The 57,671-nt window shown below is 46.5% G+C and carries 45 protein-coding genes (2 of these 45 only partly in view); 25 read left to right on the top strand and 20 right to left on the bottom strand.

Annotated elements, in window-relative coordinates:
* From NQ546_RS10420 to NQ546_RS10370, 11 genes are all read left to right on the top strand, one after another.
* Nucleotides 1-1,948: the 3' portion of an LruC domain-containing protein gene (locus tag NQ546_RS10420; protein ID WP_004290097.1), read on the top strand. Its footprint begins 647 nt before the window's first position; 1,948 of the gene's 2,595 nt are visible here — the last part of the coding sequence; its start codon lies beyond the left edge, outside the window; the stop codon is at nt 1,946-1,948.
* A 211-nt stretch (nt 1,949-2,159) separates the two neighbouring features.
* A complete protein-coding gene (locus NQ546_RS10415; RefSeq protein WP_004290096.1) occupies nt 2,160-2,519 on the top strand; it encodes a response regulator in 360 nt (119 codons plus the stop codon).
* A 19-nt stretch (nt 2,520-2,538) separates the two neighbouring features.
* Nucleotides 2,539-3,705, top strand: a complete 1,167-nt coding sequence (locus NQ546_RS10410; RefSeq protein WP_004290095.1) for a sugar transferase — start codon at nt 2,539-2,541, stop codon at nt 3,703-3,705.
* Between the two features lie 73 nt (nt 3,706-3,778).
* Nucleotides 3,779-4,582: a TolC family protein gene (locus NQ546_RS10405; RefSeq protein ID WP_004290094.1), complete on the top strand. Its 804-nt coding sequence runs from the start codon at nt 3,779-3,781 to the stop codon at nt 4,580-4,582.
* A 5-nt stretch (nt 4,583-4,587) separates the two neighbouring features.
* Nucleotides 4,588-6,756, top strand: a complete 2,169-nt coding sequence (locus tag NQ546_RS10400) for a GumC family protein (protein ID WP_004290093.1) — start codon at nt 4,588-4,590, stop codon at nt 6,754-6,756.
* 9 nt (nt 6,757-6,765) lie between these two features.
* Nucleotides 6,766-8,208 carry an O-antigen ligase family protein gene (locus tag NQ546_RS10395; protein ID WP_004290092.1) on the top strand — a complete coding sequence of 481 codons (1,443 nt, stop codon included), beginning with the start codon at nt 6,766-6,768 and terminating at the stop codon, nt 8,206-8,208.
* Between the two features lie 7 nt (nt 8,209-8,215).
* A complete protein-coding gene (locus tag NQ546_RS10390; protein WP_004290091.1) occupies nt 8,216-9,412 on the top strand; it encodes a glycosyltransferase family 2 protein in 1,197 nt (398 codons plus the stop codon).
* Nucleotides 9,413-9,422: 10 nt separating this feature from the next.
* A complete protein-coding gene (locus NQ546_RS10385) occupies nt 9,423-10,544 on the top strand; it encodes a glycosyltransferase family 4 protein (RefSeq protein WP_004290090.1) in 1,122 nt (373 codons plus the stop codon).
* Between the two features lie 7 nt (nt 10,545-10,551).
* A complete protein-coding gene (locus NQ546_RS10380; RefSeq protein WP_004290089.1) occupies nt 10,552-11,736 on the top strand; it encodes a glycosyltransferase in 1,185 nt (394 codons plus the stop codon).
* A 13-nt stretch (nt 11,737-11,749) separates the two neighbouring features.
* Nucleotides 11,750-12,358 (top strand): acyltransferase, encoded by a 609-nt coding sequence (locus NQ546_RS10375; protein WP_004290088.1) that lies wholly within the window; start codon nt 11,750-11,752, stop codon nt 12,356-12,358.
* A 4-nt stretch (nt 12,359-12,362) separates the two neighbouring features.
* Nucleotides 12,363-13,241, top strand: a complete 879-nt coding sequence (locus NQ546_RS10370; RefSeq protein ID WP_004290087.1) for a glycosyltransferase family 2 protein — start codon at nt 12,363-12,365, stop codon at nt 13,239-13,241.
* A gap of 36 nt (nt 13,242-13,277) precedes the next feature.
* Here NQ546_RS10370 and NQ546_RS10365 read toward each other — a convergent pair whose 3' ends face one another.
* The 7 genes from NQ546_RS10365 to NQ546_RS10335 form a co-directional block, all read right to left on the bottom strand.
* Entirely contained in the window at nt 13,278-14,276 is a 999-nt protein-coding gene (locus NQ546_RS10365; protein WP_239463443.1) for an acyltransferase family protein, read from the bottom strand.
* A gap of 228 nt (nt 14,277-14,504) precedes the next feature.
* A complete protein-coding gene (locus tag NQ546_RS10360; protein ID WP_004290084.1) occupies nt 14,505-15,959 on the bottom strand; it encodes a lipopolysaccharide biosynthesis protein in 1,455 nt (484 codons plus the stop codon).
* Between the two features lie 41 nt (nt 15,960-16,000).
* Entirely contained in the window at nt 16,001-17,896 is a 1,896-nt protein-coding gene (locus NQ546_RS10355) for an asparagine synthase-related protein (RefSeq protein ID WP_004290083.1), read from the bottom strand.
* 77 nt (nt 17,897-17,973) lie between these two features.
* A complete protein-coding gene (locus NQ546_RS10350) occupies nt 17,974-19,140 on the bottom strand; it encodes a glycosyltransferase family 2 protein (RefSeq protein ID WP_004294791.1) in 1,167 nt (388 codons plus the stop codon).
* A 141-nt stretch (nt 19,141-19,281) separates the two neighbouring features.
* Entirely contained in the window at nt 19,282-20,457 is a 1,176-nt protein-coding gene (locus tag NQ546_RS10345; protein ID WP_004290081.1) for a glycosyltransferase family 2 protein, read from the bottom strand.
* Between the two features lie 672 nt (nt 20,458-21,129).
* Entirely contained in the window at nt 21,130-21,798 is a 669-nt protein-coding gene (locus NQ546_RS10340) for a bifunctional 4-hydroxy-2-oxoglutarate aldolase/2-dehydro-3-deoxy-phosphogluconate aldolase (protein WP_004290079.1), read from the bottom strand.
* Between the two features lie 159 nt (nt 21,799-21,957).
* Complete coding sequence (locus NQ546_RS10335) at nt 21,958-22,983, bottom strand: sugar kinase (protein ID WP_004290077.1); 1,026 nt, start codon at nt 22,981-22,983, stop codon at nt 21,958-21,960.
* A gap of 232 nt (nt 22,984-23,215) precedes the next feature.
* Here NQ546_RS10335 and NQ546_RS10330 point away from each other — a divergent pair, with 232 nt between their 5' ends.
* The 5 genes from NQ546_RS10330 to NQ546_RS10310 all read left to right on the top strand — a co-directional run bounded on the left by NQ546_RS10330 (nt 23,216) and on the right by NQ546_RS10310 (nt 29,378).
* Nucleotides 23,216-24,289, top strand: a complete 1,074-nt coding sequence (locus tag NQ546_RS10330; RefSeq protein ID WP_239463444.1) for a LacI family DNA-binding transcriptional regulator — start codon at nt 23,216-23,218, stop codon at nt 24,287-24,289.
* A gap of 61 nt (nt 24,290-24,350) precedes the next feature.
* Complete coding sequence (locus tag NQ546_RS10325; RefSeq protein WP_004290075.1) at nt 24,351-25,841, top strand: UxaA family hydrolase; 1,491 nt, start codon at nt 24,351-24,353, stop codon at nt 25,839-25,841.
* A gap of 227 nt (nt 25,842-26,068) precedes the next feature.
* Nucleotides 26,069-27,415, top strand: a complete 1,347-nt coding sequence (locus NQ546_RS10320; RefSeq protein ID WP_004290073.1) for a Na+/H+ antiporter NhaC family protein — start codon at nt 26,069-26,071, stop codon at nt 27,413-27,415.
* Between the two features lie 186 nt (nt 27,416-27,601).
* The gene (locus tag NQ546_RS10315) at nt 27,602-28,159 is read left to right on the top strand and encodes a 30S ribosomal protein S16 (RefSeq protein WP_004290072.1); all 558 of its coding nucleotides are present in this window, start codon (nt 27,602-27,604) and stop codon (nt 28,157-28,159) included.
* A 121-nt stretch (nt 28,160-28,280) separates the two neighbouring features.
* Nucleotides 28,281-29,378: a TlpA disulfide reductase family protein gene (locus NQ546_RS10310; protein ID WP_039953227.1), complete on the top strand. Its 1,098-nt coding sequence runs from the start codon at nt 28,281-28,283 to the stop codon at nt 29,376-29,378.
* 141 nt (nt 29,379-29,519) lie between these two features.
* Here NQ546_RS10310 and NQ546_RS10305 read toward each other — a convergent pair whose 3' ends face one another.
* Nucleotides 29,520-30,488: a uroporphyrinogen decarboxylase/cobalamine-independent methonine synthase family protein gene (locus tag NQ546_RS10305; RefSeq protein WP_004290070.1), complete on the bottom strand. Its 969-nt coding sequence runs from the start codon at nt 30,486-30,488 to the stop codon at nt 29,520-29,522.
* A 360-nt stretch (nt 30,489-30,848) separates the two neighbouring features.
* Between NQ546_RS10305 and NQ546_RS10300 the strand changes: the two genes are divergently transcribed.
* From NQ546_RS10300 to NQ546_RS10265, 8 genes are all read left to right on the top strand, one after another.
* The gene (locus NQ546_RS10300) at nt 30,849-33,059 is read left to right on the top strand and encodes an anaerobic ribonucleoside triphosphate reductase (protein WP_004290069.1); all 2,211 of its coding nucleotides are present in this window, start codon (nt 30,849-30,851) and stop codon (nt 33,057-33,059) included.
* Between the two features lie 22 nt (nt 33,060-33,081).
* Nucleotides 33,082-33,582, top strand: coding sequence for an anaerobic ribonucleoside-triphosphate reductase activating protein (gene nrdG, locus NQ546_RS10295; protein ID WP_004294782.1), 501 nt, complete (start codon nt 33,082-33,084; stop codon nt 33,580-33,582).
* 237 nt (nt 33,583-33,819) lie between these two features.
* Complete coding sequence (bioA, locus tag NQ546_RS10290; protein WP_004290067.1) at nt 33,820-36,054, top strand: adenosylmethionine--8-amino-7-oxononanoate transaminase; 2,235 nt, start codon at nt 33,820-33,822, stop codon at nt 36,052-36,054.
* 13 nt (nt 36,055-36,067) lie between these two features.
* Entirely contained in the window at nt 36,068-37,234 is a 1,167-nt protein-coding gene (locus tag NQ546_RS10285) for an 8-amino-7-oxononanoate synthase (protein WP_004290066.1), read from the top strand.
* A gap of 45 nt (nt 37,235-37,279) precedes the next feature.
* Nucleotides 37,280-38,071 (top strand): pimeloyl-ACP methyl esterase BioG family protein, encoded by a 792-nt coding sequence (locus NQ546_RS10280; protein WP_004290065.1) that lies wholly within the window; start codon nt 37,280-37,282, stop codon nt 38,069-38,071.
* Nucleotides 38,068-38,937, top strand: a complete 870-nt coding sequence (bioC, locus tag NQ546_RS10275) for a malonyl-ACP O-methyltransferase BioC (protein WP_004290064.1) — start codon at nt 38,068-38,070, stop codon at nt 38,935-38,937. The genes NQ546_RS10280 and bioC overlap by 4 nt, the downstream gene beginning before the upstream one ends.
* 17 nt (nt 38,938-38,954) lie before the next feature.
* Nucleotides 38,955-39,608 (top strand): dethiobiotin synthase, encoded by a 654-nt coding sequence (gene bioD / locus NQ546_RS10270; RefSeq protein WP_004290063.1) that lies wholly within the window; start codon nt 38,955-38,957, stop codon nt 39,606-39,608.
* A gap of 60 nt (nt 39,609-39,668) precedes the next feature.
* Nucleotides 39,669-40,841, top strand: a complete 1,173-nt coding sequence (locus NQ546_RS10265) for a glycosyltransferase (RefSeq protein ID WP_039953180.1) — start codon at nt 39,669-39,671, stop codon at nt 40,839-40,841.
* 33 nt (nt 40,842-40,874) lie between these two features.
* Here NQ546_RS10265 and NQ546_RS10260 read toward each other — a convergent pair whose 3' ends face one another.
* Nucleotides 40,875-42,119 (bottom strand): ABC transporter permease, encoded by a 1,245-nt coding sequence (locus tag NQ546_RS10260; RefSeq protein ID WP_004290061.1) that lies wholly within the window; start codon nt 42,117-42,119, stop codon nt 40,875-40,877.
* Between the two features lie 73 nt (nt 42,120-42,192).
* Entirely contained in the window at nt 42,193-43,392 is a 1,200-nt protein-coding gene (locus NQ546_RS10255; protein ID WP_004290060.1) for a pyridoxal phosphate-dependent aminotransferase, read from the bottom strand.
* Nucleotides 43,393-43,602: 210 nt separating this feature from the next.
* Here NQ546_RS10255 and NQ546_RS10250 point away from each other — a divergent pair, with 210 nt between their 5' ends.
* Nucleotides 43,603-44,838, top strand: coding sequence for a fucose isomerase (locus tag NQ546_RS10250; RefSeq protein WP_004290058.1), 1,236 nt, complete (start codon nt 43,603-43,605; stop codon nt 44,836-44,838).
* 19 nt (nt 44,839-44,857) lie between these two features.
* On the opposite strand, the gene NQ546_RS10245 is transcribed toward NQ546_RS10250, so the two are convergent.
* The 10 genes from NQ546_RS10245 to NQ546_RS10200 all read right to left on the bottom strand — a co-directional run.
* Nucleotides 44,858-47,461, bottom strand: coding sequence for a sensor histidine kinase (locus NQ546_RS10245; protein ID WP_004290057.1), 2,604 nt, complete (start codon nt 47,459-47,461; stop codon nt 44,858-44,860).
* Between the two features lie 92 nt (nt 47,462-47,553).
* Nucleotides 47,554-48,822 (bottom strand): ABC transporter permease, encoded by a 1,269-nt coding sequence (locus NQ546_RS10240; protein ID WP_239463445.1) that lies wholly within the window; start codon nt 48,820-48,822, stop codon nt 47,554-47,556.
* 9 nt (nt 48,823-48,831) lie between these two features.
* Nucleotides 48,832-50,112, bottom strand: coding sequence for an ABC transporter permease (locus NQ546_RS10235; protein WP_004290055.1), 1,281 nt, complete (start codon nt 50,110-50,112; stop codon nt 48,832-48,834).
* Between the two features lie 30 nt (nt 50,113-50,142).
* A complete protein-coding gene (locus NQ546_RS10230; protein ID WP_004290054.1) occupies nt 50,143-51,381 on the bottom strand; it encodes an ABC transporter permease in 1,239 nt (412 codons plus the stop codon).
* Between the two features lie 34 nt (nt 51,382-51,415).
* Entirely contained in the window at nt 51,416-52,708 is a 1,293-nt protein-coding gene (locus tag NQ546_RS10225; protein ID WP_004290053.1) for an ABC transporter permease, read from the bottom strand.
* Nucleotide 52,709: 1 nt separating this feature from the next.
* Complete coding sequence (locus NQ546_RS10220) at nt 52,710-53,333, bottom strand: GIN domain-containing protein (RefSeq protein ID WP_004290052.1); 624 nt, start codon at nt 53,331-53,333, stop codon at nt 52,710-52,712.
* A gap of 30 nt (nt 53,334-53,363) precedes the next feature.
* Nucleotides 53,364-54,641, bottom strand: coding sequence for an FtsX-like permease family protein (locus NQ546_RS10215; RefSeq protein WP_004290051.1), 1,278 nt, complete (start codon nt 54,639-54,641; stop codon nt 53,364-53,366).
* A gap of 13 nt (nt 54,642-54,654) precedes the next feature.
* Nucleotides 54,655-55,929, bottom strand: a complete 1,275-nt coding sequence (locus NQ546_RS10210; protein ID WP_004290050.1) for an ABC transporter permease — start codon at nt 55,927-55,929, stop codon at nt 54,655-54,657.
* A 43-nt stretch (nt 55,930-55,972) separates the two neighbouring features.
* Nucleotides 55,973-56,638 (bottom strand): ABC transporter ATP-binding protein, encoded by a 666-nt coding sequence (locus NQ546_RS10205; RefSeq protein WP_004290049.1) that lies wholly within the window; start codon nt 56,636-56,638, stop codon nt 55,973-55,975.
* Nucleotides 56,639-56,705: 67 nt separating this feature from the next.
* Nucleotides 56,706-57,671: the 3' portion of an efflux RND transporter periplasmic adaptor subunit gene (locus NQ546_RS10200; RefSeq protein WP_004294768.1), read on the bottom strand. 282 nt of this gene lie beyond the right edge of the window; only the last 966 of its 1,248 coding nucleotides appear in the window; its start codon lies beyond the right edge, outside the window; the stop codon is at nt 56,706-56,708.

The following is a 57,671-nucleotide window of genomic DNA, read 5'->3' as shown; positions in this document are numbered from 1 at the left end:
AGGCAGAGGGGAAACCGAAAGGCAGACTATAAAAACCAACAATAATGACCGGGCAACCGTATTCGTACAAGGTGTTTGGGAGTTAAACGGCAATCTAAATTCAAACCTTGACATATATGTAATGAACGGCGGTAAAATCATCGCAAGCAACCTTACTATCGGCAATAACAACACCCTCACCATACAAAACGGCGGTAATCTTGAATGTGTCTCCCTGAATTTAGGATGCCCCACCAAGAATTTCGGCACAATCACAGCCAGCAAGGATTTGACAATGAACCTGGGAGGCCATCCCGAACTGTTCAATGAGGGAGTTATTGACGTCAAGGGTGAAGTCCGCATCAACGGAAGCAACGTCATCAACCATCATATATTCAGTGCTAAAACAGTCAAGGTCACAAGCGTCCAGTTGTTGAACAAGGCTAATTTGAACAGTGCCACAAATATCAACATCAATGGTAGCCGGATATTCAACTATGGTTATATCAAATTCGATAAAAATGATGGTGAAATAAAAACCGACAATTCCACAGCAACAGTCATCATAAACCATGATAAAGCCAAAATCACCGGCCACGAAATAGAAGGACACCTATCTGTTTATAATGACGGCATCATTGAAGTATCCGAATTTACAAGTTCATCTTTATACAACAGTTGTACTGTCATCGTAAAAGAAGAATTCAAATTCCAGAACATGACTTTGAACAAAGGCTCCATTACTGCCGGCCGCGCCAATGAGTCTGACACAGAATGGCTGCCGGTCCCCGAAATAGAAACTCATGCAAATGCCAAGCTCACGTTGATAGACGGTTCCATGATTAAGGCTAAAGAATTTGATGTGGAAAGCGGCAACGTCATCTTCCAGGCTATAAATATCACCAACGATAACAAATCCATGATTAAGGTCGAAGAAATAGAATTTGAGAACCCCACCAACACAGAGCTATTAGGCCGAAATCTTGTTATCGAGGGAAAAATAAAAGGTCCTGACAAGCACCATCCGTTTAAAAAGAACGAAAGCATCAACACAGGTTTCGACGAATCCAAATACACCATTGAGACCTGTGGCGGACTCTATGATGAAGGCAACAAAGGCGAAGAAGAAAAAGATCCTGACTTTCCCATAGAAATCGGGGACAGCGATACGTATACCTTTACATTCGAAGACAACTGGCCGGTATACGGTGACTTCGACATGAACGACCTCGTTATCGTAATGTCCAGAAAGGAATTGAAAGTAAACGAAGACGGTATAGTCGAGCGCCTCAGAATAACCCTTGACCTACGGGCAGTAGGTGCAACCAAAACATTGGGAGCCGGCATACGTTTCATCAAACTTCCCCAAAACATACGCCCCGATAAATTCACCGTCAGCGGCAAAAACGTGTCATTCGAGGATGGACAAAGCTTGCCTACTTATATCCTCTTCAATGATGCACACACAGCACTATGGGGCAGTAAGTACACTGATGCAAGTAAATTCATCAACACCGTTGCAGACGGTCCGTTCAAAAAAGACACGAAGGAATATAGCATCATCATGGAACTTCCTGCCTCCGCCAACGTGAAACCAGAAGATTTGAACATCAACCACATCGACATTTTCGCTATCACAGCTCCCACCACCGTCAAAAGAGAGCGTACGGAAGTGCATGTAGCAGGCTTTGCACCGACCGACCTGGCCACTACCTATTACCTCAACAGCGGTAATGACAATTCATCCGTTGCCGAAAACAGATACTATCTCAGCAAAGAGAACCTTGCCTGGGCAGTTGTAATCCCCCAAGAATTTGCATGGCCGACAGAACACCAAAAAATAACAACAGTGTACGACAAGTTCAAATCATGGGTCACTACCGGCGGACAGCAAGATAACGATTGGTATAAATCGCATAGCCAAGATGTATATCCCATTGAGAACCTGACTCAGCTCAACAAATATTAACCCCGGGCCAACTATATGTGGTAAACCGGAAAAACATGAGAAAACGCATAAACAGACGTTTTCTCATGTTTTTCTCCCACGTTATTGTTAAAGTAAGCTAACAGTTATTCATTCTCATTAGTAATTGGATAAAATCAATAAAAAATAATAGTTATTTTTGTTACTTACATAAGAGAACAAACAAAACAGCAGAGTAAGAACAAATAGAACAATGAAAAAAATATTATTAGTTGACGATAAAGTCACTATCGGCCGCGTGCTCAAAATTTATTTGGGAACAGAATACGATCTGGAATATTTTGAGGATCCGCTCAAGGCCCTTGAATGGCTCAATGAAGGCAATCTTCCCGACCTTATCATTTCCGACATCCGCATGCCGCATATGCGTGGTAATGAATTTCTCTACTATTTGAAAGGTAACGAGCTACTGAAGCACATTCCGGTAGTGATGCTCTCCAGTGAAGAAAGCACCACCGAGCGCATTCATTTGCTTGAAGCCGGAGCCGCAGACTATATTCTCAAGCCATTCAATCCTTTGGAGCTGAGAGCCCGCATCAAGAAATACATCTAAAAAGAGCTGTAAGAGGAACATGTTATATTATATTTACATAGGAAATAACAAAACAGCAATCGATCATCTGAACACGATTACAGACGGTATGTTCGTTTCTGTTTCCAGTATCAATAAAGCGGTCAAAATCATAAACGGCATCCGCGAAAGATATAACACATCTATCCTTTACGAGCAAACCAATACTGAAAAGGACTGCATCGACATCTCCTATCTTCACAAAAAGTTTCCACGCGTATACATTATCCTCATTACCGGAAAGTTACAAACAGAACACCGCAAAGCCTACCTGCAGGCTGGCGTCAGCAACACCCTGCCCTTACAGGCAGATAAAGAAAGCATCCAAAGAATGAGCCAATTCCTGCAAATACGCCAACAACATAAAATGCAGGAATTCAGTGAGACTCGCCGAAAGGCGCTCAACACTTTTCACCTTCCTTTATGGAAGCGCACATTCGACGTTCTGTTTTCCCTAAGTGCACTTGTTATACTCTCCCCACTGTTCATCGGTACAGCTATTGCCATCCGTCTTGAAAGCAAAGGTAAGGTAATCTACAAGTCACAACGGGTGGGCAGCAATTACCGGATATTCAATTTTCTGAAGTTCCGTTCCATGTACACCAATGCGGACAAACGGTTGAAGGAGCTCAACGCCCTCAACCAGTATCAAATGGAAGAAGAAGTGGCGGAGGACATCCCTGACATTCATTTTGACGACCTCACAGGTTCGCCCGAAGAGGAAGCCACTCTACTGATTTCAGACGATTTCATCATACCGGAAAAAGATTTCCTGAAACAAAAAGCGCATACCCACGAAAGTCCTTTTGTCAAGATAGAGAACGATCCGCGCGTAACACGTATCGGCCGCTTCATCCGCAAATACAGCATAGATGAACTTCCACAGCTACTCAACGTCTTAAAAGGAGACATGAGCATTGTAGGCAACCGTCCTCTCCCACTCTATGAAGCTGAACTGCTGACCAGTGACGCATACATAGACCGCTTCATGGCTCCTTCCGGACTTACCGGTCTTTGGCAAGTGGAAAAGCGGGGCGGAGCCGGTAAGATGTCGGCGGAAGAACGAAAGCAACTTGATATCAAATACGCACAAGATTTTTCTTTCTGGTTGGACCTGAAGATTATCCTTAGGACATTTACAGCGTTTGTGCAGAAAGAGAATGTGTAAATTCCAAAGTTATAAAACCAATAACTCTATGAGATATAGAACAAACCAAAAATACAGTTTTTCCTGTACATATATGATACTAATTTTCATATTGTTATGCATTTCTGCGGATGTGGTTGCACAACAAGAAATGACACGTGAAGAACGTATCAAAGTATTGCAACTGTTGAAAGACAACGATATGGAATTGGAAAAAGGCACTCAGCAAAGTACCTCAGGGAATCGCCATGAAAATATTGAAAGATTAGAGCTGCCTCCCCTCTCTGTTTTTCTGGATGCTGTGACAGAGAATGCTACCGTAAAACGTGCGCAATCGCAGGTAGAGCAAGTAAAGAACGAATATCGGCTGCAAAAGCGTGACTGGTGGGATTATTTCCGTCTGAACGGCAATTACGCTTACGGACGCTATAATGTGCTTAACGACAACAGCACTTCGTTCGAAGACTGGTATCAGTCCACAACAGCCAGTTCACGTCATACATTCAATGTCGGCGCCAGTGTCAGCGTCAGCCTTAGCGACCTGTTCAACCGCCCACTGCGACTGAAAAAATACAGGTATGACATCGAACAGCTGCAGTACAGCCAAGAGGAAGTGATGGAAGACCGCAAGCTAAAGGTGCTCAACGCCTACAACGCCGTAACCGAGCAGCTTGCCACTATCAAGGCTAAAGCCGAATCGGCAGCACTCTATAATGCACAGATGAAGATCTCGGAAAACAACTTCATCAACGGAACCATAGACATCATATCCTTATCGTTGGAGAGAAGCAGACGCTCCACTGCCGTTGTACAATACGAGCAAGCCCGCGTAAGTCTGCACAACTCCATTATCCTTTTGGAAATGCTGACAAATGTAAAAATCATCAAAGACAAATAGAATTTATGGATGTCATACAGTTCATACCACAATTTCTTTACCGCATCCGCTACCGGCTGTTGTGGGGAAGTCTCATTGTTACCGCTTTGGTGATTTATTTTACCCAGTTCCTGCCGTTCAGTTACACAGTAAACAGCAACATTTACGCCGGTGTAACCAATGCAAGTTCAGTGACAGAGGAGCGATCTGATTACTTCTCTATCAACAGTACATTCGATAATATTATCAACATCGGAAAGTCCAAAGGCACTTTGGAGAAAGTCTCAGTGCGCTTGCTTGCTACTTGTCTGGTACATGGCAATGAAGGTAAAGACACTCCCTATATCCTTGCCAAACATTACCGGCAATTGTTGCAGATCACACCGAAAGAAGTGCTGACATTGGTGGACCGCCAGTCTGTTGATAAAACAACCGAAAACCTGAGGAAATACCGTCAACCTCATAAAGGCAACTTTGTTTTTTCTATTTTCAGTCAGCCCTCAAACCCTTTCTTCAGTTTCAAGGCCTTGAACAAAATAATCATCAGACGACTGGGAAATAGCGACCTGATTGACATAAACTACACCTGTAGCGACCCCGGCATTGCCCAAAACACAATTGCCATTTTGGAAGAAGAACTGACCGAAGCCTATGAAATACTCCGTTTCAGTTCCACCAGAAACGTCATAGCCTATTTTGAGGAACAAGTAAAGAAAGCCAAAAGCGCCCTGACCAAAGAAGAAGATGACCTGATGCGTTATAATGTGCAAGAAGAAGTAATTAACTATGGAGAGCAAACCAAAGCTCTTGCCATCACCAAATACGAAGTGGACGACCGTTACGAACTTGCCAGACGGCAATATGAAAGCGCCCGTTCGCTACTTGATATGCTGGAAAAGAAAATGGATGTACGCGCCCGGCTCATACGCACCAATACCGACCTTCTACAAGAATTGGACAAAGTCAGCAAGCTGAATGAAAAGATAACGGAACAAGAAATTTTCACTGCTGATACCCAGCATAGCACCAATGAAGAGCTTACAAGAAGTAAGCGTGAACTAAAGCAGGCAGAAGATAATATCAGTCATCTGTCCGACAATATCAACGAATACGCATTCTCTAAAGAAGGGGTCGGTATACAGAATATGGTTAATGAATGGTTATTAGCTGTCATTAACGAAGCCAAAGCTCAAGCAGAACTTAAAGTATTGGAAGACCGTCGGAAAGATATTCGTGAAGGATATAAAACCTTATCTCCTGTTGGAACGCAAGTCAACCGCAAAGAGCGTGCGGTAGGTCTTGCCGAAGACACTTATCGTGAAGTGCTTCGTGGTTTGTCGGAAGCTCGTCTCCGCCTGAAAAATATAGAAATGAGTACGAGTAATCTCCAGATCATTACTCCACCGGAATACCCCCTGACAGATAACGGTCGCAAACGTTTATTGTACATCATTGCCGCTTTTGTAGGCAGTGTGATATTCATTATCGGCTTCTCCTTATTGGTAGAATTGATAGACCGGACCTTGCGTGATGCCGACCGTAGCAGGCGCCTTACAGGCTTACCGGTGATTGCGGCTTTCAATGGCATCAGCAACTTGAAATTCCGCGGTTTTCTCAAAGCGTGCAACCGTCGTGCAGCAGCTTATGTCTGCCAGCAGCTCAATCAGTATCTCAAGCCTGGTCAGTCAATAGTCATCAATCTGCTCAGTATGGAAGAAAGAGAAGGAAAGTCGTTCCTTGCCAGATACTTTGCCGACTACTGGAAAACAGAAGGCCTGAAAGTGCGTATCGTCTCTTATCACATAGACTTTGAGGTAGACAAAAAAGAATACATACAAGCCCAACAGTTATCGGATTTTTGGCAGAAAAACGATGCAGAAGAAACACCGGACATCATTTTGGTTGAATATCCGGCATTATGCCATTTCACCGTACCAGAGTCTGTAATAGCCGGAGCGAACGTCAATCTGTTGATAGCAAATGCCGTACGTCTGTGGAGCGCAAAAGATGATGCACGAATGCAATCGTTGCGCAAGATATTGGCAGAGAAACCTTTCTTCCTCTACCTCAACAACGCCGACCGCGAAGTAGTGGAATCATTCACCGGTCCACTTCCTCCCTACAATTCATTGCACAGTTTCCTCAGCAATCTGGCACAATTGGGACTCACCTCCCAAAAAGCCGCTGTAAAATAGTGAACGAAGATGATAGAACGAGGATACATATCGCCCAAAGTATTGCTCTACGCAGGACTTGTTGCAGGATTAGCCGCCATCGTGGTCTGCTCCAGCAGCGGCCTTTTGGCGGGAGTAATTGCAATTATGTTTCTTCCGGCAGCCTTGTACTATCTGATACAGACGATACGCTTCCCGATTGTTGCATTCTATGGTTTATTCGTTCTTAATTATTTTATTACCAGCATAATAAGATATGGAAACCTTTCCGGATTCAGCGTAGTGATGGACATAGGTTTGTTCTGCACATTGTTTGCTGCTTTGGTTCATTCCATACTTACGCAAAAGTTACCCTGGAACAATGGAATAAACGTCCTCACGATAGGTTGCGCCCTATGGGCTATTTATTGTTTTCTTGAGGTGGGTAACCCCACCGCTGTTTTCGAGGCATGGAGCACTTCGCGGGGTATCATATACACTGGGTTCATTGTAACCTTTTTAGGAAGTGTACTCATCAACCGATTGAGGTATGTGAAGCATATTCTTTTCATACTTTCCATTTTAGTACTCTTGGCCTCACTGAAAGCCCTCATCCAAAAATACATAGGTTTCGATCCGCTGGAAAGGGCATGGCTTGACCAAGGTGGCGCCAAAACACATATCATCGCTACGGGTACCCGTTACTTTTCTTTCTTCACAGATGCTGGAAACCTAGGTTCCAATATGGGTATGGCAGGTATCGTTTACGGCATCATTACTATTTATAGTTCCAACAGACAAACAAAAATCTACTATGGCATCGTCGCCTTGTTAGGAATATACACCATGTTCCTCTCCGGCACCCGCGGAGCCATGGCCGTTCCTTTAGGCGGACTCATGCTGTTTGGCCTGATAAGCAAAAAGGCCCACCTCGTATTGTCAACGGCTTTTTTAGGCATCCTCATATACCTGTTTTTTGCTCACACATATATAGGTCAAAGCAATCCTATGATACGCCGTATGCGTACAGCTTTCCACCCAACGGAAGATGCATCTTTCAATGTGCGGGCAGAGAATAAAAAGAAGCTGGCAGTCTACCTAAAAAACCGTCCTTTCGGCGAAGGTCTGGGGCTGGGAGGCGTAGAGGCACAGCGCTTTGCCCATCGTGTCACAACCACAATCCCCCATGACTCCACTTACGTGAAGTTGTGGATGGAGACCGGAATAGTGGGTCTGTGCCTGTACTTAAGCATACTCATCGCAAGCCTCTTACGGGCTTGCTACATCGTGATGTTCCGCGTCAGGAACAATGAACTGCGCGGACTGCTCACCGCCATGCTGTGCGGTGTATTCGGGCTGATGGTGAGCGCCTACGGCAACGCCTTTTTCAATCAGTTCCCCACCCAGATCATTGTTTTCACTTTTCTGGCAGCCGCATTGAACGGGCAGCGTATAGACAGCTATATTGATAAAGAGATAAAACAAAATAAATAGAAGAAACATGAATTTCGATATTTTTTCCATATTCAATCCCGACTGGTGGATGAACGAAAACAACAATGCACTGCTTATAACGGACTCTATTCTGTTTTTGTTTATGGCAGTACCGGTGCTGTACCTGTTTGTCTGCGCACTCTTCTCACTGGGCAAATACAAGAACCCCTACCCCGCCGCCAAAACAAACCACCGTTTTCTAGTAGTGTTCACTGTATTGCGAAACGGCAAAGAGGTTATTGAATCCATTAATCACTTTCTGGATACGCAACATTATCCACGTGAAAAATACGACATTGCCGTTGCCGCCACCCAACTGTCCGAAGCAGACTTGCTGACGTTGTTGCAGATGCCGGTCAACATTGTCGTACCCGACAAAGACCAATGTACCAAAGTCTATGCCATTCAGCAAGTCATGGAACGCTATTCGCCCAACGAGTACGACATGATTGTACTCTTCAATTCCGACAACAAAGTAGTGCCGGAAGCCTTGCGCCTCTTCAACAACGCTTACTATTCCGGTTGTGATGCCATACAGGCCCACCGCATGACCGAAAACCTGACTACCAGCATTGCCGTACTCAATGCCACCAGTGAAGAGATCAATAACAACATCTTCCGCAAGGGGCATACACGTATGGGGTTTTCATCCGCCCTGATAGGTTCCGCCATGGCATTCGATTTCAGGATGTTCCACGAGATAGCTCCCACGCTGAAAGGCTCGGACATAAGCAAAGCTATGGAAACGGCACTCTTACGGCAAAACATATATACAGAATATCTGGAAGAGGTTGTTTGTTACAGCAAAAAAGAAGAAAGCGCCAATGGCTACGAAGCCCAGCGTCTGGGGTGGCTGCGCTCCCAATACAGCAGTGCCCTGTTTGCTATCAAGCAGCTCCCCCTTGCCATGTTGCGAGGCGAGTGGGACTATTGCAACAAACTATTTCAATGGCTGTTGCCTTCCCGTTTTCTGCTGATAGCCCTTATCCTCTTCTTCACAGCCGTCATCACGATTATGGACTGGACGCTTTGCCTCAAGTGGTATCTGCTGCTTGCCGCTATCGCGCTGACTTTTCTCATGGCATTGCCCGAAGGTGAAATTGCCCGGCGCTTCAGGAAAGCGATATGGGCATTGCCTATCCTTATGTTCGAGTCTATTTTCAGCCATATCCTGCGATTCAAGAAGAGAGAAAACAAACAATAAAAAGAAGCGTATGAAAATCGCCATTGAAGCCCAACGCATATTCCGTCCCAACAAGCATGGCATGGACTTCGTCGCCCTGGAATCTATCCGGGAGTTGCAGAAGCGTGACGACGGCAACGAATACTACATTCTCGTTGCTCCAGGCGAGGACCGCTGTCTGGAAGAGTCTTCCAACCTTTCCATCGTAGAAGTGAAATGCCCCAGCTATCCGCTGTGGGAGCAAATAGCCTTGCCACTTGCGGTGAAGCGCCTGGGGGCCGACCTGCTCCATTGTACTTCGAACACAGCACCACTATGGTGTCCCGTTCCGCTTGTGCTGACGCTCCATGACATCATCTATCTGGAACCGCGCCGGCATCGCAGCCCCTCACTATATCAGGAAATGGGCTGGCACTACCGCCGTCTGATAGTACCGCGCATACTGAAGAAGTGCCGGAAGATAATCACCGTCTCCCGCTTCGAATGTGAACGCATCAGCAAGGCGCTGCAAATTCCTGCTGACCGCATCACCGCCATTTACAACGGTTACAGCACACATTTCAGCCCGTTACCTGAAGTGGATATGCACATCGTACAGCAATATATCCCCGAAAAAGGCTTCCTCTTCTTTCTGGGCAACACAGATCCCAAAAAGAATACGGAGCGTGTATTGAAGGCATACAGCCTCTATCTGCAACGCTCCGCCACAAAGCGTCCCTTACTCATCGCCGACCTGAAAGAAGAATACATAGACCGGGTGTTGCAACAAGAAGGTATTGCCGACATAAAACGCCACCTGTATTATCCAGGATACATCCCCAACAGCCATCTTGCCACACTCTACAATGCATCCTTCGCTTTCCTCTATCCTTCGCTTCGCGAGAGCTTCGGCATCCCTTTGCTGGAGGCCATGGCATGCGGCACACCCGTTGTTACGGGAAACACCTCCGCCATGCCCGAAGTGGCCGGCAGCGGTGCGCTGACTGTCGATCCTTCCAAGCCTGAAGAAATTGCGGACAGGCTGCTGCAACTGGAGCAGAACCCCACTTTGTATCAAGAGCAAAAAGCATACGGACTGCAAAGGGCACAGCAATTCTCCTGGGCGCGGACTGCCAGAGAATTATCAAAGGTATATCAATCCATTAAAATCTGAAAGAGGTATGATTACAGGCAGAGATTTCATCATCACAAGTTTACAGTCATGGGACATCGCTATCGGGTCCAATGCCAAAGACATCGCCAAGGAAATATCTCGGCACAACCGGGTGCTCTATGTCAACACTCCTGTTGATATGCTGAACTACTTGATGCATTCGCAAAGTCCCGATGTACAACGCACCAAAACACTTATAAAGAATAAAAAAAACGGACTTAGGCAGATCACTGCCAATCTATGGACTTTGGATTGTCCTTTCTGTGCTTTTCCCGTAAACAGTTTCCCCGATGGATTTCTCTTCGATGCAGTGAACCGGCTGAATAATAAAAGAATATGCAAGCACATCCTATCCGCTGCCCAAGAGCTCCAGTTCACAAACCATATACTTCTGATAGACAACGATATCTATCGCAGCTTCTATGCAAAAGAGTTCTTAAAGCCCCGTATATCCATATATTACAGACGTGACAATATGACCAGTGCTTTTTGGAAGAAACACGCTCCACGCCTAGAGCCTCTGCTATGCAGCAAAAGCGACCTTGTAGCAACCAATTCACCGCAACTGGCAGAAGCCGTCAAGTCCTATAATTCCAACTGCCACGACATCGGGCAAGGTGTAGATTTGGAGAGCTTCAGAGACGGGGCAAGTTATCTCCTCCCCGAAGACATGAAGAAAATCAAACGTCCTATCATCGGATATATGGGCTGGATTACTTCGCGGCGTCTGGATGCCGACCTCATGTATGAAGCAGCCAAGCGGCTTCCTGAATGTTCTATGGTATTGGTTGGTGGAGAAGATGATTATTTTAAATCCCACAAATTACACTCGCTGGGCAATGTTTTCTTTTTGGGTGAGAAACAACAAGCGGAAATAGCGGCATATATGGCACATTTCGATGTGTGTATAAATCCGCAATCGGTCAATGACATTACTATCGGGAACTACCCTCGTAAAGTAGATGAATATTTAGCATTGGGCAAGCCCGTAGTGGCTACAAAGACCAAGACCATGGAAATATTCAACGGATATGTATATAATTGCACCGGGGCCGATGAATACGTACAATCCATACGCGCAGCATTGGAGAAAGACACAACTGAAGAACGAAAAAGGCGCATGGAGTTTGCCCATACGCATACATGGGAAAACAGTGTATCCCAATTATATAATTACATTAACCAATTATAAATTCCTGAATTATATGTTAGAATCTCATCCAAGACTTAAGAAATTTTTGCATTATCTCCTGATACATCCCTATACGGCACGTCCCCGTTGGTGGGCCCGTACATTTGTAATACCTTTGGTTATCAAAAGGGGGAAAGGCTCCATTATCCGCAGAAAGGCCCGGTTGGACATCATTCCTTCTAAAAAAATAACTGTGGGAGTTAAAAGTATCATTGAAGATTATGCCATTATCAACAATGGAATGGGTGATGTCATCATCGGAGACTACACTCATGTCACTTCTCGCGTAAAATTGGTGGGTCCCGTCACTTTAGGCAATTATGTCACGTTAGGCAGTAATGTGCAAGTAACAGGACTGACTCATAATTATTTGGACGTAACATGTCCCATTGCCAAGCAAGGTGTTACTCCCAATCGCACAATCATAGAAGATGATGTATGGATAGGCGGCAATTCATGCATTAATCAAGGAATTACGATAGGTACTCATTGCATTGTAGCCGCAGGCAGCGTAGTTACAAAGTCCGTACCACCCTATTCGGTAGTTGGCGGCAATCCGGCGCGCATACTGAAATTATATGATTTTGAAAAACAGGAATGGATAAAAACATCTAAAAAATAGTATTATGGTCTCCATCATCACCGTCAACTACAACGGCCTCGACGACACCTGCGAAATGATTGACTCTTTCCTGTTGAATGAAACCTATCCTTTCGAAATCATCGTGGTGGACAATGGTTCCCAACCCTCGCAAGCGGAAAAGTTCAGGCAATATTACGCCATTGATCCCCAAGTGAAAGTGGTGCAAAATATCAACAATGGCTTTGCCGGAGGAAACAATGCCGGACTGAATGTGGCCAGTGGCGACTACCTCTTTTTCATCAACAACGACACCTACATTACCCAACCGATACTCGAAGCATTGGTTCGTCGCCTTGGCGACAAGCAGAATGGCGGAGTATCCCCTATGCTGAAATACCACCAATGCACCAACACTATACAATTTGCCGGTTTCACTCCCCTCACCCCTATCACCCTGCGAAACCACATGATAGGCGAACGTGAACCCGACAACGGACAGTATTCCACTCCCCACGAAACAGCCTACCTGCATGGCGCCGCCATGATGATACGTCGTGACGTACTGCAACGGGTAGGTCCCATGAGCGAAGTATTCTTCCTGTTCTACGAAGAAATGGACTGGTCTGTACGGATACGACGGGCCGGATACCGGCTTTGGTACGAACCCGCCTCTGTGATCTACCACAAAGAGAGCATGACGGCGCAAAGAGATACGCCGCTGAGAGAGTTTTATATGTCACGTGCGCGCATGCTGTTCGCACGAAGAAACCTGTCGGGAATAAACCAAACTCTCTCCTGTCTTTATATCGGGCTGATTGCCACACCTAAGAAAGCAATAACCCATTTGCTGCATGGACGCATTTCATTGACCATGGCTGTTCTGAAAGGGATGATGCATGGAATGGCAACAAGGCTTCATTAAGAAACATATTCATTTCTCAGGTAAATAACGATTAAATCAGGCAGCTTTTCCCAACAGCAAAACTCTCGCCGCCTTGTACCTGCCTGCCACCCTATCCACCACCACAGGCAGCACCGAAGCCACCGCTGTAACCACCGGAAACACCACAGCCACCGCTTTCACTCCCAGCATCTTCAATAGGATGCGTCCGCCCGCCGTACCGAAACCATGAAATAAATAAATACTATACGCATAGCCGCCCAGCCATACAAAGAAACGATTGTGCACCCTCATCTCCAGCAGCAAGAACAAAGTGGCAATCACCGTCAACACATAGAGTTCATGCGCTACGGCCGCCACTTCCGCCGAAGCAAACCACACCACCTGTATCAATGCCACACCCAAGAACGCCGCCACCCACAAAGACAAACGGACAAGGCAGCCTGCACCACGAAACTCCCGCGCAAACCGGCAGGCGCCCACACCTGCAAAAAAATAAGGCAGTTGCCCCAACGCCCCCTTGAAACTGAAAAGATTGGGCAGCACGTGCATCATTCCGCGGTCGTTCACCACACTCAGTAATATGGCAATCACACACCACACCGCCCACTGGCGGAGGCTTTCCATCTTTTTGTAGCGATCTATGCACCACTGTATCATGAAGATAAGAAACAGCGAGGGCAAGTACCAGTAAATGGTATATGGAAAAAAGTAAATGCGCCACATCCGGGTAATATCTCCCTTGTTGTTGGTTCCCGGTACAAGATACTGTATCACGAAATAGAGCGTTCCCACTACAATCATAGGCACCAGCAACCGCATAGCCTTTTTGCGTGCAAACACCACGAAACCACCTGGCAAAGCAGCAGGCTTCAAAGCATACACCCACCCTGCAATGGCAGTGAAAAGCGGCATCTGTATGTAGTCTATCCACAAATACAAATAACGTAGCGGATGCGGAAAATCAATCTTCATTCCGCCGTCGGGTGCAGAACCAATAACATGTCCCGCCACCACCAACAGAATGGCAATCCCCCGCAAAGTCTCAATAGTCAAGTTCTTTCCGGCTGTCACTTCGCTACCTCCCCACGCAATACATTGTTCCTATTCATAAGACAAAGATAGCAAAATAAGAGCCACAAGATTGCTCTCCACCCTGAAATATTCTTCCATTACCGGCAAAAGATGTTACCTTTGTAGGATTTTTTAAAATAATGGACCAAACAATGTCCATGCTTCGATGTGGGAAAAGAAAAGTGGTAAGAATGAGAACAGGAGGATGCACTACTCGGAAGATAGAGAAGAGCGTCCTCCCGACTTATTCAGAACCGAAAGCAGCATCTGCCATTCAGACATATGGAACACGCAGGACCCCACAACATAAATTATCAGTCCCGACGGCACACCTAAGAGAAGCCGTTCCCATGCGGACAACGGCAAAAGCGTAATCAGGTACAGGCACATCCCCATTATGCCATTCAGCAACAGCACCGGCAGTAATTCACAAAGCTGGCGCAGATAACCGGCCTTCATCAGCTTGCGGGAATAGCAGATAATCACTCCCATGTCGGCAAAGGAATACAGCACCAGTCCCCAGCACATGGCCGATACCCCTAAAGGAATCGTGACAAACAATATGGCAAACGCAATGAGCTTCTTCCATATCTCGGCATACAGGAAATAGTCGGTACGCCCTTTCACGTTCAAAATGCTATGATTGATTTTCATCACCGGATCCCACATAAAAGCCACGCAAAGAATCTGCAGGTAAGGGACCGCTGGAAGCCATTTGTCCGTCAATACAACTTCTACCAGCGGCTCTGCCAATGCTGCCACTGCCACCATGACAGGAAAAATCAAGTAGCACGACATGCGCATATATTTCAGGAACATGCTGCGCAACCGGGGCATATCATCTTGATAACGGCACTGAATGGGATAGACCGCACGAACAACAATGTTCGTGAAGTTGGTGGAAGGAAACTGCGCCAACGTGTAGGAACGGTTAAAGAACCCCAGTTGGGAAGCCGAAAAGCACTTTCCTATAATCAGGGAATAGCAGTTGACATAAAAAGTGTGCAGCAGGTTGGCCAGCATCAGTTTGGAACCGAAAGAGAAAAGTACACGAAACGACTGCCATGAGAAAATCCAACGAGGCATCCAACGAGAAAATATCCATAAGAAAACGACACGAAGAAGACTGTTCAGAAGGCTTTGCCACACCAAAGTCCATACACCGAACCCATGATAGGCCAACCAGATGCCGACAGCCCCGCTAATAGCCACCGCTCCCAGCGAAGCCCGCGCCAGACGCTTGAAGTCCAAGTCCACCGTCAGCCGCGCCTGCTGCACAATGCCCAAAGAGTTTATGACCAGAGTCAGGCCTATCACGCGAGCAATAACAGTAAGCTGCGGTTCAGCAAAAAAACGAGCTATCAAAGGTGCACAGACAAACAAACACAGGTAAATCAGCAACGAACCTGCGGCATTGAAATAGAAAGCAGTACTGTAATCGGTTTCCGTACGGTCTTTCTTTTGAATAAGAGCATTGGCAAATCCACTGTCGACCAGCACCTGAGAAAGAGCCATGAAAATGCCTAGCATTGCCACCAACCCGTATGCGTCCGGCGACAGGATACGGGCGATGACGAGAGTCAGCACAAACTGGATGCCTTGTACGGAAAAACGCTCCGCTGCACTCCAAAACACACTTTTAGCAGCTTGCTCCTTTATCGACATTTTTACATATTCTTTTTTTCAACAAAACCTACTTTATGCAATCACCAGTACTTCACTTCTTTCCTTTCTATAAATTCCTCCCACCAAGTGACAAGCGTCAACAAGTTGAAATACTGCAAAGCCTTGTTCTGCTTGTACCAGAACCACCCGCCTTTCCGGGATGCCTCGCGGTCGTACTCATTCAGGAACCGTTCCACACCGTCACGATTGAGGAAATCCTCGTAAATGTCGGCAGAAAGAATGAAATCCTTGAGATGTGCACGCTGCAAAGGATCTTGGAAGAAAAGAGGCATAGGTGCAAATCCACCCTGTTTCCTCTTGGAGGTGATGGCTGCAGGAAGCAGAGATTTGTAATGATACTTCAAAAGATATTTAGACTCAAAACGGCCGCGCGCTATATCCGGCACACTGTCTCCCTTGCACTTCAAACCAACCGGCAACTCCTGCAGGAAATTGTACAGATCCAAATCCATAAAAGGAAAAGCAAGGTTGTTGCCGAACATCTGCGCCATACGCGAGGCTTTGTAGAGGATAACGTAATTGATAGAAGTCTCCAGATCGGACAACAACGCATGCTGCGTATAAAGATGTTCAAAGCTGCGGGTATCTGCCGGAAAAGTCTTCATAGAGGATGCAATCCACTCCGGATGAAGCATAATCTCACGCAACGAAGAGTCGGAGAAACCGAACTGTTCGCCCTCCAGAATATGAAGTATCCTGCCTAAATGGAAATTGATGCGCGAAAGTTTACCGCCTGTATCGAAAGTCTTACAACTTAACAACTTATGTACACCACGCATCAACGGACGAGTACCCGTACGCGCCGCCAGATAATGCAGGGCAACTTCACGACCGGACGTGCCGAAATACTGGTCGCTGCCGTCACCGCCCAAGATTACATCGGGCTTGTCATCGCCTATCATACGCATGGCGCAATAGTTTACCATAAGTCCGCCTTCAACGAAAGGCTCTCCCAGAAAACGTACAATATCGGGCAGCGAAGCTATCTCCGTACCGTCTATCTCATACTCGTGGTGGCAGGTTCCGAAAGTTTCAGACATCAGTCGCGCCATGGGAAGCTCGGTCCACGCATCACCCTTGAATCCAACGGAATAGGAGTCTACGGGACCATCGTAAATGCTGCGAAGCGCAGCAAGGTTGGCTCCCGAATCGTAGCCGCCACTCAATAGAACACCTACCCTATGACTGTCACCAATTCGCCGGCGGATGGCCTGACGGTGCAACTCGCCGTAACGACGGGAATAGCTCTCGACATCGGGAGTTATGTCGGTCACAATCTGAGGATCGCGTCTGAAAATGTGGTCGCGCTTCAAAGAGAAAGATCCTTCCTCCAGCATCTCCTTAAATTCCGGAGATTTTTCTTTCAACATATTCCAAGAGAGCGAGCGCACTTCCTCCGGCAATTCGGATGTTATAAATGTTATAAATCCGTTTTCCGTAAACATGTGAAACTGCTCTCCTCCACCCAAAAGTGAGGCGTCGGCCATAGAACCAAATCCCTGTGGCAAAAGTCCGCGCCGGAGGAAAATGCCCAATGCACCGGGATCGTAGCTGAAAGGCTTTCCCGATTGCTTCTCAAGATAGGTCCAAGAACTTGCGAAATCTCCTTCCGGAGTGCAGTAAATAGAATAATGCGTACCATGATGATCGCGCACAATACCGCATTCCTCCTTGGAATAATAGACTATCGTAAACGAACCGTCCAAACGGGAAAATCCATAGTTCGAATCCGCCAGATAGGCATCCGCGACAAGTTTTGCATTACTATCGGCAGGAGAGCTCTGAAGCTGGTCCCGGTTATATAAAGTGCCGAAAAAGAAAAGGCGAAAATTATAACTCTCAAAAGAAGACTCAGGAGTCTCCCCCTCTACACGAGCCGTACGCCAATCTTTGAGACTTAGTTTGCCATATATCATTTGTATGTTTTTAGTATATGTTTCTATTATTGTATATATTTCTCAATATGAGATGTTATTTCCCGCATAAAGTGTCATTATCCGACACCATGTCTTGTGTGTATGAAATTCTTATTAGCTCCTCGTAGTTTGAAGATATTGGCTGCCATCAGCAAGAACGTATATGGCAGGGACAACAACGCTACGGCAAGGCGCCTGGTATAGAAACGCTTCGGGACAGCTATCAGCAAAGCCGCGACAAGTAAGGCAAAAAGCACCCACCACTTCAGCCCCCACATCCAGTAATAGCATGTGCAGAGCACAGCAAGAAAAAACGTAAAGCCCAACAGGAGCAGACGCGGTATTGAAACTTGTTGAAACATCTTATCGCAAAAATCCCAGTTGTGGGCGGCAAGCGCTTTTCCCAAGTATTTTACAAATGTCCTGCAATAATGCCACTGTGCTGAAAGCCAACGACGGCGCTGACGGGAGAAGTCCTTCGTATTCTGGATTTTTTCATCAAATACGAAAGTGTCCGGCAGGTAGTAAAAACGCTTGCCTTGATAAAGCAAAGTCAATTCCAACTCACGATCAAAACCTCCCACTGCCTTAATATTCAACATCGTATCGCGAAAAAGATCGTAACGGAATGCCATACCGGAACCGATAAGTGCAGCGGACAAACCGAGCTTGGCATGTCCCAAACGAAATATTGTATTGTTAATCTCCTCACTGACGGCATCGAGCAACGCCATGTCATTATTCATATTCTTAGCTATACGATGCGTCTGTACTGCTTCTACATCAGGGTTAGCAAACAAATCATTAATGTCGCTCAAATAATCACTGGGAATAACATTGTCTGCATCAAGAACCAATGCAATGTCAAAATCATCACCTATGGCAGCCATACCAACATTCAGAGACTTAGATTTGGTGCTTTTCTCGAAGTGCACCTCTACCAAACGGATAGGAAGAGCGGCCAGAGAAGCATTTGTTTCAGGCTGCATACGGTCTGATATAACTATCGTCTCGAAATGGTCGACCGGGTAATCCTGTTGCAGGCAGGAATGTACACACTCGTGTATCACAGCATCTTCTTTATAAGCGGGAATGAGGATGGCGAAACGCTTATGCTTCGTAGCTTTATCAGTTTTGGGCAATGAAAATTTACATGATGCCAGACTATGCACCAGTAAGTACAATACGTTTATCGTAAAAAGGATGTACAGAAACCAATCTATTATTATCAATACATGTCCCAAGACTACAGTTATTTTTGATACAGTTTATCCTTGCAATACTATTAATCTGTCTTATTCTGCAAAGATATAAAAAAACAACACAGAAGGGATAAAATATACAAAAAACAGTACAAGATTTTCAACATTCCGTATACACACTGCCTACTTCCCTACTCCATGTACAGTATGTATAAACCGCTTATTTGCTTCTTTGAGACGGAATAAGTTGACAACCATAAGAAAAAACGAACATGGGATCAATAAAGCGACCTTAAACATACGTCGTGTCCAATAGCAACGTGGAATGGCTACTACCAAAGCAAATAATAAAGTCCCAAACAGAATCCACCACTTGAAACACCAAACCGGAAGCCCAATAGATGTACAGACTGACATTACAAATACAAACCCCAGCAACAACACCCTGGAGAAGGAGATTTGTTGGTAAAGCTTATCACAAAAGTCCCACTTACCATCACGAATAGCGGGCAATAAATGATTGGCAAACTCAAAGAAACTGTAATACTGAGCAGATAACCAACGGCGGCGCTGCTGATAAAAGTGCTGTGTCTTTTGTATCTTTTCATCCCTTACGTAAGTATCAGGCAGATAGTGGAAGTGCACACCTTTATAAAGAAGTTTCATTTCCAGTACACGATCAAAACCACCCACCGAGGTATTACTCATCATCGCATCATAAAACAGGCGATATTCAAAAGCCATTCCCGAACCTATCAAAGCAGCTGACATACCGAGGTTGACATGCCCCAAACGGAATATGGAATTATTGATTTCTTCACTGACTGCATCCAAATAGGCCATGTCAGTATTCAGGTTCTTGGCAATGCGATGCGTCTGTACAACCCGTACTCCAGCAACGGCAAAAGCATCGTTCACCTCGGACAGATAGGAAGGCATAATGATGTTGTCCGCATCTATTATCAATACCACGTCGTAAGCATCCCTATCCAAATATTCAAGGGCAGCTTTCAAGGATTTGGTATTGGTGCTTTTCTCAAAATCAACTTGAAGCAATTTTATGGGAAGTGAGGACAAAGCTGCATTTGTCGCAGGTTGCATATGGTCTGAAACAACCACAACATCATATTTTTCACAGGGATAATCCTGCGCCAGACAGGCATGCACAGTAGGCAAAATAACCGTATCTTCACGATAAGCTGCGATCAGTATTACAAAACGCTTATGAGTTACAGCCGATAGAGTTACCAAAGTTTTACAACGACGTAACGAGGCCAAACTATACACCAACAAATACACCACATTTATTGCGAATATAATGTATAGAAACCAATCAAGGATGTATAATAAATGTTCCAAATTTATGCAATTTAATCCTGTTGTTTTATTTGTTGAAATGCCCGTTTACAGGATATTTGTCACAAAGATACAAAAAACAGGGAGAATTTGGACAAATTATACAAAAAAGCGAAAAGCAAAAAACAAAAAAAACGAGCAAGCTCTCCCGAACCCCTCGCCTCGTGTAAGAAAAGCCTAAAGGCTTTTCTTTTTTTACTAACATCAAATTGTTACCCAAAAATCAATCTTTCTTTTTACCTCTAAAAAACAAACTTCAATTACCTATCAAAAACACTTAATGTTTTAACTTTTACCTTTACCTCAATTAATTACCTATTTTCAATCTAAATTCTTAGCTTATGAAGCTATCAATCTTTTTACCTTTTAACTAATTACCTTTTGTACTGAAAACTTTATTTCTTATTTATTTAGAAGCAATTTCACAACTGCACTACAAAGGTAAGTGTTTTTTCTGTATGCGCAAGCACCAGAAGTAAAAATCGTGCACCTTATAACATTGTTTTAGACATTAAGCGTCAGTTTTACACTTATAAACACTTAAAAGGCTATGACAGTGACTAATCAACCCTCTCCACTCCTCCTCTCTATACATAAAAAACAAACCACCGAAGCGCCATAGCACCTCGATGGTTGTCCCCTTTAAACACCTTTAAACAAAATGAAATATATTAATTACTTTCTTGCTTCCGCAATGTAAGCCAAAGCTTCTTTACATTTTTCTGTAACGTAAGCCCAGTCTTCGGCAGCAACCTTATCACCCGGGAAGAGCTTGGAGCCCATACCTACGCAGAATACACCTGCCTTAATCCAAGAGGTCAGATTTTCCTGTGTCGGTTCTACACCGCCGGTCACCATCAACTTAGACCAAGGCATCGGAGCCAACAGACCTTTTACGAGTTTTGCACCCAACACGTCACCGGGGAATATCTTGCAAAGATCACAACCTACTTCCTGTGCGAAACCTACTTCCGAAACACTTCCACATCCCGGAGTATAGGCCACCAAACGACGGTTACAGATCTTGGCTATTTCGGGGTTGAACAACGGACCTACAATGAAGTTTGCGCCCAATTGCAGATACAATGCTGCCGTAGCAGGGTCTACGATAGAACCTACACCGATAGCCATTTCAGGACATTCTTTTGCAGCGAATTTCACAACTTCCGCAAACACTTCGTGAGCGAAATCACCGCGGTTTGTAAACTCAAATGCGCGAACACCACCTTCGTAGCAGGCTTTCACTACTTTCTTTGCCACTTCTGCATCTTTATGGTAGAATACAGGAACCATACCGGTTGAACCAATTTTGTTCAATACGGCTATTTTATCGAACTTTGCCATATTTATATTTCTTCTCTTTTCAAAATCAGATAAAGACCCAAGCAATAACTACAAACAAGCTCCCAGCCTTCATCTCCTAATTTATTTAATTCCTTCTCTTCGCTCTTAATGATACAGGAAAGAACTTTATATTCAACTTCTTCATACGAAGAAAGTGTCTTAGCGCTGAACGCGGCCGCTTGCATCACCGCCTGCCAGTGCTTCTACTTCTTCAACAGAAACCAAGTTGAAGTCACCGTTGATAGTGTGCTTCAAGGCAGAAGCCGCAACCGCAAATTCGAGGGCAGCACCTTGATTGGGCTTCGTCAGCAGACCATGAATGATACCGCCTGAGAAAGAGTCGCCACCACCTACGCGGTCGATAATAGGATTGATGTCATAGCGTTTTGATTCGTAGAATTCTTCGCCGTTATAAATCATTGCCTTCCAACCGTTGTGCGTTGCTGAGAATGATTCGCGCAGTGTAGAAATCACATATTTAAAACCGAATTCTGTAGCCATTGCCTTGAAGATCCCTTTGTAACCCTCTGCATCTGTCTTACCGCCTTCTACATCGGCATCAGGTTTGAAGCCGAGACAGAGTTCCGCATCTTCTTCGTTGCCGATACAAACGTCTACGTATTGCATCAACGGCTTCATAATGGACTGTGCTTTTTCTTTTGTCCAAAGTTTCTTACGGAAGTTAAGGTCTACGGATACCGTAACGCCATGACGCTTAGCAGCTTCGCAAGCCAGACGAGTCAACTCGGCAGCTTTGTCCGAAATAGCGGGAGTGATACCTGACCAGTGGAACCAGTCTGCACCTTCCATGATAGCATCGAAATCAAAATCCGCTGCATCTGCTTCGGCTATTGAAGAGTGGGCGCGGTCGTAGATCACCTTGCTGGGACGCATAGAAGCACCTGTTTCCAAATAGTAGATACCTACGCGGTCGCCGCCACGTGCAATGAAGTCTGTCTTCACACCGTATTTGCGCAAAGCGTTCACTGCCGACTGACCGATTTCGTGTTTCGGCAATTTTGTTACAAAGTAAGCATCATGACCGTAGTTGGCACAGCTGACAGCAACGTTGGCTTCACCGCCACCATACACTACATCAAAAGAATCTGACTGCACAAAACGAGTATTGCCCGGAGTGGACAGTCTCAGCATAATCTCACCTAATGTAACGACTTTCTTTCCCATAATTCTATGTTTTTATTAAATATATGATTAAAATGTTTCTTTCAGATTATCATACAAGCCCTCACACAGAGGGTAAACACCTGATACAATGAAGAGTAAACAGAAAATTCGTTTGTTCTTCATAGCTTTCGTGTGCGGGCACAAAGATACAACAATTTTCGTAATTACAAAAATTGTTATATATTTGTGTCGAAAATATTTAGATTATTATTGTGTACGAACACAAATAACCATGAACAAACCCATGAATACACCGGAAAGAATAAGAATTAAGGACATCGCCAAAATGGCCGATGTATCGGTGGGAACCGTAGACCGCGTTCTCCATGGACGTAGTGGAGTATCGGAAGCCAGTCGCAAACGAGTGGAAGAAATCTTGGAAAAGCTGAACTATCAGCCCAACATGTACGCCAGTGCATTGGCTTCCAACAAAAAATATGCATTTGCCTGCCTGCTGCCCCAACACGAAACGGGAGAATATTGGACGGAAGTGGAGAATGGTATACACGAAGCCTTGACAACTTATTCTGACTTCAATATCACCGTAAGACTGTCGTACTACGACCCGTATGACTATCGTTCGTTTGCACACGCAGCCCATGACATTATAGAACAGAGGCCCGACGGCGTGCTGTTCGCCCCTACCGTCCCGCAATACACCACGCCCTTCACCAATGAGCTTGAAGCACTGCATATACCTTATATATATATAGACTCTAACATAAAAGAAGCCCCCGCCCTCTCCTTCTTCGGACAGAATTCGCATCAAAGCGGATACTTTGCCGCACGCATGCTGATGCTGCTTGCCGGCGACGCACAGGAAATCGTTATCTTCCGAAAGATAAACGAAGGTATTGTCGGTTCCAACCAGCAGGAACGGCGAGAAGTCGGCTTCCACGAATACATGCAGAAATATCATCCCTCATGCCGTATCTGGGGACTGGACCTGCATGCCAAACGCGACGGTGAGGACGAGCAGATGCTGGATGATTTCTTCCGGTCTCACCCCAGTGTAAAGAATGGCATCACATTCAACTCCAAAGCATACATCATCGGGGAATATCTGCTGAAGCATCAAAGAACGGATTTCAACCTCATGGGATATGACCTGCTACAACGCAACGTGGAGTGCCTGAAACAGGGAAGCATCTTCTTCCTCATCGCCCAGCAACCCACCTTGCAAGGATTTGACGGCATCAAGGCCTTATGCGATCACCTGATCCTGAAAAAAGAAATCGCAAGAGAGAACTTTATGCCCATTGACCTGCTGACAAAAGAAAATATTGAATATTATTATAATAAATAGAAAGAATGTGGCATCCTGCCACATTCTTTCTATTCTCAACAAATTAACTAAAAGATAGTATATGGAAACAAAGTACCTGAAGATTAACACTGCCGATAATGTTGCGGTAGCTATCGTTGCACTACCGGCCGGTGAAAAACTCATAGTAGACGGCAAGGAAATTATCCTGAACGAGGATGTTCCTGCCGGACACAAGTTCGCCCTGAAAGATTTTACAGAAGGCGAAAATGTGATTAAATACGGCTATCCCATCGGACACACCCGCACTGTAAAGAAACAAGGAGACTGGATAAACGAAAACAACATCCAGACAAACCTTGCCGGCCTGTTGGAATATACATACAACCCTACCGAAGTAGACTTGAATATCCCACACAAAGACCTGACATTCAAAGGATACCGCCGCAAAAACGGTGACGTGGGAGTGCGCAATGAAATATGGATTGTCCCCACAGTGGGCTGCGTAAATGGTATCGTCAACCAACTGGCAGAAGGACTGCGCCGCGAGACAGAAGGCAAAGGCGTAGATGCAATCATGGCATTTCCACATAACTATGGCTGTTCGCAATTGGGTGATGACCACGAGAACACGAAAAAAATCCTGCGTGACATGGTGTTGCATCCCAATGCCGGCGCTGTACTTGTGGTAGGTTTGGGCTGTGAGAACAACCAGCCGGACATATTCCGGGAATTTCTGGGTGACTACGATTCAGATCGCGTGAAGTTCATGGTGACCCAGAAAGTGGGCGATGAATACGAAGAGGGAATGAAACTGCTGCGGGAACTCTATGCAAAAGCCAGCAAAGACGAACGCGTGGATGTACCTCTGAGCGAATTGCGCGTAGGTTTGAAATGTGGCGGCTCCGACGGTTTTTCCGGCATCACAGCCAATCCGTTGCTGGGAATGTTCTCCGATTTTCTTATCGCGCAGGGCGGCACAAGTGTACTGACGGAAGTACCCGAAATGTTCGGCGCGGAAACAATTCTGATGAACCGTTGCCGCAACAAAGAATTATTTGAAGAAACAGTGAAGCTGATTAATGATTTTAAAGAGTATTTCCTTTCACATGGCGAGCCGGTAGGCGAAAACCCGTCTCCGGGTAACAAAGCAGGCGGCATTTCCACATTGGAAGACAAAGCATTGGGATGCACCCAGAAGTGCGGCAAGAGCTATGTGGACGGTGTACTTCCTTATGGCGAACGCCTGAAGGTGAAAGGCTTGAACCTGCTTTCCGCACCGGGAAACGACTTGGTTGCAGCCACCGCCCTGGCATCATGTGGCTGCCACATGGTGTTGTTTACAACCGGACGTGGAACCCCCTTCGGAACCTACGTACCGACCATGAAGATCTCCACCAATTCCGCCCTTGCCAAAAACAAACCGGGTTGGATTGACTTCAACGCCGGCGTCATCCTCGAAAACGAACCGATGGAAAAGACTTGCGAACGGTTCATCGACTATATCATTCGCGTAGCAAGCGGCGAGTTCGTCAACAACGAAAAGAAAGGATATAAGGAAATTGCCATTTTCAAAACAGGAGTGACGTTGTAACAACAAACACTCATCATCCGAATGTACAGGATTACCGTCTGAAGTTGACGGGGATTCTGCAAGTTATCAGACAGAAGAACGAAAGCACAAAAGAGGAAAGATTTTATTTTTTTGTGCTTTTGTTCTTCTGTCTGAATATTAAGATATACGCCAAAACTCCCCCGTTTTTTGTATCTTTGCAGCCGATTTACTCAAAACACCGTTCTTAGAAACCCATAATAGAAAGTATGTCTGCAGATACAAATATCTCTCCCAAACAAAAGGGCGGCTGGTGGTCACTGAGCCCGTTGGCTGTGTTTCTATGTCTATACCTCATCACATCACTGCTTGTAAACGATTTCTATAAAGTACCGATTACGGTAGCATTCCTGCTGTCATCCTGCTACGCCATTGCCATGACGCGAGGACTGAAGCTGGAACAACGCATCTACCAGTTTTCCGTTGGCGCCGGCAACAAGAATATACTGCTGATGATATGGATATTCGTCCTCGCTGGAGCATTCGCGCAAAGCGCCAAACAAATGGGCGCCATAGACGCTACGGTGAACCTGACTTTACATATTCTGCCAGACAACCTGTTGCTGGCGGGCATCTTCATTGCTGCCTGTTTCATCTCTCTGTCTATCGGCACAAGCGTGGGGACAATTGTCGCACTGACCCCGGTGGCGGTGGGGCTGGCAGAGAAAACCGGCATCGACCTACCCTATATGGTGGCTGTCGTAGTGGGCGGTTCTTTCTTCGGAGACAATCTTTCGTTCATTTCAGACACCACGATTGCATCTACCAAAACACAAGATTGTGTAATGAGAGATAAGTTCAAAGTGAATTTCATGATCGTAGTGCCGGCAGCACTTATCGTATTGGGCATCTACATATTCCAAGGACTGTCCCTTTCTGCCGCCCCGCAGATGCAAACGATTGAATGGATAAAGGTAATCCCCTACCTCATCGTGCTGGGTACGGCAGTATCCGGAATGAACGTAATGCTTGTGCTGCTGCTCGGCATCTTCTCGACCGGCATCATCGGTATTTGCACAGCAACGAGCGTCTTCGGTGCCACTCCTGCAGAAAGCATGAATGTAGGCACCGCCTTCTTCGACTGGTTTGGCGCCATGGGAACGGGCATCACCGGCATGGGCGAACTTATCATCATCACTTTACTGGCAGGCGGAATGTTGGAAACAATCCGCTACAACGGTGGAATAGATTTCATCATTACCCGCCTTACACGTCACGTCACAGGCAAGAGAGGTGCAGAACTCAGTATAGCCGCATTGGTGAGCGTTGCCAATCTTTGCACCGCCAACAACACCATTGCTATCATTACCACCGGACCTATCGCCAAAGACATAGCCAAACGCTTCCACCTGGACCGCCGGAAAACGGCAAGTATCCTGGATACGTTCTCCTGCCTCATTCAGGGCATCATCCCCTACGGCGCACAAATGCTGATAGCCGCGGGACTGGCAGGAATCTCACCGCTTAGCATCATAGGCAACCTCTACTATCCGTTCTGCATGGGAGCCTGCGCCATACTTGCCATATTAATAAGGTATCCGAAAAAATACTCGTAAGAACGATGAGTGGTTGCGAACGAGGAATGATATGGGCGGAAGCTCTTACCCAGGCAGATGATTGTACATTACAGGCTAATAATTCATAAATCATAATCCATAATTCAAAAATTTATCCTACCTTTGCGCCCGCTACTACGAGTTAGCAGCATAATTCAAATCATTAACTAAAACATTTATTAAAAAATGGCAACAAAAATCAGATTGCAAAGACATGGACGTAAGAGCTACGCTTTCTACTCTATCGTAATTGCAGACGTAAGAGCACCACGTGATGGTAAATTTATTGAGAAGATTGGTACTTACAACCCTAACACCAATCCTGCCACAGTAGATTTGAAATTCGACCGCGCACTTGACTGGGTGCTGAAAGGTGCACAACCCACTGACACAGTTCGCAACATCCTTTCTCGTGAAGGCGTTTACATGAAGAAACACCTCCTCGGCGGTGTAGCTAAAGGCGCATTCGGCGAAGCAGAAGCAGAAGCTAAGTTCGAAGCTTGGAAGAACAACAAACAAAGCGGTTTGGCTGCTCTGAAAGCCAAAGAAGACGAAGCAAAGAAAGCTGAAGCTAAAGCACGCCTGGAAGCTGAAAAGAAAGTAAACGAAGTGAAAGCTAAAGCATTGGCCGAAAAGAAAGCCGCTGAAGAAGCTGCTAAGGCTGCCGCTGAAGCACCTGCTGAAGCAGAAGCTACTGAAGCTCCGGCTGAAGAGGCTCCCGCAACAGAAGCTGCTGCTGAATAAAAAAGCACAGCCCCCTTGTGAAAAAGGGACAAAAAACATAAAATCCTCATTGGTTATACCGATGGGGATTTTTTATTATTATCTTTGTAGCTGCAAATTACTTATTTTAATGAAAAAAGCAATGAAAAAATTAACTTACCTGCTCGCTGCTGCTGCCGTATTCACAGCTTGTAACAGCGGAAACAATGGTTACACCGTAACCGGAACAATAGAAGGGGCAACTGATGGCGATACCGTTTATCTGCAAACCGTAGAAGGCCGCCAACTCGTAAAACTCGATTCCGCAATCATCGCCAACGGGACTTTCACTTTCAAGGGTACGCAGGACACTGCCGCCAACCGTTACATCACTTATAATCCTGCCGGAACGGAAGGTATGATAATGGACTTCTTCCTTGAAAACGGGAAAATCAATATCAAACTTAATGAAAAGAGTAGTTCCGCTACCGGTACTGCCAACAATGACATTTATCAGGCCATCAGAATCCAACTCAACGAGCTGGACAGCCAAATGGAAAACATCTATGCTTCCATGGCCGATACTGCCTTGACCGACCAGCAACGCGAAAGCAAAAGCAAAGAAATGGATGCCCTGCAAGACAAAATGATGGAAGTAGCCAAAGCCAGTATCAGCCAAAACATAACCAATGCAGTAGGCGTACATCTGCTGAAAAGCAACTACTATTATTTGGATGTAAAAGAACTTGATCCGCTGGTTTCGCAAATCCCTGCAACATACAGCAATGATGCAACCGTAATCCGCATCAAGGAGAATGTAGAAAAGATGAAGGCTACTGCCGTAGGCAAGAAGTTTACGGATTTTGAGATGCAGACTCCCGAAGGCAAGACCGTAAAACTGTCCGACTACGTAGGAAAGGGTAAGACTGTGCTCGTTGACTTCTGGGCAAGCTGGTGCGGTCCCTGCCGTCGCGAAATGCCGAATCTGGTAGAAGCATACGCCAAGTATAAGAATAAGAATTTCGAAATCGTAGGCGTTTCTTTGGACCAGAGTGCCGACTCTTGGAAAGAAGCTATCAAAAAGCTGAACATCACTTGGCCACAAATGTCCGACCTGAAATACTGGAACTGCGAAGGCGCCAAGCTGTATGCCGTAAGCAGTATTCCCCACACCGTACTGATTGACGGTGACGGAATTATCCTTGCACGCGGCCTGCATGGCGAAGAGCTACAAGAAAAGCTGGCTGAAGTTCTCAAATAAGAACAAAGCCGATAAAAATATAAACAAAGCCCTGCATTGATTTTTCACAATGCAGGGCTTTGCTTTGGCAACCACGCAGGTCAACACCTCCAACCCAACCTGTGTACTCAGAGACGGTAACATGCGTGCTCAAACTCGTGTTCAGGCAAAGAATATGCGGGCTGCCATATCTTTGGCGAGTTCCACCGTTTTCCATTGTTTCACTTCATCCTCTTCCGAGGAATTAAGAAGATTGTCCGCATCAGGCAGACAGAGCGTCAAATGCTTCACAGGTATATAATTGAGGACTTCTTCCATCTTAGCCTGCAATTCATCCAGCTCCTCTTCATCGGGATAATAAGAAAGCACAAAGCCAAATACCGCTTCCCGTTCACGAACAAACCACAGCAAACGGCTGCGATCGCAAATTCCACAGTCGTAATTCAAAAAGTAAGCATCCGCCCCATGCAACCGTATCAACATGTCCGTTGCAGCATGAAAAGCCACGAACAATCCTTCCGGACGCTCACGCAATACCCGATTATTGAGACGGGCGGCTTCATCAGTCAATATGGACTTCACACCTTCAAACTGGACATAACGGCACCCCGCCTCATAAAGTTTCTCCAGCAAATTCTTATAAGCTGCAGCCAAATCGTCCAACAATAGATTCAAATCCGGATAAATCGACTTCAAACATTCTGTTTCCGTTTCACGAAGTATCCTCATCAGCAACTTACCGGGCGAAGGCATGTGCTGCTTAGGCAACACATCTTCCGCAACATTCTCCGCCAGAAAAACAAAGTCATCAAGAACAGAATGATGGAGCAAACTGATTCTACCCGTTACCTCCAGCTCACCGCCAGACAGAGAACCTACACCACCCTTGCAACGGATGCCCTCCCAACCTTCCAAAAAATCATAACTCCGAAATCCTCCGTCCGTTACAACTTGCATGCCTTGCGACTTCAAGCGTTCTGCCAGATTACGAATCTCCGCATTTTCAACGGCACGCAACACCTGCCGGCTAATCTGCCCGTCCTGATATTGTCTCCTTGCATCCCGCAACGCAAAAGGCACATATAATGCACCCGCAATATCAATCCTAAAGGGTGGAAATACTTTTCCCATATTCACTCTCTTTTACCTGATAATATTAGATTTTCAAGACTTTGCCCTATCTTAATGAATAGCAAAGAGAAGCAAATATAGCCAAAGAATTTGATAAACCAGCAAGTGAAATCCCTATTTATTATTTTTAGTTCGGAAATAGATTGACAAGTAAAACAACACATAATTGCCAATAATGTACAACCACAAAAGTTTCAAAAATTAAAAAGTTTTCCACTTTATAAGAGAACAGTATTGATTATAAACGAATTAACTATTTTTAATTCAATAAAAGTTTTCCAAAAGTACAATCTTTGAGATAACTATCATACCTTTGTTTCGCAATTAAGTCCTACTATAAAATCTAAAAATACAATCAAAATGATACAAACAGTACTCAAGCGTGACGGACGCGTCGTCGGTTTCAATGAAGAGAAAATAGCAACCGCTATCCGTAAAGCCATGCTTCACACCGATAAAGGTGAAGACATGCAGTTGATACGTCAGATCACCGACCATATCTCCTTCAAAGGAGATGCTCAAATGACAGTAGAAGCCATTCAAGATTTAGTGGAAATGGAACTGATGAAGAGCAGCCGCAAAGATGTCGCCCAAAAATACATCGCCTACCGCAACCAGCGCAGCATTGCCCGCAAAGCCAAAACACGCGATATGTTTTTGGAAATCATCAATATCAAGTCGAATGATATCACCCGCGAAAACGCCAATATGAATGCCGACACACCGGCAGGCATGATGATGAAGTTTGCCAGCGAAACCACCAAACCTTTCGTCGACGACTATCTTTTGAGCGAGGAAGTACTGAATGCTGTCAGCCAAAACTATCTGCACATCCATGACAAAGACTATTACCCCACCAAGAGCCTGACCTGTGTGCAACATCCCCTGGACCGTATCTTGACATATGGATTCTCCGCCGGTCATGGAGAATCACGCCCGGCAAAACGCATTGAAACTGCCAGTATTCTGGGGTGCATATCATTGGAAACTGCCCAAAATGAAATGCATGGCGGACAGGCCATTCCTGCATTCGACTTCTACCTTGCTCCTTATGTGCGCAACAGCTACATCGAAGAAATCAAGAACTTGGAAGAGTTGAACGGCAAAGATTACTCACATCTCTATCACAAGGAACTGGCAGACTACCTGCAACAACCTTTGGATGGCCTGACTGACGACCGTCGTATCGTTCAGCATGCTGTAAACAAGACCGTAGCCCGCGTGCATCAATCAATGGAAGCCTTCATACACAACATGAACACGATACACTCACGCGGAGGAAACCAAGTAGTGTTCAGCTCTATCAACTACGGAACAGATACCTCTGCCGAAGGTCGCTGCATCATTCGCGAATTGCTGAAAAGTACATATCAGGGAGTAGGAAACGGCGAGACAGCTATATTCCCCATTCAGATATGGAAAAAGAAACGCGGCGTGAGTTACTTGCCTGAAGACCGTAATTACGATCTCTACCAACTGGCCTGCAAAGTAACCGCACGTCGCTTCTTCCCAAACTTCTTGAATCTGGACGCCACTTTCAACCAAAGTGAAGACTGGAAAGCCGACGACCCAAGACGCTACGAACACGAGGTAGCTACTATGGGATGCCGTACACGTGTATTCGAAAACCGCTTCGGTCCAAAGACTTCTATCGGACGGGGAAACATCTCTTTCTCCACAATCAATATTGTCCGTATCGCCATAGAGTGCATGAACATAGCAGACAAGGAGCAACGCATCGCATGTTTCTTTGCCAAGCTGGATGCCATGCTCGACATCACTGCACAGCAGCTTCACGAACGTATGGAGTTCCAAAAAACCGCATTTGCCAAACAGTTTCCTCTGCTGATGTCCGCTTTGTGGATGGGTTGCGACAAGCTCAAACCCAATGATGATATTTCCTCCGTAATCAATCAAGGCACGTTGGGCATCGGCTTCATCGGCCTGGCAGAATGTCTGGTGGCGCTTTTGGGCAAGCATCATGGAGAATCGGAAGAAGCACAGGAGCTGGGAATAAAAATTGTGACCTATATGCGCGACCGCGCTAACCAATTCTCTAATCAATATCAACATAATTATAGTATACTGGCTACTCCTGCCGAAGGTCTGTCGGGCAAGTTCACCCGCGTAGACCGCAAGAAATTCGGTAGCCTGCCAGGCATTACAGATCGTGATTACTACACCAATTCCAACCACGTTCCGGTATACTATAAATGCAGTGCCCGCCATAAAGCTGAAATCGAGGCCCCCTATCATGACCTGACCCGCGGCGGACACATCTTCTACGTGGAGATTGACGGTGATGCCACTCATAATCCCGAAGTCATTATGCGCGTAGTGGATATGATGGACCAATACAACATTGGATACGGTTCCGTAAATCACAACCGCAACCGCTGCCTGGAATGTGGATATGAAAACTCAACCGCCAACCTTGAAGTTTGTCCCAAATGCGGTAGTACCCATATCGACAAGCTGCAACGTATCACCGGTTATCTGGTAGGCACCACCGACCGTTGGAACCAAGCCAAGCTTGCCGAACTCAACGACAGAGTAGTACATGGAAATTAAAAATTAATTCTTCATTCAAAAAGTGCTTTCTATTCTTGATATATTAGAAGATACTACGGTGGACGGTCCCGGTTTCCGCACCGCCATTTATGCAGCCGGATGTCCCAACGGATGTCCGGGCTGCCACAATCCGGAGTCATGGGACATCAATCGCGGACGCTGGATGAGTACCGATGAAATACTGCAAAAAGTTCTTGCCGACAACTTTGCAGACGTAACTTTCAGTGGAGGTGACCCTATGTACCAGCCGGAAGGCTTCACCGAACTGGCACGCGCCATCAAAAGGCAAAGCCGGAAAAACATCTGGTGCTATACCGGATATACCTTCGAGGCTTTATTGCGCAATCCACGTCAAGCAAAGCTGTTGGAGTATATCGACGTACTGGTAGACGGAAAATTCCAAAAAGACCTTCGTGACGAAGAACTCTATTTCCGAGGCAGCAGCAACCAACGGCTGATTGACGTGCAAGCGTCACTAAAAGCAAACGAAACCGTAAGTTACTACTACAATCCGGGTATTTAATGAATATTTTTTCTACATTTGTAGCCGCTAAAAAAAATATAACAAGATAGTATAATCGTGAAGCGAAAACAAATCCATAGACAAACGATACGCTTCCGCCGTTGGAGCCGGAAGTCATACGCTGCATTTGCCAGTATAGGCAGATGCGTCACAATCGGTTGTCTGCGCAAGAACGTAGCCGACAGCTCGCTACGGAAGCAGGACGCGGTTCAGACTATCCCCTATTTTATTCATACCATGACTATTAACGAACTGAAAGCCCAAGTATTGGCAGGCATAGATATATCGCCCGACCAAGCCGCCTGGCTGGCGAATACCGCCGATCGTGAAGCGCTTTATGCCGCTGCGCACGAGATTACCGTACAATGCGCACCGCGCGAGTTTGACATGTGTTCTATCATCAATGCCAAATCGGGACGCTGCCCCGAAAACTGCAAATGGTGCGCACAATCTTCCCACTATCATACCAAAGCTGAAATCTACGACCTGCTCCCCGCAGAAGAGTGCCTCAAACAGGCGCAATACAATGAACGGCAAGACATCAACCGTTTTTCCCTCGTCACCAGCGGCCGAAAACCTTCATCCCGGCAAATGGAACAACTTTGCGACACAGTACGCCACATGCGCCAACATTCATCCATACAGCTGTGCGCTTCTTTAGGACTCTTGAACGAAAAAGAGCTGCACGATCTGTACGACGCCGGTATCACACGCTATCATTGTAACTTGGAGACAGCCCCTTCTTTCTTCCCCACCTTGTGCGGCACGCACACACAAGAAGATAAATTACATACATTGCAGGCTGCCCGCAATGTCGGTATGGACATTTGCAGCGGCGGTATCATCGGTATGGGTGAAACCATGGAACAGCGTATTGAGTTTGCCTTTACCCTAAAAAAACTGGAAGTACAATCTATTCCCATCAACCTGCTCAGTCCCATTCCGGGCACTCCGCTGGAAGGCCAACAACCCTTGACGGATGAAGAGGTACTTGTTACGATCGCCCTTTTCCGTTTCATCAATCCCACCGCCTATCTGCGTTTTGCAGGCGGACGTTCGCAACTGAGCAAAGAAACAGTCAAGCAATCCCTTTACATAGGCATCAATTCGGCAATTGTCGGTGACCTGCTGACAACACTCGGCTCTAAAGTTTCCGAAGACAAGAAGCTGATAGAAGAAGCCGGATATGAGTTCTGTGATTCACAATTCGACCGCGAGCATCTGTGGCATCCATATACATCGACTACCAACCCGCTTCCTGTATACAAAGTGAAGCAAGCGGACGGCGCCACCATTACACTGGAAAGCGGCCAGACGCTGATAGAAGGCATGTCCTCCTGGTGGTGTGCTGTGCATGGTTATAATCATCCAGTGCTGAATCGGGCTGCAACGGAGCAGCTTGGCAAGATGTCACACGTCATGTTCGGAGGGCTGACACACGACCCTGCTATCGAACTGGGAAAATTACTGTTGCCGTTAGTACCGCCTTCCATGCAGAAGATATTCTATGCCGATTCCGGTTCAGTAGCGGTGGAGGTGGCGTTGAAAATGGCTGTACAGTACTGGAGCGCAAGAAATCAGGCGAAGAAGAATAACTTCGTTACCATACGAAGCGGATATCATGGAGATACGTGGAATGCCATGTCTGTATGCGACCCTGTAACGGGGATGCATTCCCTGTTCGGTTCGGCACTGCCTGTACGGTACTTCGCTCCCCAGCCCCACTCACGTTTCGACGGCGAGTGGGATCCGGCGGACATTCTTCCTCTGAAAGAAATCATAGAACAGCATGCCGATGAATTAGCAGCCTTGATACTGGAACCCATAGTGCAAGGTGCAGGAGGAATGTGGTTCTACCATCCGCAATACTTACGCGAAGCAGCAAAATTATGCCGGGAGCATCATCTATTGCTTATCTTTGATGAAATAGCAACCGGCTTCGGACGTACCGGAAAACTTTTCGCCTGGGAACATGCCGGAATAGAGCCAGACATCATATGCATCGGCAAGGCCCTGACCGGAGGCTATATGACACTTTCCGCCGTACTGGCTACTAACGAGGTGGCAGATACAATCTCCAATCACGCTCCGAATGCGTTTATGCATGGTCCTACTTTCATGGGAAATCCTCTGGCATGTGCCGTAGCATGTGCATCGGTGCGTCTGCTCACATCACCCGAATATAACTGGCAAGAGAAAGTTGCCCATATCGAAGCACAGTTGAAACGGGAACTGGAACCCGCACGACAATTACCGCAAGTGGCCGATGTACGGATACTCGGAGCTATCGGTGTCATAGAAACCCAAAAGCCTGTGGACATGGCATGGATGCAACGCCGCTTCGTTGAAGAGGGAATTTGGGTACGTCCATTCGGCAGACTGGTCTACCTGATGCCCCCTTTTATTATAAAACCGGAACAACTCAGTAAATTAACAAAAGGACTGATTAAAGTGATAGACCAGTCATATTAAACAATTTTCAATTATGAGTCTGTTGAAACAAATGCAGCAAGAGCTGCTACAACTGGAAGAGCATAGTAATCTGCGCCACTTACCCAAAATGACACATGACGGACGGGAAGTTATCGTAAACAATAAACGCATGCTGAACCTATCTTCCAACGACTATCTGGGACTGGCATCAGACAGGGCATTGCGTGAAGAGTTTCTCCGCACACTTACCCCGGATACGTTCCTGCCTTCTTCTTCCTCTTCCCGACTGCTGACAGGTAATTTTACAGTCTACGAAGAACTGGAAGCCGAGCTATCACACCTTTTCGGTACGGAAGCTGCTTTGGTCTTCAACAGCGGTTATCATGCCAACACAGGTATTCTACCCGCTGTCAGCGATGCACACACCCTGATACTTGCCGACAAACTTGTTCACGCCAGCTTGATTGACGGTATCCGCCTTTCGGCAGCCAAATGCATCCGATACCGCCACAATGACCTGACGCAACTGGAAAGACTGTTGGAGGAACATCATACTACCTATCACCGGGTCATCATCGTCACCGAAAGTATCTTCAGTATGGATGGTGACCAAGCTGATTTACAGAAACTAACAGAACTAAAGCGCAAGTATGACAATGTCCTGCTCTACGTAGATGAAGCACACGCCTTCGGTGTACGCGGCAGGCAAGGACTCGGTTGTGCCGAAGAATTCCATTGCATTCACGACATTGACTTCCTTGTCGGTACATTCGGTAAAGCGGCTGCATCTGTCGGCGCCTATATTGTATGCAAAAAGGTAATACGGGAATATCTCGTAAACCGTATGCGCACCCTCATCTTCACCACCGGGCTGCCACCGGTAAACATTGCATGGACCTTGTTTATCGTACGCCGTTTGGCTGACATGCAGGAACGGCGCAAACATTTGGCGCATATCAGCCGGACGCTTCGCGAAGCTTTACAGGTACGAGGGTATACATGCCCCAGCGTCAGCCATATTGTCCCAATGATAATCGGCCCGAGCGCAGACACAGTCCTACAGGCGGAAGCACTGCAACGGCATGGATTTTACGCCCTGCCAGTCCGTCCGCCGACAGTACCGGAGGGCATGTCGCGCATCCGCTTTTCGCTGACAGCGGAAATCAGAAAGGAAGAAATAGAAGAGCTGAGTAATAACATCAGCGCCTATACCGACTAATAATAATTCGATTTTAAATATTCACTTACTAACCAGAAAAGAATCATGAAACAAGTTTATATCGTACACGAAAATCATCCCAAACTACTATTACTGTTTGCCGGTTGGGCAGCGGATGAAACCCCTTTCAAGCAATACCGTCCCAAAGGGATGGACTATATGGTTTGCTACGACTACCGAACACTCGATTTTGATAAGTCCATTTTCGACCGCTACCAGCGTGTGAATGTGGTAACTTGGTCCATGGGAGTGTGGGTAGGTTCTCTCATACTCAGCAATATCCCCCAAAATAAGATCCTCAGCATAGCTTTCAATGGGAGCATATCCCCCATTGACAATTTGGAAGGTATTCCCCTGAAAACCTATCAAGCCACTCTTGACGGGCTCACTCCCGCCTCGCTCCAGAAGTTCCTGCGCCGCATGTGCAAAGACAGTGACGCTTACAAAGCATTCATGGAAATAACTCCCCGCCGGAACTTCGATGAAATAAAAGAAGAACTGAGACTCATTAAGGAACAATACTTCGAGATGCATGGAAGCATAGAGAAAAAGGACATATATAACGAAAAAGATGAAGATAAGTTTCAGGAATACTACGACAAATACAACTACGAGTACGACTATGTTTTTATTGGCAACAACGACCGGATATTTCCTCCCGAAAATTTGAGAATCAACAATGAAAGCCCGGTGCATAGCAATGTAATCCTGACAGACAACGCACATTATGACGAACCTATGTTCCGTTTTCTGCTGCAAGATATGTGGGAAATGACTGTTGATGACTTTATATGCCATCTCAAAACCATAAACATTGATGAAACGATAGAGGAATGACTTTCAATCCCATCCAATCCATTGATAAAACGCTTGTTGCCAAACGCTTTGCCCACGCCCGTAACACATATGGGCGAGAAGCACGCGTACAACAGCAGGTAGCGGAGAAGATGCTTCGCCTGCTGATGGAGCACACCGGAAAGCACTCCGCCGCACCAAACAGTACCGGCAACACACTAAGCTGTCCTGAGAGCATCTCCCCTTTCCGCAAGGTTGCGGAATTCGGATGCGGAACAGGCTGCTATTCGCGTTTACTGCTGCACACCCTGCAACCGGAAAGCCTATTGCTCAATGACCTATGTCCCGAAATGGAAGAATGTATAAAGGACATCTGCGATCGGGACAACAAAGGACGAGTCAAATTCATGCCTTGTGATGCGGAAACCCTTGAGTTTCCACAGGAAACGGACTTGATAACTTCCTGCTCCACCCTACAATGGTTTGCCGACACGAAGCGGTTCTTCACCCGTTGCCACCGCTTCCTGTCGGACGGTGGTATCCTTGCCTTCAGCACTTTTGGCAAACAGAATATGCAGGAAATACACACCCTGACAGGAAACGGGCTGGAGTACCTGCCCCTCGATAGCCTGAAAAAGCTGCTTTCACCTCTTTTCGAAATTATTTATGCTGAAGAAGAGATTGTCATTCTGCCTTTTGGCACTCCGCTCGAAGTGTTGCAACATCTCAAACAGACCGGAGTTACAGGCACTGAAAAGAGAGTATGGACTCGCGGACGACTGCAGAACTTCTGCAACGAATATATCCGGATGTATAGCAATACGGATCACAGTGTCTCGCTGACGTATCATCCGATTTATATTATTGCCAGGAAGAGAATAAAACAAGAAGAAGAAACATATATTTAATCAAAGTATAAGAAAGTATGGAATCGAACATATATTTTATCAGTGGCATTGACACCGATGCCGGAAAGAGCTATTGCACAGCTTGGTACGCCAAACAACTCTCCTTAAACGGACAGCGTATTATCACCCAAAAGTTTATCCAGACCGGAAATACAGGTCACTCCGAAGACATTGATCTGCACCGGCGCATCATGGGAACAGGTTATCTGCCTGAAGATAAAGAAGGGCTCACCATGCCCGAAATATTCTCTTACCCCTGTTCTCCCCACCTTGCCGCACATATTGACAACCGCCCTATCGACTTTAACAAAATAGAACGTTCCACCCAAGAACTGGCCCGTCGTTACGATACCGTATTTATAGAGGGAGCCGGTGGTCTAATGGTTCCTTTGACAGAAGAATATCTCACCATTGACTACATTGCAGAAAAAAAATACCCCCTCATCTTCGTAACATCCGGCAAACTGGGTAGCATCAACCATACCTTGTTAAGTCTCGAAGCCATTAAACATCGAGGAATTCCGCTCGATACCGTATTGTATAATCTCTACCCTACGGTGGAAGATAAAACCATACAAAATGATACAATGCAATACATACAGAAGTATCTTTCCAAGCATTTCCCCGAAACAAAATTTAAGGCAGTACCGGAAATAAATAATCTGCATTAATCCATGCAATCTATGGTGAATTTTGTAACTTTGCACGTTATAAAATTCACCATAAATTACATGGAAGCATTAACATTCGATACAACAGAAAAGATATTACTCGCAGCGACGGGAGTTCTTTTTGTTATCCAAATCCTTTATTACTTTTGTCTGTACAACCGTATCCATTTACATAATCGTGCTGTAAAGCGAAGTAATGTACACTTTTCCCAGGAATTACCTCCCGTATCGGTCATCATCTGCGCCCGGGAAGAGTCCGAGAACTTGCGTCGCAACCTCACCGCGGTTTTAGAACAAGACTATCCACAGTTTGAAGTTATCGTCATCAATGACGGTGACACTGACGAAAGCGAAGACTACCTCACACTGTTGGAAGAGAAATATCCACACCTCTATCACAGCTTTGTTCCAGATTCCTCCCGCTATATCAGCCGGAAAAAACTTGCCGTAACACTCGGCATCAAAGCAAGCAAATACGACTGGCTCGTCTTTACCGAAGCCAACTGCCAACCGCAAAGCAACCAATGGCTACGCCTACTGGCACGCAATTTCACCTCACGCACACAAGTTGTCCTGGGATACAGCGGCTACGAACGCGGCAGAGGTTGGCTGCATAAGCGCATAGCGTTCGACAACCTTTTCACTTCCATGCGTTATCTCGGTTTCGCACTCGCCGGAAGCCCCTATATGGGTATCGGACGAAATCTTGCTTACCGCAAGGAACTGTTTTACCGGGAGAAAGGCTTCTCCGCACATCTCAACCTTCAACGAGGTGACGACGACCTCTTTGTCAACCATATAGCCACTGCAGAAAATACGCGTGTAGAAACTGACGCAGATGCCATTGTACGCATGCAGCCTGTATCCGGTGCCAAAGACTGGCGGGAAGAAAAAATAGGTTATGCATCTACTGCCCGGCTCTATCATGGCGCACAACGCTGGCTGGCCGGGTTGGAAACGACTACCCGCCTGACATTCTACACTGTGTGGATAGCTCTGCTCGTGATAAGCGTACTGAATTTTCACTGGTTGGCAGCAGGCATCACATTTCTCATCTGGATACTCCGCTTCATCCTACAAGCAGTCATCATCAATAAGACTGCAAAAGAATTGAACGATCAACGCAGATACTATTGGACGCTGCCTGTCTTTGATATACTTCAGCCTATGCAATCTCTCCATTGGAAACTCTATTGCATGTTCAGAAAGAAAAGCGGATTCCTGAGAAAGTAGCACCTCATCTCACAAGATGAAACCGATGTCGGCTTACTCATAACGCATGGAATTGGCCGGATGAATTCGTGTAATAAGATACGACGGCCCCAACAACATTATGACTGATGCCAATAGAGTGCCGACATTCAGCAACAAGAAGATCCAGATATTGAGAGATACGGGAACGGTGTCCATATAATAAGTCTCCGGATCAAGACGAAACACTCCAAAGCCTTTCTGGACGAAATAAAAAGCCAAGCCTATTACATTTCCCCACAACATACCTTTTCCTATAAGGAACACTGCCAACCAAAGGAACAATTTACGGATAGTGAAATTATTGGCACCCAAAGATTTTAGAACACCAATCATGGATGTACGCTCAATAATGATAATCAGCAGCCCGGAGACCATTGTGAAACCGGCAACTCCGATCATCAGAATAAGAATAACCCATATATTAACATCCAAAATGCTGAGCCATGCAAAGACTTGCGGATTGAGTTGTTCCACATTCAACACGCAATAATCCGCGCCATAAGGGTCGGGAGATTGTCCTATCTCATCAGCAATCTGATAGGTGGCTTCTTCCAGCTTGTCGTAATCATACAACTCCAGTTCCAGTCCACTCACCTGATCAGGCTGCCATTTGTTCAGGCGGTTCACCATACACAAGTCGGTAAGCAGGAACAAATTATCGTATTCGGAAAAGTTGGTCTGATAAATGCCCACCACCGTCAGACGACGTGCACGCACATCATCTTGTATATAATAGGTATCTATCTTATCACCGAGCTTCAACTTCATTTTGTCGGCGATCACCTTCGAGATAACAACCCTATTAGTAGAAGCAGAATCACTGAACTGCGGAAATTCCCCCTCCACCAAATGACGGCGAAAAAAAGAAGTGGCATATTCAGGACCTATGCCCTTCAGCACCATCCCTTGAAAGGCATCAGCTGTCTTTATCATACCCGGTTTGGTGGAATAACGCTGTACATGCTTCACTTCAGGATTATCCGTAAGGACAGCAATCATGCTGTCCGTCACAGCTATAGGGCGAGTTTCAAAGGAGCGTGCCGCATCCGAATTGCTAATCTGAATATGGGAACCGAAACCTATTATTTTATCACGTACCTCACTCTTGAACCCGATTATCACCGATACTGCAATAATCATTACAGCCAGCCCGATAGCAATACCAAGAGTTGCTATCAGCACAGCAGGGCGGGAAACTTTCTTCTCCGCATCACTGTTACGATAAATACGAAGAGCAAGGAAACGAGATAAATCCATAAAACAAACCCTTATTTTTCAGGATACAGACTATGAGGACATTATGTATTCGTGAAATCTGTATCCCACTGTTTCATTCCGTACGTCCCGGATAAGCTTCGAGTGCTTTGGAGAGCACAAATAACGCGCGTGTCAAATCTTCTTTCTTCAATACATAAGCTATGCGGACTTCGTTACGGCCGGACCCCGGAGTTGTATAGAAGCCGGAAGCCGGAGCCATGAAAACAGTCTGCCCTTCGTACTCGAAATCGGAGAGACACCATGCACAAAACTTGTCCGAATCGTCTACCGGCAATTTGGCTACGGTATAAAACGCACCCATAGGAATGGGCGAGTATACGCCGGGAATACGGTTCAAACCGTCAATCAGACATTTACGGCGTTCCACATACTCGTCGTAAGTATCACGCAAATAGTCCTCCCCGGCATCCAAAGATGCTTCGGCGGCAATCTGCCCTATCAATGGAGGGCTTAAACGCGCCTGACAGAATTTCATAACGGCATCGCGTATTTCTTTGTTCTTCGTTATCAGTGCACCGACACGAATGCCACACTCCGAATAACGTTTGGAAACAGAATCAATCAGGACAACATTATTCTCGATACCTTCCAAGTGGCAGGCAGAAATATAAGGAGATCCCGTATAGATAAACTCACGATATACCTCGTCGGAGAAAAGGAAAAGGTCGTACTTCTTCACAAGGTCACGTATCTGATTCATCTCGCGGCGAGTGTAAAGATAGCCGGTAGGATTATTGGGATTACAAATAAGGATGGCACGTGTACGGTCGTTAATAAGTTCCTCGAACTTTTCTACCTTAGGCAGTGAAAAACCCTCTTCTATGGTTGTTGCAATCGTACGTATCTTAGCTCCGGCAGAAATGGCAAACGCCATATAATTGGCATAAGCCGGCTCCGGCACAATTATCTCATCACCCGGATTCAGGCATGCCATGAAAGAAAACAAGACTGCTTCCGAACCGCCGGAAGTGATGATGATATCATCGGCGGTAAGCTTGATGTTGTATTTATCGTAATATCCCACCAACTTCTCACGATAACTGCGATAGCCTGCGCTGGGACTGTATTCCAAGACTTTACGGTCAATATTGCGAATAGCGTCAATCGCGACTTGCGGCGTAGGCAAATCAGGTTGTCCAATATTGAGATGGAATACATGGATGCCCCTTTGTTTGGCTGCATCTGCCAAAGGAGCCAGCTTTCTGATAGGAGATGCGGGCATCTCCATTCCGCGAATAGAAATTGTTGGCATGAGTTCTTTTATATCATTTTATCATTTAAGTCGCAAATGTAGTGATTTATTTGATACTAAAGGGAAGCTAAGACATAAAAACTTTAAAAACCTTATCTATATTAAAAACACTATGCTATTTAAAAAGATTCTTGTACCTTTGAAATATAAACAAATAGACAACTACAACCGTTTTATCATAAACCAATATTAAAAATAGTAAGTAACACCATGGTCATCAACCTAATAACTTTTGCATCACTGTTACATAAACAAGCATCTGTTCGCAGTTCCCATGAAATAATATTGACTGAATTAGAAAAATATTTCACTGTCAATTTCGTAGACTATCAAGATATTAGCAAACTGACGTCCAATGATTTCAGCATTCTGTTCATCGCTACCGGCGGAGTAGAACGACTGGTCATCCAGCATTTCGAATCACTTCCCCGCCCAGCCATTATACTGGCAGACGGGATGCAGAATTCACTGGCTGCCGCTCTCGAAGTGTCTTCTTGGCTACGGGGACGAGGGATGAAAAGCGAGATCCTTCATGGCGAACTGCCCGAAATCATCAAACGCATTTTTGTATTACACAGCAACTTCATGGCGCAACGCAGCCTTTTTGGAATGCGCATCGGCGTGATAGGCACTCCGTCAAGCTGGCTCATTGCCAGCAATGTAGACTATCTGCTTGCCAAACGCCGTTGGGGAGTGGAATATACAGACGTTTCCCTTGACCGGATTTACGAATATTACAACCAGATCACCGACGATGAAGTGGGTGAAGCCTGTGCCCATCTTGCCGGAAAAGCGCTTGCCTGCCGGGAAGCGTCACCCGAAGATATGATAAAGGCCATGCGGCTGTATCGTGCTATCCGGAGAATAGTAGACGAAGACCGTTTGAGCGCCCTCACTTTGAGCTGTTTCCGCCTGATAGAACAGACGGGCACTACCGGTTGCCTGGCACTTTCCCTCTTGAATGACGAAGGCATCATTGCCGGATGCGAAGGCGATTTACAGTCAGTATTCACCATGCTTGCAGCCAAAGTACTTACCGGGAAACCGGCTTTCATGGCCAACCCTTCCATAATTAACGCACGCACCAATGAACTTATATTGGCACATTGCACAATCGGCATTGCACAGACTGAGCAGTTCATCATCCGCAACCATTTTGAGACAGAAAGCGGTATTGGCATACAAGGGATACTTCCCACCGGAGATGTGACAATTGTGAAATGCGGCGGAGAATGTCTGGATGAATATTACCTTAGTACAGGCACGCTAACCGAAAACACCAACTACATCAATATGTGCCGCACACAGGTGCGCATAAAGATGAATACTCCGACGGAATATTTCCTCAGAAACCCATTGGGCAATCATCACATCATGTTGCATGGCAACTATGAACAGGTGATTGATGAATTCTTGCAATCCAACGGATGCAAGAGAATTGAATGAGTTTCCGGTCTGTTTGCACCTATATTGCTTTATCACTTATTCTGACTTCAAAGTGGGTTCCTTTACCCAGCTTTGAAGTTACTGTTATAGTGCCATTCAGACGTTCTACAATAGTCTGGCAAATGCTCAATCCCAAACCGGCGCCTTGAGTAAAGTTGTCCGCCTTATAAAAACGTTCGAAGATATGCCCCAGATTCTCATCGGAAATACCGGATCCGGTATCTTCCACAAAAATGACAGTATGCCCGGAATCCTCTACCCGATACCCCAAAAGAATATACCCCTTTGTAGTAAACTTCTTGGCGTTATTAATCAGATTATTCACAACCTGCTTCAAACGTACGGAATCCGTAATCATGGATTTTCCTGTACCTTCCGGAAAGTCGGTGCGCAATTCCACCCCTTGCGGCATGCTCAACCTTTGGGAGTCGTAGACCTGCTGCATGATAAATGTAAGATTATAAGAGGAGAAGCGGAAGTCCATTGTCCCCGACTCTATACGTGAAAGATCCAGAATATCGTTCATCAATGCCAGCAACAATGTACAGTTGATATTGATCGTTTCCACAAACTGCTGCACTTCCTCCGACGAGAAACCTTCCAAGTCTTTCAGCAGATCAGAGAAGCCCACTATCGCATTCAACGGCGTGCGTATCTCATGGCTCATATTGGCAAGAAACGCCGATTTCAGCTTGTCAGCCTGCAAAGCCTTATCGCGGGCCGCAATAAGTTCGTCCTCGGTGTTTTTATACCTTTGAATGCTTTGACATACGCCTAACACCATGTAAGGGATGTCTGCCGTCAGTCCTTCGTATGCGGTACTGCGGAATTCCCACCATTCATACCCGCCGGCTGTATTCTGCAAACGAAAACTCATACGGGAATTAGGTTCACGTCCCAATATAATGCTATCAAAATGCTTGCGTATACGAAGCAGATCTTCGGGGTGAATAACCCTGTCCAGCTCCTCCCTCGAAATATACCCCGTATGGTCGCTGTAATTAAAACGCTTCAACAACCCTACGGGGAAATGGAAACATTTCAGACGGGTATTATACTGCCATGGATAAATGGAACTCTCCTCGATAGCCATACCGAAAAAACGCCTCTGCATCTCATCCTCTGATATATTACGGCAAACGATTGCCATACCCGTCAGTTTGTCTTTTGCAAAAATGGGCACTACCTCGCCCGAAACCGGGAAATAAGTGCCTTTCACATTCTCCTGCATGAAAGCTTTTTCGGGTATAACGACAGGTTTCTTATCCCGGACAACCTGTTCCAGAAGAGTCGGCAAGATATTCTCACCATTCATATAGATATGAAAAATGGAACCGGCAACCTGCCCTTCATACGAACGCGCCATGTATGTATCAGAAGACAGTCCCAGCATTTCCGCCAAAGCGCGATTGACGAAATGTATGTGCATTTCCGTATCATACGTTATCAACCCGTCGCGGATAGAACAGAACATTTTATCGAATTCATCCCGTTGTTCAACCAAGCGTTGCTGTATCATCAAACGGGTCTGCGCCTGTATGCGCTTACGTAATTCGTGCCGGTTGCTCCGGTAAAGCCAGACTACAAGAACCACCAACGCACCCACTGTCACCGAGTAGAAAAGAATGAACCAAACCTTATAACGGTCCATTAAGGGAATATTCAAAATGCTTCCCTGTTCTTCGACGCTCTCCACGTCTACATGAAAAAAGCCCAGCTGCTTATAATCGAACAACAGCTTGCCATCCAGATTCTTCACTCCGTATGAAACAGAAAAATCTCCTTTCAAGATACTTGCCGCCTGCCTGCCCGCGGCATAAGTATCTGTCGCCGGTTCCACATCATATACGCACAGGACCCCGTTCGTCATTGCCAGATTTTGATTGGCAAATGTAGGGGCTTTCAACTTTAAAGAAAGAAAAGGAATCCATTTAGGGGCAATGACAATATACTTATAGGCGTTATAATCATAACAAATGGATGTAATAATGGAGTTAATAGATTTTGCCTGTACATTCAGTTTCCTCAAACTGTATTCAGGGTGCTTCTCCTTGAAAGGTATCCAGGCTTCTTCCACTGCCCTTACCCCTTTGAGGCTCAAAAAGCTGCTATCGGACAGACAGACAATCTCCTTACGTCCGGGAAATATGCGTATAGCTTCCTCCAGCAGTATAGTGAAATCCGTTTTTGAGGTGAAACCGGAGACATTCGGCATTTTTTCAAACACTTTTTCATCAGGATATTTGATGCCCGAAACAACTACCGGCACCTGATATGGCAAAGAATCACCGCAATGGGTCAAGGTAAAGAAAGCCTCATCGCTGGAAGTCACAATAAGGTCTGTTTTGCGCAACCTGGCCCGTTCGCATATACGGCGCATAATGACACACTCTGAAGCGAAAGTCCAAAAGTCCGCATTCAAATATTCAGTAACGATATCGGCCTTTACCCCCTCCTGCTCCAAGCCTTCCTGCAAACCGGCAATAAGTTCATTATGCCAAGGTGTGTTATTGGTATATGACTGAATGAAAAGTATTTTATAGGTCTTCTCCTCAGCCGAAAGCGTCCCCAGTGTCAAGCATAAGAAAGCTAATGAGCATATTAAGAAAAGGTGTTTCCTCATTTTCCCCGTTTTTGATTTGTTTGCATGAACTTTATAGTCATACAAATATACAAGGTTATATTGAGAATTTACACCTTTTTCTTAAAAAAACTTTACTCATCATGCAATGCTTTTGCCGGATGCACCCTCATCGCTCCATATGCGGGGTACCAAATGCCGGCAACAATCATCAATGCCATCAGCATCCATGTCACAACAAGCGCCGACAGAAAACGTCCGGTATCGAAAGGCATCCTGCCTACGTCCACCAGTTCGGCATAACCAATATTGAAAGCAATGACGGTCGCCGGTATAACCGCCAACGTCAATAACAGTATCCCTTCATACATAAGGTAGGAAAAGATGCCCCGTCGAGGGCTTCCCATTGCCAGCCTCAAGGCAATCTCTTTACGGCGCTGTTGCGTACGAAACCAGAATGTTCCGATAACGCCCAGAAAGATATTCAGCAACAAGAATCCCAGTACACAAAGTTGTGTTTTCCATTCGTTCATATCCTCCAACTCGCAGATCTCACGTAAGTGGACGAATGGTGTAATATCCAGCAAATAAAGGTTACCTACCTGATAAAGACGGTCGGCATCGTCCATCAGTTTTTCGGCAAAGCCCTTATCGGCATCCTCGGAAACGCGCAAACTGACAGTGACATAACGGGGATCACCGAAGCTCCGCAATCTTTTCACATCGAGAGGAAGGGCGGCAAAAGCTCCTCCCCACTGCGCCGAAGTTTGAAAATGCGACCAACGCACAGGTGTCCCTACGGCACCGATGCGCCGGCGGACATCTTGCCCATAGTTCAAAAGCAATACTTCCTTTCCCTGCAATGACTCGGCACTGCCCGCATCCAGTTCAGGATGTCCTTCGGTAAGATTGGAAGAAACCACCAGTTCATCGTTCCGGAATGCAGCCTCTACCTTATTAAAGTCATCTTCCTCTGTGAAAGAGTAGCGGAAAACACGAAAGAAATCCGCATCCGCCCAAAGAAGTCGTGCACTGACAGGCACAGAATCAATGCCCAACTCAATGCTGTTGCTGCCTTCATTATAGGGAAAGCAGTTTTGTGAAAGAGCAACAGCCTCTACGCCGGGGCAATGACGCAACCTGTCCGTAAGCCGGAGCAAGTCTTCCATATCATCATCAACAGTAGACTCCGGATTATAAAGAGGAGAATTCTCCCCCAGCTTACCCACAGCAATGTTGTAGCAATGTTCTGTATCAAATCCCATCGGAGCATGATAGACACGCGCGGTGACGAGTGTCCAGTCCACAATATACCACAACACGACAAAAACCAACAGCAATTCCATAAAGAGAAAAAGGTTACTGTTCCACTCGTTCCTTATTTGTTTTAATATCGTTCCCATGATCCTCATTTACCTTTGATTGATCGCATCCGTTATATTCATTCTCGAAGCCCGCCATGCCGGTATGCCTGCCGACAGAATATTCATCAGTAGGCAGAAGCCGAAAGCTGCAAGAAAAGCCCAGGGCGAAAGCAGCATACCCGGCGTCAAAGTGGTCTCACCACTGAAATAAGCATTGGCACTGTTGTTGAAAAGGAAACCGTTCAACAGGAAAGTCGCGGCATAGCTCAATGCAAGTCCCAATATCCCGGCAAACAATGTCAGCAGCAGATTCTCAAAGAATATCTGGTGCCGCAATTCCCCTCCTGTGGCCCCGAACGCCTTGCGCACGCCTATCTCTGCCATACGCTTGCGCATACGGGAGAGCGTCATGCTGCTCAGATTGATAGCAGGAACTATCAGAAGAATGGCAATGACAAGCGTATAGCGCATAACAACAGCCTTAGTATCGGGTACTTCACTCCACTTACGATAAAGATTGGCAAACTGTTCATCGGGTTGCCCCCGGTAGAACACTTCCGAGTCGCGCAACCCATCGTTGTACTTACGCCGGAGCTGCTCCACCTCCTTACGGATAGCCGGAAAATCGGCTGCGGAATATGCAAGAATGACTGCCCTCATCTGCCCCATAGTATCTTCCCACCACGCCAGCCGGGAGATATCCGTAGAATTATAAGGTATCCACACCTGTGCATAGGCAGAAGTGGCAAGCACAGACACATCTGCCACTACGCCGGATATACGGTATTCCACATGATTCAGCAGCACTGTCTTTCCCGCTACATCCGTCGTTCCGAACAGGCGGCGTGCCACCGTCGAGCTCAACACAGCGCATGGCACTCCTGCGTCACTATCGGCCTTCGTAAATGCCTTTCCGCTGAGAAAACGGAAATGGAAAATATGCCAGAATGTATCATCTGTCTGAACCATATCGACAGTGGCCTTGTTGCCTGCCGGTAAGGAAGCCCGCACTTTTTCGGGTAGGGAAATCAATGTCACCGCCTCAGCCGTAGTAAGGTTCTTGAAGCACTCTCGCCCTGTACGCACTGACATACGGGCATTGGACGAATCATTATCGCCCGCGCCCTTATTCTTGACAGACATGGCAGACACATATAACGATCGGCTCCGGTTCACTTCGGGTTCGCAATCTATGAGCCGCACCTGAAAAGTGATGACAAGCACCATAATCATGCAAATGGCCAATGCCGTACCCAATACAGAAACCCACGTTATGATAGGATTCTCACGCAAATGATACAGCGCTTGTTGAAAATAAAGACGTATCATATTCAATATATCGGTTTAATATCCTCAAAATCATTCATCATGCAGCGCTTCGGCAGGCTGTACTTTCATGGCTTTGCGTGCCGGAATGCTGATACCTATGGCAATCATCAATCCTATAAGGACAAAGCTGATGGCAGCACAGAGCAACAAGCGTCCCCATTCCAAGGTTGTACCATTACGCCATGAGTTCAATTCCATATTTGCTAAATTGTAGTCGATAATGAACGCTATCGGTGTGACAAGCAGCAGCAAAAGCAATCCTTCACTGACCAAACGGATAAAAACGTTTATATCCGAAGCTCCATGCGCCTTATGCAATGCAATCTCCGAACGGCGCTGCTGGGTACGGAACCAGAAAGTGCCAAGCAGTCCCAAGAAAATATTCAGCAACAGGAATCCCATTCCCATAACGTAATTACGCAAATCATTGCTCCACGCCTGTTGGTAGTTACGCCGTATATCTTTAAAAGAACGTATTTCGGAGATAAAGATGTTACCGATACGGAACTGCTTCTCACTGTCTTCCTTCAAGCGCCGGATGAAATCATGGTCTTGATTGGCCCGGACACGAAGGCACAGCTCCAGTCCCGGATCATACCAACCGAGCTTATAAAGAAAGGTGTAAGAATTACGGGCTTGCTGGAAATCACTGTAACGTACATCTTTCAAAGCTGCCCCCAACCGGAAAGTTTGCGTAGTATCACCGAAAAGCTGAAACTGCTTGCCCACCAGCTCTGTCATCGGACGGTTGTACTTCCTGTAAAGATTGTTGGAAGCAAGGAAATCCCCCCTTTCCAGCATCTCGGCAAGCTGTTCGGGCGTTTCACCACGTGCGCCCTGATAGCGGAATACACGTACAAAATCGGGAGTCACCATACGGCGGATAGTCCAATTATCGGCCACCAATGTATCATAACGCACCTGATCCGTAGAATTACTGCCGTTATACGGATATGAGTTTTGCGAAAGACTTACTGCCTCTATTTCAGGGCGGCGGCGCAGGCGGTCCACAAGCTCAAGAATATCGGCATCCTCCTGCTCATCGGTCTGGCCAGAGAGATAGTCGGGACTCTTCTCGGTAAGCTTTCCCATTTCGATGAGGTAGCAATGGCTGATGTCGAACCCCCTCGGCTCCAGATAGGTAGCCGCACCTGTATAGAGGTAATCCACCACAAACCACATCACAACACTCACCACCAACAGTTCCAAAGCCAGCCACAGGTTATTGCGCCATTCATTCTTTATCTGTACTAAAAGTTTCTTAGTCATTTTTTTTCTGTGATTAATTGTTAGTCATAAGTGTTTAGTGCAACCGCCCTCCCAATGCGTTCACTATTCCGATACGTGCAGCGCGCCATGCCGGGAAACCGCTGCTCATCAGGTTCAGGACAAAACAAAAGAGCAATGCCCAGGCAAAGGTGGAAGCATGAAGCAGGATCGACGCATCCACTTCCGGCGGATTCAAAGTCTGGCTGAACTCCTGTGCAAAAAGCAAAGTGTTGCCCATGTATGCAAAAGCCACACTCAACAGCAGGCCCACGATACCTGCCAATAAAGTTACCACCAGATTCTCCGCTATAATCTGCCCCATCAGTTCCGCACGCGTACTTCCGAAAGCACGACGTACTCCGATCTCCGACACCCGCTGGCGCAAACGGCTCTGCGTCATGCTCGAAAGGTTGATGGCAGGCACTATCAGCAAAATAACAAAGATCATAATCCGCTGGCGGCGGGCTGCATCCACATCCGGCTCGATATTAGCGCCGAAAGCTATGGCATTTTTTTCCTGGTCGTAAGGGCGGTTGCGGTAAATCAGTTCCCATCCGTCCTTTCCGATGAGCGTATTATATTCCAGTTTACGGCGTTCCGCTTCCTGACGGATAGCAGGAAAATCATCCCGGCTGTGCGCCAACATCGTACAACTCATCATTCCCATGTGCCGGTCGTTCCAAGCCTCCTTATCCATTCCCGTAGAAGTATACGGGACCCATACCTGTCCGTAAGCGCAGTCGGCCAGCGTAGACACATCTTTCACGACACCGGCAACGCGGTAAGGCGCATGGTTGAGAAGAAACTCGCGCCCCACGGCATCCGTCGTGCCGAAAAGGCTGCGCACCACACTCTCCGTAAGTACAGCCACCGGTTGACCTGCATCGAATGTTGCTTTATCATAAGGCTTTCCATCGATAAAGGAGAAGTCAAATACGCGCCAAAAGATGTCGTCCGTTTGTCGCAAGTCCACACTGATCGCCGGACTGCCCGGCAGAGATACAGGAGTGGATATAGGAAAAACAGTATAAATAGTAACGGCTTCCGGTGTCTTCAACGACTGGAAACATTCGCGGGCAGTCTGTGCGCTCATCGGTCCGTTACTTGTGCCGTCTCCCCAATTTGAGTTGGAGATACTCATCCACTTGACGTGCAGGAAGCGGTCACGGTTACTTTCGGGTGCAAAAGGGACAACCTTTACCTGCTGCATCATCACCACCAGCATAATGAGGAAGATGGCAAGCGCAGTACCGGCTATACTGACCGCACTAATCAGCGGTTGCTGGCGAAGTTGCGCCCATGCTTGTATGAAATATTGCTTTATCATCTCAACGGCCTATTTTTAAATTATCTGTATTTACGCCTCCTATGCCTCCTTTGGAAATATCAGCGCGTCCGGCGCTTCCGCTCAAAGTGACGCTGCCCACACCACCCATTTGGGCAGACAAATAATCGCAGACTACATGAATATCGGCGCTACCTACTCCGCGCAAAGCAACTTTCAACACGTTACACGTCAAATCGGCAACATTCACTTCACCCACGCCTTTTACCTCAAATGACACTTCATCGAGTTTCAAGGGCTTCTCACAATTGAATTCCCCTACACCGGTAAACTCCACCTCCTTCAAGTCGGGAGCCGAAATCCAGATAGTCACGCCGTCTTTCTGATTTCTCCTACTCTTGTTTTTCTTGTCCTTGAAGCCTATCAGCAAACGGCCGTCCTTCACTGTGGTTTCCGTATTCTTCACGTACTTCTCCCTGCCTTCAATCCTGAAAGAATAAGTGTCACTCTGTGTAAAATGAATTGTCCCCACAGAGGTTATCTCAATTGACGAGAAAGCATCCACTTTACGCACTTCACTTTCTTTTGCATCTTGTGCACAAACACTCAGCATACCTGCAAAGGCCAATACCAATGCAATGATAACACCTGCTACATCAGTTCTCATATTTCTTATTTTTTTATTTTGTTTTACATTCTATTCTTCATGCAACGCCTCTGCCGGCTGTATGTCGATAGCCTGTCGTGCCGGAAACCATATTCCAGTCACCACCATCAGCGCTATCAGCAGCCATGCACCCAACGAACCCAGCAGGAAACGCAGGAAGCTCCATTCCACCGGCCAGGTGGTAATCAGTTCCGTATGTCCCATTATAAATTCGGCAACGCCCACATTATAGCAGACAAGCATGGCGGGCAGCGCAACAAGAGTCAGCAACAGCAATCCCTCTCCCATGAGCAGGCAGAATATCTGTTTCTTCGTGCTGCCCATGGCAAGCCGCAAAGCTATTTCATTGCGACGGCGACGGGTACGGAACCAGAAAGTACCTATCAGCCCCAGAAACACATTCACCAACAGGAACAGCACCACAACCGTTTGCGTATTCACCTTGTCCACATCGCCTTTCATCACCTCAAACTGATATTGCTGCTCCGTATAAGGAACGACGTCGGCTATGAACATATTGTCGGTGTCCAGATGCGGTGCTATCTCTTTCAGGAACTTGCTCCGGTAATCGGGAGAGTCCATGTTTTCCTTCACACGAAAAACAATCTGCGCTCCATAATCCCGCAATTCGGTCCGTATCACATTCTCGTCAATTCTCCGGAAAACCCACTTTGCATCCGCCCCATAGCGATAAGAACGGAAACTGCCGATCATACCGCACTGAGTTACCACATTCGTGGAATCTCCGTACCAGTTCAAAGGAGTATCCAAAGAGAAGCCGGGTACTCTTTCCTTATAATAGTCGGCCGCACCCTCGCTCAGCATCACATAATTGCCGGACGTGACATCACTACCCACAGGCATTGCCGCAAACGAACGTTTGGCATCTTCCTTCATGCGGAATACCCGCGTATATCCCCCGGTAGCGTTTATTATACGCAGTTCGCATCCGATGGTATCCTGCACAGCCAGCGAGTTATAAGAATTATTGCCGCTCATCGGCAGACTCCAATACGACAGGGCGGCCACTTCAACCGCCGGCTCCCTTTCGAGCTTCTGCAGGATGCTCAGATATTTATCCGCATTGGTCATGCTGCTGTCCCGGCTTTCACCGCCCGTAATCATTGAAAGCTGGTACACATGGTCTATGTTGTACCCCAACGGGCGATAGAACGTATACTTCAGGCATCCCAGCGAATCGCAAAGAAACCACATCACGATAAACACCAGAAACAGTTCTGCAAGCACCCATCCGTTACTACGGAGACGCGCCCGAATCATACGTAAGTTATGTACTATGAATTTCATAATCAATTTCGCTTTATTTATCGTTCAAAGAATCCACAATCGTGTGTCGTGCGGCAAGCCACGTAGGCAGGCCTGCGCTCAGCAGGTTGATGACCAGACAGAAAAGAAATGCCAGGCAAAACACCGTAGGGCTGAACAGCACCGACATGCTCAGGTCGAAATCGCCGGAAGTACCGATGTTCTGATTATTGGTGAACAGCCACGTACGCATGCCATACACTGCCAGATAGCTGAACACCAGCCCCACTGCTCCACCAATCAGGGTCAGTACGAGGTTTTCATTCAATATCTGCCTTATCAATACGCTGCGCGTCGCTCCGAATGCCTTACGTACGCCCAGCTCGCTGATGCGTTGCTGCATACGACTGTTGCTCAGGCCGCACAGGTTGAGCGACGGTACTAAAAGAACAATGAGCAATGCCAGAAGGTACTGTATGTACAACATCCGCAAATCCGGTCCTATGTTGGCCCACACATGATTGACATGCGCCACTATTTCATCGGGCTGCTCCATGATGTCCATCAGCATTTCAGTCTGTACGGCATTGATGTCTTTCACCCGTTTTGCTATTCCTTGCCTGATGGCCGGAATATCCCCGGAAGAACGTGCCAGCGCCACCACCGTATGCGATTGGGCATAACTCCGGACGGAAGTGACATCCTGCAAACTGGCAGGATACATGCGCCACACTTGCGCATAAGCATCCTTCGCAATGACCGAAACATCCTTTACCACCCCGCAAATACGCGCTTCGTTACGGTTCAGCAGCACCGTCTTGCCCACCGCATCCGTCGTGCCGAACAGTTCCCGCGCCACAGAAGCAACCACGACAATGGCGGACCCATCGCCACCCCGGTCGGAATCATCAAATCCCCGTCCTGCAACAAACTGCATCCGGAACACTTTCCAGAATCCCGGGTCGGTTTCCATGGCATCCACTTTCACCGCATTGGTGCCGTCGGGCATAGAAACCAGAGCGACCGATGCCGGAACAAATGCCGTACAGGCCTCTACTTCGGGCAATGGCTGCACACAGTCCTTCATGAAAGCCGGCGAACAGGCTGTATAATTATTCCAGCCTTTGTTTTCCTTACCCTGCAAATGCATCTTGCTTATATAGAGAGAGCGGCTGCGGTTCACTTCCGGCTCAATATCGGCATATTTCATCTGCCAAGTAATCACAATCGCCATAATCATGGTGATGGCAAATGCCGTACCCAATATGAATATGGTGCTCAGTAGAGGGTTCTGCCGTAAGAGTATAAAGGCTTGACGAATGGTCTGCATTTTAATTATGAATTATGAATTATGAATTTATGAATTACGGGAGTTATTCTACCTGACGGCCGTCGAAGAAGCGTACGGTGCGGCTGGTTTGTTTGGCTTGTTCTTCGTTATGGGTCACCATCACGATGGTGCGTCCGTCTTCTTTATTCAACTGATGGAGCAGTTCCATCACTTCCGCACCCATTTTGGAATCCAGGTTACCGGTGGGCTCATCGGCGAGTATTATCTCCGGATTACCGACGATGGCGCGTGCAATGGCAACACGCTGGCACTGACCGCCGGACAGCTGTGTCGGCATGTGGCGCATACGGTGGCTCAGCCCCACCTTCTGCAACACCTCCTCTGCCAGACGGCGGCGTTCCTTGGCCGAAACCTTTCTATACAGCAAGGGCAACTCCACATTGTCCAGTACATTCAATGAGTTAATCAAATGGAAAGACTGGAACACGAATCCCAGCTTCCGGTTACGGAAAGCTGCCAGTTCTTTGTCTTTCATGCCGTCCACCTTAGTGCCGGCTATTTCAATCGTACCGCTGGTAGGCGCATCCAGCAGGCCCATAATGTTCAGTAAAGTAGATTTGCCGCAACCTGAAGGGCCCATAATACTCAAAAATTCTCCTTTGTTCACTTCGAGGTTTACATTCTCCAATGCTACGGTTTCAATTTCGTTAGTACGATAAATCTTATTGATGCCGGTCAACTTAATCATAATGGTAAGTATTTAATTGTTATTACTCTGTTTTCATTCAGTAAGAAAGGGGATCGGAAAATCCGTATCATTTCAGTTTCAGTTTATTCTTGTTCTTGTATTGGCTCATGTCGCTCACCACCACTTCATCGCCCGGTTGCAAACCGCCTACCACTTCTACAAATTCAAAGTTCGAGTCGCCCAACTGCACTTTACGCTTCACAATCTCCTTGTCGGAATTGCGGACAAACAGTTCATATTCCCCGCGTCCCACATAGTAAGAGGCATTGGCTATGCGCATCACATCCTCCTTCACTGCGTTCATCACATAGACATCTGTCTTCAAGCCCGAACGGAGGCGGCGGTTGTTATCCTCATTCAGTTGTACGGTAAAGGAGATAACGCCGTTTTTGGACAGCGGAGTGACACTGCTGACCGAGCCCTCCAGCTTTTCATTGCCAATCTTTACAACGGCCTTGCCGCCGGCCGATACGCGATCGCCATACGTATCGGCTATCTCACCCTCCACCTTGAAATGGCTCAAATCGGAGATGACGGCAATCTGCGAGCCCTCTGCCACCTGCGCACCGATCTGATTGTTGATATAGGTGAGAATAGCCTTCCGAGGCGAACGGATCTGCGCATCGTCCAATGTACGCTTCGTTTCGGCCAGCGTTTTCTTGAAAATACTGAAATCCAACTCCTGAACCTGATATTCCGCATTCAGCACTTCTTTCTCATTGGCATACTGCTGTTTCAGTTGTTCGTATTCCAGCTCCGCCACATTATAGCTCAGCTCCGCCTGACGCACCTTGTCGGTAGTGCCGGACCCGAGACTGTCGAGATATTGCTCATTGCGCAACTCCACTTTCTTGCGATTCAGTTGCATGGCAGCAACCTTCACTTTCATCTGCAAGTCATTCAGCTTGGTCATGTTCTCCAGCTTGAGCTGCTTCAATTTGTAGCTGCGCATCTGTTCCTCGTCCAGTTTCTGCTTGTAGTCGGTCTCGGCGCTCTGCAAGTCCAGCTTCAGGATGGGCGTGCCTATGTCCAC

Origin of the sequence: Bacteroides eggerthii, from assembly GCF_025146565.1 — a bacterium.
Classification (GTDB): domain Bacteria; phylum Bacteroidota; class Bacteroidia; order Bacteroidales; family Bacteroidaceae; genus Bacteroides; species Bacteroides eggerthii.
This window is presented reverse-complemented; position numbering and strand designations above follow the sequence as displayed.

Coding starts and splice junctions, on each gene's coding strand:
- NQ546_RS10410 (WP_004290095.1), top strand. CDS start 2,539: ATGTTATATTATATTTACATAGGAAATAACAAAACAGCAATCGATCAT.
- bioD (WP_004290063.1), top strand. CDS start 38,955: ATGGAATCGAACATATATTTTATCAGTGGCATTGACACCGATGCCGGA.
- NQ546_RS10375 (WP_004290088.1), top strand. CDS start 11,750: ATGTTAGAATCTCATCCAAGACTTAAGAAATTTTTGCATTATCTCCTG.
- NQ546_RS10205 (WP_004290049.1), bottom strand. CDS start 56,638: ATGATTAAGTTGACCGGCATCAATAAGATTTATCGTACTAACGAAATT.
- NQ546_RS10240 (WP_239463445.1), bottom strand. CDS start 48,822: ATGGGAACGATATTAAAACAAATAAGGAACGAGTGGAACAGTAACCTT.
- NQ546_RS10215 (WP_004290051.1), bottom strand. CDS start 54,641: ATGAAATTCATAGTACATAACTTACGTATGATTCGGGCGCGTCTCCGT.
- NQ546_RS10305 (WP_004290070.1), bottom strand. CDS start 30,488: ATGGGAAAAGTATTTCCACCCTTTAGGATTGATATTGCGGGTGCATTA.
- NQ546_RS10415 (WP_004290096.1), top strand. CDS start 2,160: ATGAAAAAAATATTATTAGTTGACGATAAAGTCACTATCGGCCGCGTG.
- NQ546_RS10385 (WP_004290090.1), top strand. CDS start 9,423: ATGAAAATCGCCATTGAAGCCCAACGCATATTCCGTCCCAACAAGCAT.
- NQ546_RS10225 (WP_004290053.1), bottom strand. CDS start 52,708: ATGATAAAGCAATATTTCATACAAGCATGGGCGCAACTTCGCCAGCAA.
- NQ546_RS10325 (WP_004290075.1), top strand. CDS start 24,351: ATGGAAACAAAGTACCTGAAGATTAACACTGCCGATAATGTTGCGGTA.
- NQ546_RS10335 (WP_004290077.1), bottom strand. CDS start 22,983: ATGGGAAAGAAAGTCGTTACATTAGGTGAGATTATGCTGAGACTGTCC.
- NQ546_RS10370 (WP_004290087.1), top strand. CDS start 12,363: ATGGTCTCCATCATCACCGTCAACTACAACGGCCTCGACGACACCTGC.
- NQ546_RS10260 (WP_004290061.1), bottom strand. CDS start 42,119: ATGGATTTATCTCGTTTCCTTGCTCTTCGTATTTATCGTAACAGTGAT.
- NQ546_RS10235 (WP_004290055.1), bottom strand. CDS start 50,112: ATGATACGTCTTTATTTTCAACAAGCGCTGTATCATTTGCGTGAGAAT.
- bioA (WP_004290067.1), top strand. CDS start 33,820: ATGACTATTAACGAACTGAAAGCCCAAGTATTGGCAGGCATAGATATA.
- NQ546_RS10315 (WP_004290072.1), top strand. CDS start 27,602: ATGGCAACAAAAATCAGATTGCAAAGACATGGACGTAAGAGCTACGCT.
- NQ546_RS10255 (WP_004290060.1), bottom strand. CDS start 43,392: ATGCCAACAATTTCTATTCGCGGAATGGAGATGCCCGCATCTCCTATC.
- NQ546_RS10390 (WP_004290091.1), top strand. CDS start 8,216: ATGAATTTCGATATTTTTTCCATATTCAATCCCGACTGGTGGATGAAC.
- NQ546_RS10395 (WP_004290092.1), top strand. CDS start 6,766: ATGATAGAACGAGGATACATATCGCCCAAAGTATTGCTCTACGCAGGA.
- NQ546_RS10265 (WP_039953180.1), top strand. CDS start 39,669: ATGGAAGCATTAACATTCGATACAACAGAAAAGATATTACTCGCAGCG.
- bioC (WP_004290064.1), top strand. CDS start 38,068: ATGACTTTCAATCCCATCCAATCCATTGATAAAACGCTTGTTGCCAAA.
- NQ546_RS10330 (WP_239463444.1), top strand. CDS start 23,216: ATGAACAAACCCATGAATACACCGGAAAGAATAAGAATTAAGGACATC.
- NQ546_RS10250 (WP_004290058.1), top strand. CDS start 43,603: ATGGTCATCAACCTAATAACTTTTGCATCACTGTTACATAAACAAGCA.
- NQ546_RS10280 (WP_004290065.1), top strand. CDS start 37,280: ATGAAACAAGTTTATATCGTACACGAAAATCATCCCAAACTACTATTA.
- NQ546_RS10405 (WP_004290094.1), top strand. CDS start 3,779: ATGATACTAATTTTCATATTGTTATGCATTTCTGCGGATGTGGTTGCA.
- NQ546_RS10210 (WP_004290050.1), bottom strand. CDS start 55,929: ATGCAGACCATTCGTCAAGCCTTTATACTCTTACGGCAGAACCCTCTA.
- NQ546_RS10340 (WP_004290079.1), bottom strand. CDS start 21,798: ATGGCAAAGTTCGATAAAATAGCCGTATTGAACAAAATTGGTTCAACC.
- NQ546_RS10230 (WP_004290054.1), bottom strand. CDS start 51,381: ATGACTAAGAAACTTTTAGTACAGATAAAGAATGAATGGCGCAATAAC.
- NQ546_RS10245 (WP_004290057.1), bottom strand. CDS start 47,461: ATGAGGAAACACCTTTTCTTAATATGCTCATTAGCTTTCTTATGCTTG.
- NQ546_RS10380 (WP_004290089.1), top strand. CDS start 10,552: ATGATTACAGGCAGAGATTTCATCATCACAAGTTTACAGTCATGGGAC.
- NQ546_RS10360 (WP_004290084.1), bottom strand. CDS start 15,959: ATGTCGATAAAGGAGCAAGCTGCTAAAAGTGTGTTTTGGAGTGCAGCG.
- NQ546_RS10300 (WP_004290069.1), top strand. CDS start 30,849: ATGATACAAACAGTACTCAAGCGTGACGGACGCGTCGTCGGTTTCAAT.
- NQ546_RS10285 (WP_004290066.1), top strand. CDS start 36,068: ATGAGTCTGTTGAAACAAATGCAGCAAGAGCTGCTACAACTGGAAGAG.
- NQ546_RS10310 (WP_039953227.1), top strand. CDS start 28,281: ATGAAAAAATTAACTTACCTGCTCGCTGCTGCTGCCGTATTCACAGCT.
- NQ546_RS10355 (WP_004290083.1), bottom strand. CDS start 17,896: ATGATATATGGCAAACTAAGTCTCAAAGATTGGCGTACGGCTCGTGTA.
- NQ546_RS10400 (WP_004290093.1), top strand. CDS start 4,588: ATGGATGTCATACAGTTCATACCACAATTTCTTTACCGCATCCGCTAC.
- NQ546_RS10320 (WP_004290073.1), top strand. CDS start 26,069: ATGTCTGCAGATACAAATATCTCTCCCAAACAAAAGGGCGGCTGGTGG.
- NQ546_RS10220 (WP_004290052.1), bottom strand. CDS start 53,333: ATGAGAACTGATGTAGCAGGTGTTATCATTGCATTGGTATTGGCCTTT.